The organism is Arthrobacter sp. Soil736 (assembly GCF_001428005.1).
Lineage (GTDB): Bacteria > Actinomycetota > Actinomycetes > Actinomycetales > Micrococcaceae > Arthrobacter.
Genome location: NZ_LMSB01000034.1, coordinates 57,123 through 114,793 on the forward strand (window position 1 = coordinate 57,123; position 57,671 = coordinate 114,793).

Sequence of the window (57,671 nt, forward strand, 5' to 3'; positions counted from 1 at the left end):
CCAAGGACTATGCAACTGCGGTGAAGTTCTATGAGGACGTCTTCGGGTGGGACACCGACGTCATGAGTGACACGCCCGAGTTCCGCTACACCACCTTGGGCGCCGGCCGGGAGGCGAAGGCCGGCATCATGGACGCGTCGGGCTATCTCCCCGCCGAGGTCCCGTCCAACTGGCAGGTCTACTTCGCCGTGGAAAACGCCGACGCGTCCATCGAGAAGGCCGTTGGCATGGGCGCAGCCCTCGTCGACGGACCGGACGATACGCCCTTCGGACGGCTGGCCACCCTGGCAGATCCCACCGGCGCCATGTTCAAGATCGTCCAGGACACCGGACAGGGCGCTGAGGCCCAGGCCACGGGCGCGTGAGCCCGTCCGGCATTAACTAATTTCACCGAACAAATAACGGCCGGTAGCTTCCCTGGAAGCTACCGGCCGTTATTCTTTGTGCTGCCCGGAGGCGGGTGTGAAGTCCGCGCCCCTGGAATGCAGGGGTCGCTGGACTGCAGCAGGTATAAACAACAAGGTGACCAACGACTATGCGCCGGACCAGTACGGGGCGCGCGACCATGATCCCGTGGCGGGCCTGGACCTGCCGCCCGCACCGGTCACGCCCGCCACCGTGGAGCTGAACTTCCTGGGCATCAACGACTTCCACGGCCGCATCGACACCAACACGGTGCTGTTTGCCGGAACCATCGAGAAGCTGCGGGCAGCAGCGCCGGGGGCCACCGCCTTCCTCTCCGCGGGGGACAACATCGGGGCCTCGCTGTTCGCATCCTCCGTCGCCGGGGACCAGCCCACCATCGACGTCCTGAACACGCTGGAGCTGAAGGCCTCGGCGGTGGGCAACCACGAGTTCGACGGCGGCTGGGCGGACTTGCGCGACCGCGTCGCCGCCGGGGGCGGCAACGCCCGGTTCCCCTACCTCGGCGCCAACGTCTACAGGAAGGGCACCCCGGAGCCCGTGCTGCCGGAATTCACGGTCCTCGAGATGAGCGGCATCAAGGTAGCCGTCATCGGCACCGTGACCCAGGAAGTGCCGTCCCTGGTCCCTCCCGCCGGGATCACGGAGCTTGAGTTCGGCGATCCCGTCGACGCCGTCAACCGCGCCGCGGCCAGGATCAAGGCGGAGCACCTGGCCGACGTGATCGTCGTGGAAAACCACGGCGGCGCCGGGTCCGGAACACCGGAAGGCGCCACTTTGGAGCAGGAGGCCGCAGCGGGCGGCCCCTTCGCCAAGCTGATCACCGAAACGTCCGCCGACGTGGACGCGATCTTCAACGGCCACACGCACAAGGAGTACGCCTGGGACGCACCGGTTCCGGGGATCGAGGGCAAGACCCGACCCATTGTGCAGACCGGCAGCTACGGCGAGAACATCGGCCAGATCCAGCTGACCGTGGACGCCAGGACCAAAGCTGTCACCGGCCACAAGGCGGGCAACATCAAACGCACCACGGATGCCTCCGCGGATCTGGTGGCGGCCTACCCGAGGGTCGCAGCCGTCGACGCGATCGTCAGGAAGGCTCTCGCCGAGGCCGCGGAAATCGGAAACCAGCCGGTGGGCGGGGTCACCGCCGATATCACCACCGCCTTCACGCCCGCCACCGACGTGACTCCCGCGAAGCGGGACGACCGCGCCGGCGAGTCCACCCTGGGCAACCTCGTGGCGGACTCCCTCGTGGGCGCGCTCCAGCCGCCGGAACTGGGCGGCGCCGAAATCGGCGTCGTCAATCCCGGCGGCCTGCGCAACGAGCTGTACTTCGCACCCGACGGGACGATCACGTACGCCGAGGCCAATTCCGTCCTGCCGTTCGTGAACAACCTGTGGACCACATCCCTCAGCGGGGCACAGGTCAAGACGCTCCTGGAACAGCAGTGGCAGACCAACGCCGACGGCAGCGTCCCCAGCCGCGCGTACCAGCAGCTGGGCCTGTCCAGGAACGTCAACTACACCTACGACGCCGGCCGCGCCGCGGGAGACCGCATCACCGGGATCCGGGTGAACGGGGAACCGGTTGATCCGGCCAAGGCCTACCGGATCGGCACGTTCAGCTTCCTGGCCACCGGCGGCGACAACTTCCGGATCTTCAAGGACGGCACCGGCACCGATGACTCGGGCCTCGTGGACCGCGACGCCTGGATCAAGTACCTGAAGGACCACACTCCGGTGGCCCCTGACTTTGCCCGGCGCACCGTGTCCGTGGCCAACACAACGGCGGCGGCGGTCAAGGGCGGCGACGCCATGACGCTCGAAGTCTCCAGGCTGGACCTGGCCTCGCTGGGCAGCCCCGCCAACAGGTCACTGGCTGCTGTGTTCACGGACGCTGCGGGCACGTCCACCCCGCTGGGCACGGTTCCCGTGGCCAGCGGGGCTGCCACAGTGCACCTCGCGGTGCCCGTCAAGGCCGCCGCCGGGGCGGCCACGCTGACGCTCACCGCGGCAGAGTCGGGGACAGTGGTCAAGGCCGCGGTTCAGGTCGCCGCCGGCCGGACCTGAGGGAGTGTCGGGGTCAGCCGCCGAGGATGGCGCGGGTGATCTCGTCGGCGTCGCGCAGGGTGCGCTGGCCGCTCGCGTAGACCGGGCCGGCCTGCTGGACGGCTTCGGCGGCGATGGCCGTTCCCCACTGCGTGGCCGAGAGCTGCAGGCCCAGCACGAAGAGCCGTTCGGCAACTTCGCCGTTGGCGGCCACGGGACGGTAGGGATGCGGGCTGACGTCCAGCCCCGAGGACTGCACCGGCGTGCCTTCGACGGTCATCATGGTCCGCGGGCGCACCAGGCCGTCCGCCAGCAGCTGTTCCAGGAGCGGCGACTCGTTAACGGCCACCCGGTTGGCCGGCGCCAGGGCCTCGACCATGGTCCGCGCCTCGGCGGCGTCGTCGTGGACCCACGGCGAAGCGGCGGTGAAGACGCCCCTGCTCCGGTCCAGCCCGAACTTGGGATCCGGTCCGACGAAGCTGACCACGCCGGCGCGGGCGAGCGCCGCCAGCTGCTCGGCGCGCAGTGCCGGCGGTCCGCTGGCAAGGCCTTCCACGAACGACTCAAACCAGCCACGCAGCCCGGCGACCCACGACTCGTCGGTGATGCCGCCGTCGGCCACCACTGATTTCAGCACGGCGCGTCCGTGGTGCAGCGCGCCGATGGCCATCTTGACGGGGTCGTCCTCTCCCAGGGCTGAACGGCGGGCGTCGTCGAGCAGATAGTCGACGACGGCGGCGTCCAGCTCCGCCCGGGAACCGAAGGACCGGCCGGCCAGCGGCGCCGCGAGGCTGCGCAGGTCCAGCCTGCTGGCGGGGCGGACATGCCCCGCAATGACGGCGTTGGACGCCTCTTCCCACCTGCCCATGCTGTGCGCGTGCGGGTGCAGGGCCTCATCCAGCTCCGACAGGAACTTCGCGGGGTCCGGCACCGCGCCTGGCTGCGAGCGCACCAGCGTGGAGTAGTAGGCCCAGAGCGCGTCCCGGTGCAGGAGGGGCCAGAGGTCGTGGTCAAAGGCCGGCACGATTCCCGCCGACGCAAACCGCTTCAGGGCGCTCTCCGTGCAGTACCTGAGCGTGACCGAGGCCGGATAGTAGCCGTCAAGCGTGGCCTTGGACCGGTACGGGGTTCCGCGCCGGGACGCCGCGATGATCAGCGGTTCCTGGCCCGACGGCAGGTACTCCAGGCTGTCGCCGGCGTCCACGAACTTCCCGCCGCGGCCCTCCGTGAGCTGGCCCATGACGTCGAAGAAGTTCAGCCCCATCCCGCGGACCAGGACCGGCTCCTGCGCGGGGATGACAGACCAGTCGACGTCGGCCGGGACGGCAGGGGGAAGGTAGCGGAGGCCCAGCTGGGCGGCCGCCGCCTGCAGCTGGCGCTGCTCGGGGCTGAGGCGGGATGCCAGGTGGCCCAGTGCGAGCACCACCGAGTCCGCGGCGAGCGTCCCGCCGCCGGCCAGGACGACGTCGAACGTTCCGTCCGGCGCGGGGCGCACGGCGGTGGCCGACGTTTCGTGGACGGCGACGGTGACGCCGTCGGGCAGTGCGGCCAGCAGCTCCTCGAACGTGGAGCGCAGGTAGCGCCCGTACAGCGCGCGGCTGGGGAAATCGCGGGACCCCAGCACGGCGAGTTCCGCGCGCTCGTCGTCGGTCAGCGAAGGGAGGGGGTCCTGCTGCTGGCCGGCCCGCCAGCGGTCGAACGTGCTGCCGGCAACCGGGGCGGCGAGGTTTGGGTCCTCCGGAATGAGGGTGGGGTAGAAGGACTGGGTGTTCATCAGGTACAGCCGCGACTGGCCGGGCTGCCAGACGTGCCCCGGGCCTGCCGGGTAGGGATCGATCACGTCGATGTGCAGGCGGGCCGCGGCCGCGGCGTCCGGGGCCGACGACGGGTCCGGGTCAGATCCGGACGGTCCTGCGGCGGCCCAGTTGGCGAGCAGCCGCTCCAGCACGCTGGCACCCCTGGGACCGGCGCCTATCAGTGCCGTTCGGATGCTTTGCGAGGTGACCACGGCATCCAGAGTATCGGCATGTGACTTGCTAGCTGAGCCGGGATGTTGTTTGGATGGGGCGATGACCACCACCGCAGCTGATTCCGCCCCCGCGTCCGGCGCCGTTCCTCCCGGAACCGCGCCGGAGCCCACCGACGAAAACATCTGGCTTGAGGACATCTACGGTGAGCAGCAGCTGGCCTGGGTCCGTGAACAGAATGCCCGCACCGAGGATCTGCTCGAGGACGCGGACTACGCGCGCCTCGAAGGGGAGATCCTTGAGGTGCTCGATTCCACGGACAAGATTGCCATGGTGAACAAGCGCGGCGACTGGTACTACAACTTCTGGAAGGACGGGCAGAATCCGAAGGGGCTGTGGCGCCGGACCACCTGGGAAAGCTACTGCAGCGACGCCCCCGAATGGGAGGTGCTGCTCGACGTTGACGCGCTCGCCGCCGCCGAGGGCGAGGAATGGGTGTTCCACGGAGCGAACTTCCTCCGGCCGGAACCCGGCCAGCCCTACCGGCGTGCCCTCGTGGCGCTCTCCCCCGACGGCGGCGACGCCAACCGCCACCGCGAGTTCGACGTCGAGTCCCTCAGTTTCGTGGACGCCGCCGCCGGCGGCTTTGACCTGCCGACGGCGAAGGGCAACGCCTCGTGGCTGGATGCGGACACGCTGCTGGTCGCCAGCACCGCCGAAGACCTGCCCCGAACGGCGTCCTCCTACGCACGCACCGGCGTGAAGCTGCGCCGGGGCCAGCGGCTGGCCGATGCGCCCCGGATCTTCGAGATCCCCGAGGACCACATGATGGCGATCGTGGCCCACGACTCCACGCCCGGGTTTGAACGGACGTTCGCCGTGGACTGGATCGATTTCTTCAACCGGAGCACGTCGGTGCTGCGGGACGGCTCCTGGGTGCCGGTGGATGTGCCCACGGATGTCAACCTCAGCGCGCACCGGGACTGGCTGCTCTTCCGCCCCCAGGCCGAGTGGACCGTGGACGGCACCAGCTATCCGGCCGGCTCGCTCCTGGCCGCGGACTTTGAGGGCTTCCTCGCCGGCGAGCGCGCGCTGACGGTTCTCTTCACCCCGGACGAACACACCTCCCTGCAGTCCTGGAGCTGGACGCGGAACTTCCTGCTGCTGAACCTGCTGCGGGACGTCTCTTCGGAAATCCGGGTGCTGGATCCTTCACGGCCCGGTTCCGGGGACGGTTCGGGCGACGGCGCCTGGGCGTCCACCCTGCTCGACGCCTGCCCGCCGCTGCACGACGTCAACGCCTTTGCCGTGGACGACGAAGATGAGGCCGGCGGCGATTCCGACGGCGGCAGGCACTCCGCCGGACCGGCCGGGGCCGGCGACGACTTCTGGCTCGTGGCCACCGGCTTCACAACGCCCAGCACGCTGACTCGGGGCAGGCTGACGCGCCAGCCTGCCGGCGGCGCCTCCGAAGGTCCCACGGGCGGAGCTCCCGCAGCAGGCGTGGCGAGCAGCCATGCGGTAGTCAAGTCGTCGCCGTCGTTCTTCAACGAGGCCGACTACGAGGTGCAGCAGCATTTCGCGGTGTCCGAGGACGGCACGAAAGTGCCGTACTTCCAGGTCGCGGCACGCGGCCTGGTGCTCGATGGGCAGAACCCCACCCAGCTCTCCGGCTATGGCGGCTTCGAGGTCTCCCGGACCCCGGCCTACAGCGGCGCCATCGGACGGGCCTGGCTCGAGCGGCGCACGGGCGGGGCCGCAGGCACCGGCGGCGATGCGGACGGACACCCGGCCCACAGCCGCGGCGGCGTCTACGTCGTGGCCAACATCCGCGGCGGCGGAGAATACGGCCCGTCGTGGCACCGGGCCGCGCTGCGGGAAAAGCGCCACCGGGCCTACGAGGACTTCGCCGCCGTCGCCCGGCACCTGATTTCCCGGGGCGTCACCTCCCGCGAGCGCCTCGGCTGCGTGGGCGGCTCCAACGGCGGGCTGCTCGTGGGCAACATGCTGACGCGCTACCCCGAACTGTTCGGCGCCGTCTCGTGCGGAGTGCCGCTGCTGGACATGCGCCGGTACACGAAACTCTCGGCCGGCCACTCGTGGATCGCCGAGTACGGCGACCCGGATGTTCCGGAGCACTGGGATTTCATCAGGACGTTCTCGCCGTACCACCTGCTCAAGGACGGCGTGGACTATCCGGAAACCTTCATCTGGACGGCCACCTCGGATGACCGGGTGGGCCCGGTGCAGGCCCGCAAGATGGCGGCGCGCATGCTGGCCATGGGCATCCCCAACGTGTGGTTCCACGAAGCCCTGGAGGGCGGGCACGCCGGTGCCTCGGACAACAGGCAGGCAGCCGCGCTCCAGAGCCGCAGCCAGCACTTCCTCTGGCGGTCCCTGGCCGGCCGCTCTGACAGCTAAGTCCCCCTGGGATTACTGCGCGTTCTGATCCGCACGTTTTGGTGCCGTTTTGCACTGGATGGCCGGTTCTGCGTATCCTTGGTTGGCTAGTAATAGCAATTGGAGACGTGCCAGAGCGGCCGAATGGGCTTCACTGCTAATGAAGTGTGGGGCACAACTCCACCGGGGGTTCAAATCCCCCCGTCTCCGCGTTTGGCCCCGGTCCTCGGACCGGGGCCTTTTGCGTTCCCCCGGTGCATCCGTCCGCGTCGCGGACGGTCGGCGCGGACCTCGCCTTTCCGGTGGCAGGATAATCGCATGACAGGCAACGAGGCATTCGACGCGATCATCGTCGGCGGCGGGCACAACGGACTGGCGGCCGCGGGGTACCTTTCCAGGGCCGGCCAGCGGGTGCTGGTACTGGAGAGGCTTGGCCAGGCCGGCGGTGCCGCCGTTTCCGCCCAGGCGTTCGACGGCGTCGACGCCCGCCTGTCCCGCTACTCATATTTGGTCAGCCTCCTGCCGCGGCAGGTCATCGACGACCTCGGCCTGAACATCCGGCTGGCCCGCCGCCGGTATTCCTCCTACACGCCTGACCCGTCGCACCCGGGCCGCGGCCTTCTCATCGACAACGGCGACGCCGGCGGCACCACCGCATCCTTCACCGCCATTGGCGCGCCCGCCGGCGAGGCGGAGGCGTTCGACACGTTCTACGGCAACTGCCGCAAACTTACCGAGGCCCTGTGGCCCACCATGCTGTCCCCGCTGCCGACGAGGTCGGAGGCGAGGCGGCTGGCGGAAGCCGCCGGGGCCACCGAGGCGTGGGACGCGGTGATGGAGCGGCCCATCGGCGAATCCATCGCCGCGTCGCTGCAGCACGGCCTGGTGCGCGGGGTGGTGCTGACTGACGCCCTGATCGGTACATTCGCTCAAGCCGGCAGCGAAGACCTGCAGCAGAACATCTGCTTCCTTTACCACCTGATCGGCGGCGGCACCGGTGACTGGGATGTTCCGATCGGCGGCATGGGTTCGGTGTCCGGCGAGCTGGAACGGGCTGCCCGGGAAGCAGGAGCCACGGTTCTCACCGGCGCGGAAGTGACGGGCGTCGACCCCTTGGGAACCGTCACCTACACCTGTGCGGGCGAGGACCGCGTGGCCGCGGCCAGCTGGATTCTCGCCAACGTTGCCCCCGCCGTGCTGGCGCGGCTGAGGACGGGCGGGGCAGCCTCCCGGCCGGAGGACCTGAATCCCAACCACACCCTCGAGGGGGCACAGGTCAAGGTTAACCTGCTGCTGAAGAGACTCCCGCGGCTGCTGGACCAGACGGTCAGTCCGGAAGCGGCCTTCGGCGGCACCTTCCACATCAACGAGACGTGGGACCAGCTGGACCGGGCCTACCGGACGGCGGAATCTGGAGCCGTTCCCCGGCCCTTGCCGTGCGAGATCTACTGCCACTCGCTGACGGACCCCACCATCCTGTCGCCGGAGTTGCAGGCGGCCGGAGCCCAGACCCTGACCGTGTTCGGACTCCACGTTCCGGACCGCCTCATCACCGAAGCGAACAACGAGGCGCGCCGTGCCGAACTCAAGGCGGCCGTGCTCAGCTCCCTAAACTCCGTGCTCGCAGAGCCCATCGAGGACCTCCTCATGACGGCACCGGACGGGCGCCCCTGCATTGAAACCAAGACCACACTGGACATCGAGCGGGCCGTCGGCATGCCGCGCGGCAACATCTTCCACGGAGGCCTGGACTGGCCCTTCGTGGACGACGGGACTCCGCTGGACACCCCGGCCCGCCGCTGGGGCGTGGCCACCGGCGATGACCGCATTCTGCTGTGCGGCTCCGGTGCACGCCGGGGCGGGGCCGTCAGCGCAATCGGCGGCCACAACGCAGCCATGGCCGTTCTGGAACTGGAGGGGGGCTCATGAGCCGGGAATCAGGCGCCCAGGGGCAGGAGCCGACGGCGGCCCAACCGTGGAACCCGCGGCTCGCCTTGCTGGTGGCTGCCACGTTCTTCATGGAATTCCTGGACGGGACGGTGCTGACCACGGCGATCCCCAGCATCGCCGGTGACTTCGGCGTGCCGGCCGCCAGCGTGAACATCACCATGACCGCCTACCTGATGACGGTGGCCATGGGCATCCCGCTCAGCGGCTGGCTGGCCGAACGGCTGGGCGCGCGGCGCGTGTTCTGCCTGGCCATTGCAGTCTTCACCGTTGCTTCCCTGCTCTGCGCGGCGAGCCAGGACCTGACCGTGCTGACGCTGAGCCGCGTCCTGCAAGGCATCGGCGGGGCAATGATGGTCCCCGTGGGCACGCTCGTGGTGCTTCGCGGGACGCCCAAGGCGGGGCTGCTGCGGGCCACGGCCTACCTCGTGTGGCCGGGGCTCCTGGCGCCGGTGCTGGCGCCGCTGGTGGGCGGTGCGCTGACAACCTATCTGTCCTGGCACTGGATCTTCCTGATCAACCTTCCGCTCGGCGCCGCCGCTTTCCTGGCCGCCCTGCGCCTCGTTCCGCCCGTGGCCGGCGACCGGCACCGCCGGCTGGACTGGGCAGGTTTGGCCCTCACCACCGCCGGGGTGGGCGCGCTGGTGGTGGGGCTGGAACTGGCCAGCAGCCACCCGGAGGGTCCCTGGACCTGGCCCAGCATCGCGGCGGGGGTCCTTGCCCTGGCCGCTGCTGCCGTGTGGATGCTGCGGGCAGCGAACCCGCTGTTCGACCTGACGGTGTTTGCCACGCGGACGTTCCGGGCAACAAATACCGGCGGCTTCATCTACCGGCTGACCATCAGCGCCGTCCCCTTCCTCCTTCCCCTGATGTTCCAGGAAGGCTTCGGGTGGAGCCCCCTGCACGCGGGCATCATGGTGGCGGCGGTCTTCATCGGGAACATCGGCATCAAACCCGCCACCACCCCGCTGATCAGGCGCTTCGGATTCAAGCCGGTGCTGGTCTGTGCCTCGCTTGCCTCGGCGGCGACCTTTGTGCTGTGCGCGCTGCTCACAGCGGGAACCCCGGAACCGCTGATTTTTGCGCTTCTGGTGTGCAGCGGGGTGTTCCGCTCCATCGGGTTCTCCGCCTACGCGTCCGTCCAGTACGCCGACATCCTTCCCGGCCAGCTGACGTCGGCGAACGCAGTTTCGGCCACGATGGTCCAGCTCGCAACCGGAACCGGGATCGCCGTCGGCGCGCTGCTGCTCCGCGTTTTCGACTCAGCTCCGGTCCTGGCCAGCGGGCTGGGAAGTGTGCTGGGAGGTGTGCTGGGGGCCGCAACGGACGGCGGCGCGGTGGCCGCCTACCGGGGCGCTTTCCTGTCCATCGCCCTGCTGATGCTGCTCAGCACTGTTGACAGCCTCATGCTGCACCGGAATGCCGGTGCGGAGGTCAGCCGGCCTGGGCCAGCGCCAGCGGCAGAACCGCCCCGGCGCCGGCCCGCCTGAGGGCACGGCCGGCCACGGTGACAGTCCAGCGGCTGTCCACGAGGTCATCGATGAGCATCACGCTCTGGCCGCCGAAACCGGCGAGGGCGGACCCGAGTTCCTGGCCCACCGCGAGGCGGTCCCAGACGCCGGCCAGGCGGTAGGCGCTGTTTCCGCCGCGGCCGCCCGTGGGGCCGCCGTGCTCCAGCTGAAGCTGCCCGATGTAGGGGATGCGGCCGATCTCCGAGATGCCCCTGGCCAGCGAGTCCACAAGTGCGGGCCTGCCGCGCGACGGCATGCTGACAATTGCCGCCGGACGCCCCGCGCCGCTCCAGCCCGGAACCCTGGAGTCACCGGCGCCCCATTCCCGCAGCACCTGGACGCAGGCCTGCAGCATGCCGGGGTCAACGGTGCGGTCCGGGGCTCCCGCAGCAAAGAGCTCCCGCAGCGCACCGCCCCAGCCCAGGTCCGTGAGCCTGGCGAGGACGCGGCCGTCGGCGAGGTTTTCGTCGGGCTTGATTTTCCCCTTCACCGGCACTCCGAGCCGGTCCATGCCGCTGGGCCACTGAAGCCGAGGTTCCAGCACGATGCCTGCCCGGCTCAGCGTCTGCCCCGCAGCCTCGGTGGCCGCGGATGCGATGTCCGCGGGGAACCACCGGCCCGCGCAGTTGTCGCACCGGCCGCAGGCGGCGGCGGTGTCGTCATCCAGCACCGACGTGATGTATTCCATCCGGCACCCTGCGGTGTCCTGGTAGATGACCATGGAGTCCTGCTCGTCCACGCGCGCTTCCGAGATGCGGCGGTACCGTTCGGCGTCGTAGGTCCAGGGCATACCCGTGGACCGCCAGCCGCCGCCGACGCGTTCCACGGCACCGTCCACGGAGAGCACCTTCAACAGCAGTTCCAGCGGCGTCCGGCGAAGGTCAACCCGGGCCTCGAGCGCAACCGTCGACACTGCCGACCCGGCCTCCGCCAGGGCGGTCAGCACGGCGGCGGCTTTCTCCTCCGACGGCATGGAGGCGGTGGCGAAGTACTGCCAGATCTCGCGGTCCTCGGAGCCGGGAAGCAGCAGGACGTCGGCGTTCGCGGCGCCACGCCCGGCACGGCCCACCTGCTGGTAGTAGGCCACCGGGGAGGACGGTGCTCCAAGGTGCACCACAAAGCCGAGGTCCGGCTTGTCGAAGCCCATCCCCAGGGCCGACGTGGCGACGAGCGCCTTCACCTGGTTGTCCTTGAGGAGCTGCTCGGCCCGTTCGCGGTCCGCGGGGTCGGTGCGGCCCGTGTAGGCGAGCACCTCATGGCCTGCCTCAGCGAGAAGCCGGGCAGTGTCCTCGGCCGCGGACACGGTCAGTGTGTAGATGATCCCGCTGCCCGGCAAGTCCGCCAGGTGCGTCAGCAGCCAGCCGAGCCGCTCGCGCGAATCGGGCAGCGTCAGCACTCCGAGCCGCAGCGACTCCCTGCCCAGGGCGCCGCGGATGGTCAGCACGCCGTCTCCCAGTTGCTCCTCGATGTCGTGCACTACGCGGGAGTTGGCCGTGGCGGTGGTGGCCAGCACGGGAACGGTGTCCGGCAGCTGCGTGATGAGGTCCGCGATGCGGCGGTAGTCCGGCCGGAAGTCGTGGCCCCAGTCGGAAATGCAGTGGGCCTCGTCGATGACCAGCAGCCCGGTGCGGCGGATGAGCTCCGGCAGCTGGTTTTCGCGGAACGCGGGATTGGTGAGCCGTTCGGGTGACACCAGCAGGACGTCCACCTGGTCCGCGGCCAGCTGTTCGCGCACGGTGTCCCACTCGAGCTGGTTGGCGGAGTTGATGGCGACGGCCCGGACACCGGCGCGGGCGGCGGCCGCCACCTGGTCCCGCATCAGCGCCAGCAGCGGTGACACGATGAGCGTGGGGCCCGCTCCGCGCCGCCTCAGCAGCAGCGAGGCCACGAAGTAGACAGCGGACTTCCCCCAGCCTGTCCGCTGCACCACCAGAGCGCGGCGACCGGCGTCGACCAGGGCCTCAATGGCCTCGAACTGGCCGTCGTGGAAGTCGGCTTCCGGGTGCCCTACCAGCCCCCGCAACACCTCGAGGGCCTGGCCCCGGGTCGCAGAGACCGCCCCCTGCTCCGTGCCGGGTGCGGTACCGGATACCGTGCCGGACGGAAAGGTGGAAGCGGACGGAAGAACTGCAGCGTGCTGGTTATTGGCCATTGATTCAGTATCCCAGCCGCCTCTGACACTCCCAAGCGAGGATCCGCGTATGTGGACAAGCGCCGGCCCGGAACAGATGCGGCGCCGCAACCCGCCGCCGCCTCCGTGACTTCCGGTTCGCAGGCCACGCCTGGCTTCCCCGTAAGATAAATCCCGTGACTAGCGACCAGACCCGTACTTTTGACCTTTCAGCCTCATTCAAGGCGTATGACGTCCGCGGCATCGTGGGCGACTCCATCACCGCTGAAATCGTCGAAGCGGTCGGGGCCGCCTTCGTCGACGTGCTGGGGCTGGAAGGCCAGACCGTCCTGGTCGGAGGCGACATGCGGCCCTCCTCCCCCGAGTTCAGCAAGGCCTTTGCCAACGGCGCCGCCACGCGCGGAGCCAACGTCCAGCTGCTGGACCTGATCTCCACGGACGAGCTGTACTACGCGTGCGGCGCCCTGAACGCCGCCGGAGCCACGTTCACGGCAAGCCACAACCCCGCGGAATACAACGGCATCAAGATGGCCAAGGCCGGAGCCGTCCCCATCTCCTCGGAAACGGGGCTCAAGGAAATCCAGGCCCTCGCCGAGCAGTACCTGAACACGGGCAGCATCCCCGTCGCGGAAACCCGCGGCCAGATCGGCGTCCAGGACGTCCTGAAGGGCTACGCCGAATACCTGCGCAAGCTCGTGGACCTCTCCGGTTCCCGCCCCCTGAAAGTGGTGGTGGATGCCGGCAACGGCATGGCCGGACTCACCACGCCCGCGGTGCTCGGCGACGCCCTGCTGCCGGAGCTTCCCTTTGACATCATTCCGCTGTACTTCGAGCTGGACGGCTCCTTCCCGAACCACCCGGCCAACCCCCTGGAGCCGGAGAACCTGCGCGACCTCCAGGCCGCCGTCGTCAAACACGCGGCTGACATCGGGCTGGCCTTCGACGGCGACGCCGACCGCTGCTTTGTTATCGACGAAAACGGCGACGCCGTGTCGCCGTCGGCCATCACCGGCATGGTGGCCCGCCGCGAGATCGCACGCGCCAAGGCGCAGGGCGAGCAGACGCCCACCATCATCCACAACCTGCTGACGTCCCGGGCAGTGCCCGAACTCGTCGCCCAGGACGGCGGCCGCGCCGTCCGCACCCGCGTGGGCCACTCCTTCATCAAGGCCGTCATGGCCAAGGAAGGCGCCGTCTTCGGCGGCGAGCACTCCGCCCACTTCTACTTCCGGGACTTCTGGAACGCGGACACCGGAATGCTCGCGGCCATGCACGTGCTGGCCGCCCTGGGCGAACAGGACGGCCCGCTCTCGGAGCTCGGCCGCGAGTACGAGCCGTACATCTCCTCCGGCGAAATCAACTCCGAGATCGAGGACAAGGCCGGCGCCGTGGAGCGGGTCCGCGCCGATTTTGCGAACGACGACGTTGACGTCGACCACCTGGACGGCAGCACCTTCACGGCCGCGGACGGAAGCTACTGGTTCAACCTGCGCCCCTCCAACACCGAACCGTTCCTGCGCCTGAACGCTGAGGCCACGGACCAGGCCACCATGGAACGCGTGCGCGACCGCGTGCTGGCGCTGGTCCGCCGCTAGGACCGCGGAAATGGCAGAGTCCCCTGCATCGCCGGCAGAGTCGTCGTGGCGCACGTCCGTGCCGGAATCCGCCGCCACGGACCTGGAGAACCTCCTTGGCACCGGCATGGGCGCTGCGCAGGAGCAGCTTGAGCGCAACGGCGGCTTCCTGCCGTTCGCGCTGGTGGTGGAGAACGACGGCGAGGTCCGGCTTGTGGCCGTCTCGCCGGCTGATGCGGACCCAGGGTCGGATGACGAGTTCGACGCCGATGAGATGATCGGCGACCTCACCGAGCTGCTGCGCCAGAACCGGGAAGACTTCCGGGCAGCGGCGATAGTCTGCGACATCACCCTGGTCGAGGAAGGCTCGGACGCCATCCACGTGGCCACTGAGCACCGCGACGGAGCCGTGTTCGCGGCAGTCCTTCCGTACGCGGCGAACACGGCCACGCGTGAATGGGACTTCGGGGAACTGGCCGCGGACACCAACGAGCCAGCCATCTGGGTGGACTAGACCGGGTGGTCCCGTCTCCTTGGCGTGTGTTATTAAGCTAGTGACATGAAAATCAACGCCTTCGCGGACGTCAGCCTGCGCGCCCTCATGGTGCTGGCTGCAGCGCCGGACGGCGATCTGCTCACCACGCAGAGCGTGGCGGACGCCGTCGGCACTCCCTACAACCACGTCAGCAAGGCCATGGCCAAGCTGCGCCTGCTCGGTCTGATCGACGTTGAGCGCGGGCGCAACGGCGGATCCAGGCTCAACGCAGCCGGCCGGGTCATCACCGTGGGCAAGGTCCTGCGGCAGCTCGACACCCGGTCTGACGCCGCGGATTGCGTCTCCCCGAGCGGCGATTGCCCGCTGATCAACGAATGCCGTCTTCGGGGCGCACTGGCCCGCGCCCGGGAAGCCTTCTACCGGGAACTGGATGAGGTCGTGGTGGCCGAGCTGCCCGGTTCCCGCCAGATGGCGCCCGTTTTCCAGGCGATCCGCCTGCGCCACGGAATCTGACCCGGCTCCGCCCCTCGCCGATTTGGTGAATCATTTCTACAGGGTGTAGAAATTGGGTAAGGAAATTGGCATATCAAATGCTAGTATCCGCATCCGGTCCGGACGAAGGCCCCGGGCCACAACCTCAGGAGTACACATGCTCTCGGACAAAGCCCGCCCTGTCATCGAGGCCACGCTTCCGCTGGTCGGTTCCCGGATCGGCGAAATCACGCCCAAGTTCTATGCCCGGCTTTTCGCCGCCCACCCCGAACTCCTGGACGGCCTGTTCAGCCGCTCCAACCAGCGCTCCGGCAACCAGCAGCAGGCGCTGGCCGGCAGCATCGCCGCCTTCGCGACCCACTTGGTCAACAACCCGGGCACGCTTCCGGAGGCCGTGCTGTCCAGGATTGCGCACAAGCACGCCTCGCTGGGCATCACCGAACCGCAGTACCAGGTGGTCTACGAGCACCTGTTCGCTGCCATCGCGGAGGACCTGGCCGGGGTCATCACCCCCGAAATCGCCGAGGCCTGGACCGAGGTCTACTGGCTCATGGCGGACGCGCTGATCAAACTGGAAAAGGGACTCTACGCGGCTCAGGCAAACAGCAAGATGTGGACGCCATGGAAGGTGGCCGCCAAGACGCCGGCCGGAACCGGTGCCATCACCTTCACGCTTGAACCGGCGGACGACACTCCCATCACTCCCGCGCTTCCGGGCCAGTATGTCAGCGTGAAGGTCCAGCTGCCGGACGGCCTTCGCCAGGTCCGCCAGTACTCACTGTCCGACGACGCGGGCACGGCCCGCACCTTCACCACAAAGCTGGACGACGGCGGCGAGGTGTCCCCGGTGCTGCACGCCGGCGTCGGTGTTGGAGACATCCTGGAAATCTCCAACCCGTACGGCGAAATCACGCTCAAGGACGGGGACGGCCCCGTGGTCCTCGCATCCGCCGGCATCGGCTGCACTCCCACGGCCTCCATCCTGCGTTCGCTCGCGGAGGCAGAGACCGGGCGGCAGGTGCTGGTGCTGCACGCGGAAAGCACCCTCGACAGCTGGGCCCTGCGCGGGCAGATGACCGAGGATGTGGAGCGCCTTGACGGCGCAGACCTTCAGCTCTGGCTCGAGGAGCCGCAGTCCGGATCCAGGGCCGGTTTCATGTCGCTGCGCGAAGTGGACGTGCCGGCCGACGCATCGCTGTACCTGTGCGGCCCGCTGCCGTTCATGCGGAAAATCCGCAGCGAGGCCATCGACGCCGGCATTCCGGCGACCCGGATCCACTACGAGGTCTTCGGCCCGGACATCTGGCTCGCCTCATAACCGCAGAAGCGCGAACGGACACTTAGGCCCCGGGGCTTAAGTGTCCGTTCGCGTTAAGTACGACGGCGGCCCCGCACCTTCCAGCGAAAAGGTGCGGGGCCGCCGTCGTACTGAATTGCAGGCGGTCTAGGCCAGGCGGGCTTTCAGCCCGTCAAGCTCGCTTTGGAGCGCCGCGGGCAGCGAGCTGCCGAAGTTGGCGAACCATTCCTCGATCGAAGCGAGCTCGGTCTTCCACTCATCGGGGTCGACGCGCACAGCCGCTTCCACCTCGGCGGGGGTCATGTCCAGGCCGGTCAGGTCGATGGAGTCGCCGGTCGGCACGAAGCCGATGGGCGTCTCCACGGCGTCGGCCTTGCCTTCGAGGCGTTCGATGGCCCACTTGAGGACGCGTGCGTTGTCCCCGAAGCCCGGCCAGGCGAAGCCGCCCTCGGCGGTGCGGCGGAACCAGTTCACCAGGAAGATCTTGGGCAGACGCTCCGGGTTGGCCTTGGCGGACAGGTTCACCCAGTGGTTCAGGTAGTCGCCTGCGTCGTAGCCGATGAACGGGAGCATGGCCATCGGGTCGCGGCGCACGACGCCAACGGCACCGGCGGCGGCGGCGGTGGTCTCCGAGGACAGCGTCGAGCCCATGAAGATGCCGTTGGACCAGTCACGCGCCTGGGTGACCAGCGGGATGGTGGTCTTGCGGCGGCCGCCAAACAGGATCGCTGACAGCTCTACGCCATTCGGGCTGTGGTATTCCTCGGCCAGCATGTCGATCTGGTCGATCGGCGTGCAGAAGCGGGAGTTCGGGTGGGCCGCCGGCTTGTCGGGGCCGGGCGTCCAGGAGTTGCCCTGCCAGTCGGTGAGGTGGGCGGGCACTTCCTCAGTCATGCCCTCCCACCACACGCCGCCGTCGTCCGTGATTGCGACGTTGGTGAAGATGCTGTTGCCCTTGGCGATGGCGCGCATCGCGTTCGGGTTGGTGCCCCAGCCGGTGCCGGGAGCGACGCCGAACAGGCCCGCTTCCGGGTTGACGGCGCGGAGTTCGCCTTCCTTGCCGAAGCGCATCCAGGTGATGTCGTCCCCGAGGGTCTCCACCTTCCAGCCTTCGATGGTGGGGTCCAGCAGGGCAAGGTTGGTCTTGCCGCAGGCGGACGGGAACGCAGCGGAAACGTAGTAGGTCTTCTTTTCCGGCGAGGTCAGCTTGAGGATCAGCATGTGCTCGGCCAGCCAGCCCTCATCATGCGCCATGACGGAGGCGATGCGCAGGGCGTAGCACTTCTTGCCGAGCAGGGCGTTTCCGCCGTAGCCCGAGCCGAAGGACCAGATGGACCGTTCCTCGGGGAAGTGGACGATCCACTTGTCCGGGTTGCACGGCCAGGAAACGTCAGCCTGGCCGGGCTCCAGCGGAGCGCCGAGGGAGTGCAGCGCCGGGACAAAGAAGGCGTTCGTCTCGGTGATCCGGTTCAGGACGTCCGTGCCGATGCGGGCCATGATGCGCATGGATGCAACAACGTAGGCGCTGTCGGTGATCTCGACGCCGAACTTGGGATCCTCGGCATCTAGGTGGCCCATGACGAACGGGATGACGTACATGGTGCGGCCGCGCATGGAGCCGGAGAACAGCCCGTGCAGCTTCTCCTTCATCTCAGCCGGAGCCATCCAGTTGTTGGTGAAGCCGGCGTCGTGCTCGTTTTCGGAGCAGATGAACGTCTGCTCTTCCACGCGGGCCACGTCGGCGGGGTCTGAGAACGCGGCGAAGGAGTTGGGGAACAGCTCCGGGTTCAGCCGCTTCAGCGTGCCCGCGGCGACCAGTTCGTCGGTCAGGCGGGTGTTTTCTTCCTCGGAGCCGTCAACCCAGTGAATCCGGTCCGGCTGGGTCAGCCCAGCGACCTCTTCAACCCACGCCAGGAGTCCGGCATGTGTGGTGGGTGCTTTCTCAAGCAGCGGCAGTCGCGCCAGATGGCCCATTGTGGTTCCCTTCGTCGGGGTCAGTGGTGTGTGCTAAATGCTATTTGTGATCACGTAGCCCAATTCGTAGTCAGACATCGGATGTCCGCCCCCTCGGCGGGCAAATTCCGCGGAAACTCAAGGATCCGAGATCTAGAAATCTTGAAATTAGTGACGAAGGTCACATAGACCGGTCTAGTAGCGGAGATTACACAGTTCTCGATTTGGAACTGGGGCGGACCTCGCGTAAAGTTATTCGAGGTTCGGGGCGAGCGAAGAGTTCGGCAGGAACCGGAAGATGCGCCCATAGCTCAGCTGGATAGAGCGTCTGTCTACGGAACAGAAGGTCAGGGGTTCGAATCCCTTTGGGCGCACAGAGAGAAGATCCGCACCGGATATCCGGTGCGGATCTTCTGCTTTAAGCCCGGGTCTGGGTCAGCCGTGACGCGCGTGCGTCGGCTGTGCTCGGGAGCCCCTACCGCGGGCGGGCGTCACTCGGTGACGGCGTCACTGCCGGTGCGGGCGACACCCGGCGACGGCGTCACTCGGTGACGGCGTCGGAAATCCGGCGGCGGATGCCGTCGAAGTGGCGGGTCAGCTCCCGGGCGGCACGCGCCTTGTCACCGGCCGCCACGGCCGCGTAGACGTTCCGGTGCAGCGCGGCCACGGCAGCCAGGTCCTCGGCGCCCGCCCCGATCTCGGTATGGATTTTGCGGTAAACCTTCCAGAAGACACCCAGCAGGTTGAGCAGGAGCTCGTTGTTCAGGGGTTCAAAGAGCCTGCTGTGGAAGTCGGAGTCGGCGTCGACGAAGGACTCGCCCGCCGCCGCCAGCTCCTCCATCCGGACCACCGATTCCTCGATGCCGGCCAGCTGCTCGGCTGTGATCAGGTCCATCGAGCTGCCGATGAGGCCTGACTCCAGCGCCTGGCGCACGTCCACGAGCTGCAGCGCCTCAAGCCCGTGGTGCCGCAGGGACAGCCTGGCGCGGAAAATCAGGCCGTCCGCCAAGGCTTCAAAATTGCTGGGCGCCACGAACATTCCGAAGCCGTGGCGGATCTCAATGACGCCCAGGGCCTGCAGGACCTTGAGCGATTCCCGCAGCGTGTTCCGGCCCACCCCAAGGGCGATGCATAGCTCGTTCTCCGTGGGCAGCGCATCGCCGGCTTCGAGTTCGCGGTCCAGGATGAGGTCCATGATGTCCGACTGCAGGGCACGAAGGCGGGCCTGGGCGCTGAACCTGGCCGGCGGAACGATATTCGGGGACGGCATCGGAACTCCTTCGTGACGGTACTTCCCCACACCGTAGCGGATGTCCCATGTCCCCTGAGCGGGACGGTGCATTGTTACGGACCCTGGCATTGGTGCGGACCCCGGCTGCATCGGTGGCGCCGGTGCCGGCGGCGTGCGCCGGCCGCCAGCCCCACGCCGCGCCTGCCGCGCGTCCGCGCCGCGCGCCCAATAAACGATGCAGGGCCCCGGCGTAGGCTGTTGCCATGACGCCACATGTTGTTGAACGGGAATTCGATGTCATTGTGATCGGCGCCGGCGCTGCAGGCGAAAACGTCGCAGACCGCGTGGTGCAGGGTGGCCTCACCGCGGTGCTGGTGGAGGCTGAACTGGTGGGCGGCGAATGCTCTTACTGGGCCTGCATGCCGTCAAAGGCCCTGCTCCGGCCCGGCACCGCGCTCCACGGTGCACAGGCTGTCCCCGGAGCCCGCGAGGCGGTCACCCGGACCCTTGACGTCGCGGCCGTCCTCGCGAGCCGCGACGCCTTCACCTCGAAGTGGCAGGACGACAGCCAGGTGAAGTGGGTGGAGGAGGCCGGCATTGAGCTGATCCGCGGGCAGGGCCGGATCACCGCGCCCCGGGCCGCGGAAGTCGCCGGCCTCGACGGCAAGTCATACGTGCTCACTGCGCGTCACGCCGTCGTCCTGGCGAACGGTTCCACGCCCAACCTGCCGCCCATCGACGGACTTTCCGAGGTTCCCTACTGGGGAACCCGCGAGGCGACGTCGGCCAAGGAGGTTCCGGAACGGCTGGCCGTCCTTGGCGGGGGCGTCGCCGGCACGGAGCTCGCCCAGGCCTTTGCCCGCCTCGGGTCGGCCGTGACCCTTGTGGCGCGCAGCGGCCTGCTGCGAAACTTTCCCGCGGAGGCTGCGAAGCTCGTTGCCGCCGGGCTCCGCGCCGACGGAGTGGAAATCCGCCTGAATACCAAGACGCAAAGCGTCCGCAAAGACGGAGACGGCGCCCTGACCCTGACGTTCGACGGCGGCGACACCGTTTCGGTGGACAAGCTGCTGGTTTCGACGGGGAGGCATCCCGCCCTCGAGGGGCTCGGGCTGGAAAGCGTGGGGCTCGCTGCCGGCACGGGAACGGCCCCGACGCTGAGCACGGACTCCACCGGCCTGGTGCACGGCGCCGCCGGCAGTGACGACGGTCCGTGGCTGTATGCCGTGGGGGACGCGGCCGGCAATGCCCTGCTGACCCACCAGGGCAAGTACGAGGCCCGCGCCACCGGCGCAGCCATCGCGGACCGCGCCAAAGGCGAGCTGAAGGGGGCGCCCGCAGACTGGAGCCGCTGTGCGCAGACCGCAAACAAGCACGCGGTTCCCAATGTGGTGTTCACGGATCCGGAGCTGGCGAATGTCGGCCGGTCCGTGGAGCAGGCCCGAAAGGACGGCTACAACGTGTCGTCCGTGGAGCTGCCCATCGCCGTGGCCGGTTCGTCCCTGCACGCTAGGAACTACGAGGGCTGGGCGCAGCTCGTGATCGATGAGGACCGCAAGGTCCTGCTGGGTGCGACCTTCGCCGGCCCCGACGTCGCCGAGCTGCTGCACGCGGCGACAATCGCCGTCGTCGGCGGGGTACCGCTCGACCGGCTCTGGCACGCCGTCCCCTCCTACCCCACCGTCAGCGAAGTCTGGCTCCGGCTCCTGGAGAAGTACGGCCTCTGACCCCTGGGAAAACCAGAGCGCGAACGGACACTTGCGGCCCCAAATCCCGGCGATTTTGGGGCCTCAAGTGTCCGTTCGCGCATGACTGATGGGTCACAGTGGCACGAATCTATTTGAACTGACCGGTCAGTTTAGTTAGCCTTGATGCAGACGACATCTGCGAAAGGCTCCCTTTGCTCTCCGTACAACAGCTTCGCGTGAACGGCAGGCGGGACGATCTCCTCCCGCCCACGTCACTGCAGGCATCCCGCGGCGAACTGCTGCTGGTCACGGCCGACCGCCAGGACCAGCGGACCGCGCTGGCCCTGGCCATCAGCGGCCGGATGAAGCCCGGCGGCGGCACCATCAGCTGGGACGGGCAGGCCAAAATCAAGCAGCTCCGCACCGCCGGCGCGCTGGTGGACTCCCCCGGCGTCAACGAACCCGAACAGCACCTGAGTGTCCGCGACCTGGTGACGGAGGACTTGTCCCTCATTCCGCGCCGGTACCGCGGCGCCCTCCTCAGCAAGCCCTGGCTGAAGGTCAACCGGTTCGAGGACATCGCCGGGATGTGGGCTGAGCAGCTCCCGCCGCGGCGCCGCACCGAGCTCCTGACAGCCCTGGCGCTCGCCAACCCGCGCACCGACCTCCTTGTCCTGGACTCCCCCGACAGGCACAGCGCCGATCCGGCGGACTGGCTGCCGCGGCTCCAGGAACTGGCGTACGACGGCGGCCGGCCACTCGCCGTCGTCGCCACCGTGACTGCCCTCCCGCCCGGCTGGACCGGCCCGGCCGCCGTCATCGAAGAACAACCCGAAAACGAGGACGCAAAGTGACTGTGCTGCGGCTTGCCCGTTCCGAACTCAAGCGGATGACCGGCGGCCTGCTGCCCAAGCTGACCATCTTGGCGCTGACCATGGTGCCCCTGCTTTACGGCGCAGTGTACCTGTACGCCAACTGGAATCCGTATGGCAACCTGAACCGGATTGACGCCGCGCTCGTGATGGAGGACACCGGCGCCGCCACCAGCGACGGCGTCCGCCTGCAGGCCGGGCAGAAGGTGGCCGAGAGCCTGGTTGAAGGGCACGTGTTCAACTGGCAGCCCGTCCAGTCCGCAGCCGAAGCCGACCAGGGCGTCAGCGACGGAAAGTACGCCTTTGCGCTCAAAATCCCCCGCGACTTTTCCAGCAACCTGGCCTCCCCGGGAAGTTTCGATTCGGCCAGCCAGGCCATGCTCAACGTCACCACCAACGACGCCAACAACTACCTGCTCAGCACCATCGTGGACAAGCTCACCACCGCCGTGCATGCCTCAGTCGCCAAGGAGGTCGGCGCGGAAACAGCGAACCAGCTCCTGACGGGCTTCGGCACCATCCACACACAAATGGCCAAGGCGGCCGACGGCGCGGAAACCCTGGCGGACGGTGTCGCCCGGCTCCGCGACGGCGCCGCAAGTCTGCACCAGGGCACCGGCCAGCTCGAGGCAGGCGCGGCGGAACTGTACAACGGCGAGGTCAAACTTCGCGACGGCGCCGCGCAGCTGGCTTCCGGAGCCGGCCAGCTGAGCGGCGGGCTGGCACAGCTCAAGGACAAGACTGCCGGGCTTCCCGCCGATTCGCAGAGACTCTCCGACGGCGCGGCCCAGGTCGCCGCCGGAAACGCGGCACTGAACACCAGAGTCCAGGACGTCGTCGGGCAGCTGCAGGCCGCAGACACCGGCCTCCGGACACGGGTCCAGGAGTCCAACGCCCGGCTGGTCGCCGCCGGGGTCCTCACCCAGGAACAGGCAGCCAAAGTCCTGGCGGAATTCGACACCGCCGCCGCCTCGGGCCCGGCCACCGACGCGAGGACGAAAATCCAGGCCGACGCCGCACAGATCCAGCAGCTCGCCGACGGCTCCGCCGCCGTGAGCGCCGGGGCGGCCAGGCTCGCCGCAGCAACGCCCGCGCTGTCCGGCGCCATCTCGACCGCCTCGAGCGGCGCGGACCGGCTCGCCGCCGGCGCCACAACCCTGGCAGCCGGACAGCAGACGGCCGTGGACGGTGCGGCCGCGCTGTCCGAGGGGGCCCGTAAGCTTGACAACGGCGCAGCCCAGCTGGAGACCGGTGCAGGCACCGCCGCCGACGGTTCCCGGACGCTGGCCACGGAGCTGTCGAAGGGTGCCGGCAAGGTACCGAACCCGGATGAAGCGCAGAAAAACAACCTCTCCGGAGTGATGTCCGACCCCGTGGCCGTCAGCAACGTATCGCAGGCCAAGGCTGGTTCCTACGGCGCCGGACTGGCGCCCTTCTTCCTGACCCTGGCATTGTGGATCGGCGTGTTCATGCTGATCCAGGCCATGCGCCCCGTCACTCAGCGCGCCCTCGCCTCCAACGCCCCCGCCTGGAAGATCGCCGTCGGAGGCTGGCTTCCGTTCCTTGCCGTGTCCGCCGTGCAGGCCAGCCTGCTCACCGTTGTGGTGAATGTCGCGCTGGGGCTGAATCCTGCCCATCCGGTGCTCATGTGGCTGTTCCTGCTTGCCGCGGCGGCGGCCTTCAGTGCCATCATCCAGGGCGTGGTGGCACTGCTGGGTTCTCCCGGGAAGCTGGTGGTGCTCATTCTCCTCGTGCTGCAGCTTGTCTCCTCCGGCGGAACCTTCCCGTGGCAGACCACGCCGCAGCCGCTGCATGTGGTGCATCAGATCCTGCCCATGGGTTACGTGGTCAACGGCATGCGGCACCTGATCTACGGCGCGGACCTCTCGATGATTCCGTCCACCGTGGCGGGACTGCTTGGCTACACTTTGCTGGGGGTGGTGCTCTCAACGCTGGCCGTCCGCAAGCACAAGTTCTGGACCCTCAAAACCCTGAAACCGGAGATCGCCGTATGAGCTCGTCGGAGGCCGGCCAGGCGGCCGTTCAGCCCAAGAAACTCCGTCCTGCCCGGACGAACGCCACCAAGCAGAAGCTCTTCGAGGCCTCCATGGAGCTGATCGGCGAACGCGGCGCGGCAGGGGTGACAGTGGACGAGATCGCTGCGGCGGCAGGCGTTTCCAAGGGAACGGTCTACTACAACTTCGGCAGCAAGTCCGATCTGATCGCCCAGCTCCTGCGGCACGGCGTGGACATCCTCGAAGCCAGGCTTCTCAGCGTGCAGGACGAATCGGCGGACGCCCTCGCCGGGATGGACGCCATGATCGGGCAGGCCATGGACTTCATGGCGGAATATCCGTCCTTCGCCCGGCTGTGGGTGAGCGAGAACTGGCGCACTCCCAGCGAATGGCAGGACACGTTCGCGGAGCTGCGCGCGCGGCTGCTCGGAGTGATCGGCTCGGCGATTGAAAGGGTGGCCGCGGAGTATCCCGTGGACGCCTCGATCTCCCGGGGAAGCCTGGAAACGGCGATATTCGGCGCCTGTTTTGTGGTGGGACTCGACCGCCAGACGTACAACCCGGAGCGGACCCGTGACCAAAGCGTTGCCGCCATCATGGCCATCATGCGTGGCTACGTGCAGAAGCAGCCTGATCCTCAGGGATGATTAGTCCCATGGGCCACATGGGTAACAGCGGGAAGACAGCGGTCGGCGCTTTTTTCGCCGCGCTCGGCACGCTGGTGCTGACGGCGTTCACCCTTGAGGAGGCTGCGCTTTTCGCCTTCCTGGGCGCCGTGGCCGTGGGATACGTGGCGTCAGTGGCCGAAGCATTTGCCCGTCGGCGCTATCTGGCGCTCCTGGCCGGCGGCGTGGGGACCAGCCTGTTCATCGGCTGCAGCATAGCCTTCCTGCGCATGTGGGGCCTGGCGTTCAACCAGGACCCCGGGGCGCTCGGGGAGGCCGTGACCACCAAGGACTCGGACATCTACTTTTATCTGGCGGCCGCCTCGGGTTCGCTGACCCTGCTGGTGCTCTTCGCCGCGGCCGTCTGGCCGTCCGGCAGGCGCCGGCGGACCCGGCCCAGGGCCCCGGCCGGGCGACCGGCTCCGGCCCGCGCGTCCACGCGCCGGCCGGCAGCGAAGCGCGCTGCAGGCACGCGGCAGACCGCCCAGCGCACGGCAGCCCAGCGCCAGCCCGGGCAGCGCACGCCTGCGCCGCGAACGCCTGCGCCGCGCCCGCCCACGCCGCGCCAGGCCGCACCCCGCCAGCCGGCTCAACGGACCGCGGCGCGCCAGGCGGCACCGCGCCAGCCGGCTCAGCGGACGGCCGCCCCGCGGACATCCGGCTCCGGGCCATCCGCTTCAGGGACAGCTGCCGGCAGAACTACCCGCCGCTGAGCGGCCGCTGAACCCTCTCTGAAAACCCGGTCACCGGAAGACGCCGAACGCCTGCCATCCGTTGCCCACCTGTCGGCTTCCGGTGAACCGGCCGCTGCCCAGGCTGTAGTAGATCAGCCGGCCGTCAGCGGCCTTGGCCGTGAGGCCGCGCGTTCCCGGGCCCTGGAATCCGAACGAGGCATGGGACTGGGCGACGGCGCCCCAGCCGTTCCCCACCTTCGGGCGCGCTTCCCACGCGAACCTGCCGGCGCCGTCGGACCTGTACAGCATGAGGTCCCCGGCCGCGGTGGTGACCAGCAGGTCCTGACGCCGGTCGTTGTCGAAATCGGCCATGGCCAGCTTCAGTCCCCCGAACCCGTGCCCGATCTGCTGCCCGGCACCAAGGGCACCGCCGGCGGCATTCGGGTAGAAGTACATGGCACCGTCCGCAGCCGTCCCCACGACGCCGGGGAACCGGTGGCCGTTGTGCCACTTGCCCACGGTGATATCCATGGACTGCCAGCCCGCCGTGCCGGCCGTTATGGGGCTGAGGAAGCCGCCGGAGAGCTTGCCGCGATAAACCGTGAGGGTTCCGCCCTTCCATTGGGCGATGATGTCGTTGACCCCGTCAGCGTTCCAGTCGGCTACGAAGCCGGCTTTCAGCCCGGCCCAGCCGGCTCCGATCCGTTCCCGGGCGCCGAAGCCGCCTGCGCGGTTGGCCGGATAGTTCCACAGGATGCCGGCGGAATCTGCGGCGAGGACATCGGCGCCGCTCTTGATGGACGGGCGGGCCGCGAAGTACTGCTCCATGGTGGGGATGGCGCGGATCTTCATGTCCGTGGCCAGCTGGACCCCGACGAACCGCAGATGCCAGGGCTCATAGGCGTAGCCGGTGATGTGCGTGTAGCCCTCGGGGTACCTCACGATGAACCCGTAGCGGTGCGCGTTCGCAGCCACCCAGCGCCCGCCCGGGGTGGTCCCGAAGCAGGCGGTCAGCCCGCAGCCGCCGCCCACATTGCCGATGTCAGCGGCGAGCCCTGTCTGGTGCTCGCTGTAGCCGGGCCGCGCCGAGATCTGGTCCGCATACGCCTGGCCGTACATCTGGACGTAGGAGCTGTAGAGAGCGCTCTGGGAGGCATAGGACCTGTAAGCGCTCACAACCTCCAGGGCGTGTCCGGCAGCACGCGCCCCGGCGAAGAGCTGGCTCATCGCGCCCGAGACCTGGGCGCGCAGCAGGTGGCCGGTCCCGCCCCACGAGACAAGGTCCTGCGGGACGAACTGCGCGGGGTTCAACGGCCGGGACTTGTTGACCAGCACCCAAGGGTTGCTCGCGTCGGTCACCACGCGTGTGGACAGCTGCTCTCCGGAGGGAGCGGCGTTGGCGGCCGGAGCACCGGCCGCGAAGAGCATCAGTACGACGACGACGGCGGCGAACCGCCGGGCGCACCCCCGCCACCGGTTCAAAACAGAAATCAGCATGGCGGGCCCTTCCCCACTAGACGACGCTGAGATCAAGGGTACTCGGGTGCGGTCGGGCGATACCGGCGGTGTTCGCGTTAGTGGGCGCGGGGGACCTTGAAATGCGTGATCCGTGCGTCCTGCCCGTCGAGCTCCGCCCAGGATTTCTCCGTCTCGAGGACGGTCAGCCCGCTGGTGGGAAACCGGGTTGCCGCGTCCATGTAGGCGTCGTGTTTGGAATCGCGTGACGCCAGGTGCATGGCCAGGTCCTGCACTCCGGGCATGTGGGAGATCACCATGAGAGTGGTGACGGTATCCGGAACGTGGTTGATCACCGCGAGCATGCGCAACGCGGAGGTGGCGTACAGCCCGTCCTCAAGCTTCGGCGTCGGCGCTTTGTCGCCGAGCTCGCTGCACACCCAGGTGCAGGTCTGCCGGGTCCGCAGGGCGCTCGAGCAGAGGATGAAGTCCGGCACGATGTTGTGTTTGAGCAGCCATTTTCCCGCCAACGGCGCCTCACGGTGGCCGCGCTCTTCCAAGGGACGGTCATGGTCCGCCACGCCTCCGGGCCAGTCGGACTTGGCGTGGCGCATGATCACCAGACGCCTCTTGTGGTGCGCGCTCATGGACTCACCCTACTACCCAACCAGGTAGCAGCACGTGTCCCTTTCAGGCTGGAGAACGACGCGACCTGCGACCCAGTTGGGCAGGTGAGGCCAGGCGGTGCGGGCAAGTCAGGGGCAAGTCAGGGAAAGGCAGGGCGGGTCAGTCCTCCAGGACGAAGGTCACCTCCAGCACAACATGCCAGGCGACGACGTTGCCGTCGGCGATTTCGACTTTCTGTTCCTTGACCCAGGCACCGGAAACGCCGCGCAGGGTCTTGTTGGCCCGGGTAATGCCCTCTTTGATGGCGTCGTCAAAAGAGGTTTTGGAGTTGGCGCTCAGCGTGGTGATGCGTGCGACAGTCATGGCTCCTCCTGCTAGTCGAATCAACGATCCGAGCCTACGCCGGGGCAAGAAAAGTCAACAGAGCCCCAACAAACCCGCCGCGGAGGCCCTCGACCAAGGACCCGGAAGCCCACGAGCGACCTTCCCCGCGCGGGCGCTGGATCATCGGCTGGGAAGCGCGAAGGCGGCATTTTGCGTAGTGCCGCATCGCCGACTGAGGAACGAAGGAGGTGTCTAAGGCACGGCAAAATGCGGCTGAAGCGCGCCCGGCGACGCGAAAGCGCCCGTCCCCAGTTGGGAACGGACGCTTTGGCGCTTAAGGAAAAGGCTAGATCGAGTATTCCGGCGCGGCCCAGACAACTACCTCGGGGTGCTCGTAGAACCGGTAGCCCTGGCCGCGCACAGTGCGCACGGTGTTAGCGAGGCGGCCCAGCTTGGAGCGGAGGCGGCGGATGTGGACGTCGATGGTGCGCTCGTTCGGCACCTCTTCGGCATTCCGCCACAGGCCCTCGAGCAGTTCATCACGGCCCACGGTGCGGGTGCCGTTCTCGACGAGGTAGTTGAGGAGCTCGAACTCCTTGAACGTCAGGTTCAGGGACTCGCCGTCGAGGTGGACTTCGCGGCGGGCGAGGTCGATCAGCACGCCGGACGGACGGGGGTCCTGTGCCGGCTGCAGGCGCGCGGCCTCGGTGCGCTGCCGGGTGTTGACGGTGGGGTCACCGAACGTGGAACGGACGACGTCGAGTGCGGAACCGGGCGCGCTGGCGGGCGCCACGGCGACGGCGGCATAGCTTTCAGCGCCGGAAACGAGCGACTGGGCGTATGCCCGGATCTCCTGGGCGAGCTTGGCGATGGAGGTGCCGGCGGCAGCCGCGGTTTCCTCGTCGATCCCCATGTAGAGGACGAATCCGCGGGCCACGTTGTCGTTGGGCACGGGACGGACGGAGGCGCCGGCGGCCGGGGCGACGACGGGCGTCGGCGCGGTCAGCGGCGCCGCTTCCTCAGCAGGCACGGCACGCAGCTGGCCGTAAGAATTGGGGTTGTAGCCCTGGGGTGCATAGCCGGGGGCGGGAAAGCTGTTTCCCTGGCCCGCCGGCGGGAAGGCCGGACGGGTACCGAATCCCTGGCGGAGGCCCGACGTCTGGCCTGTCTTGTTGGCGTTACGGACGGAGATGTGGACGTATCCAGATGCAACTGACATGAATGCTTACCTCAATGTGAATGGCCGTCATCGCGGCTCGAATGCTTGGTTTCCCCGCAATGAAGTTCTGGGGAGGGGCGCCCGACGCTGGGCTGGGGGCGAATGCCTAAAAACTTTGTGGGGTAGAAAGTTAGGCGTGCATTCGACAACAGCGCATGTCGGCAGCAGCGGGTGTGCTGGGCCAATATTCTGCGGCTGCAGGTGCTGTTGAGTTCTTGTTCACACTTGAAAGTGTGCAACGTAACAATGAAAACTTGCAAGTAACAATGGACCGCACCGTCCGCATCGTGAGACGAAACGCGTGTTTGTGGGTCAAATCACAATTCTACAAGGTCTAATTTTTCCCGATCTTTTTCCAGACCGGTCGGTCGGAAAGCACCATTCTTCGAACGAAATTCGCCCAAACCCCTCTTTTTCATCAAATATTCAGCGACATTTCATATGCGGGAATTCCGGCCCGGCAAATCCCCGGTTGTCCAGCTATGACGCCATGCGGACAGAAGATTTTGGGCCAAGCACGCGCGCCGGCACTGGTCAAACGGCTGCGTGCGGTCCAGGCCGCGCCCAGGCCGGCGGACCTGGACGCAGGGCCTCGTCCGGGATCAGGACAAGGATCAGGATAGGGGCCGGCGCCTCGGCTGGCGCGCCCCCTTAGCTGGTCTGGCCCGTCTGCCCGGTCTGGCCCGTCTGGAGGGCGGCAATCAGCTGCACGGATTCGGCGGCGAAGGCCGAACCGTCCTTGCCTGCCACGATCCTCACGGTGGCCCCGGCGGCGATGTCCGCCACGGTCAACCCGCTCGCAGATGACTGCTGGCGCCTTAGTTGCTGATTACTCACGGCGGTGGCGTCGCCAAGCGTGTAGGTCCGGGTGAATCCGTCCGCGCTCTTGACCGTGACGGAGCCGGAGGAGACGTCCGCGACGGTGCCCAGTTGCGCAACTTTGGTGACGTACTGGCCATCCTCCTCGACGACGTACTCGGAGTGGACGGCCGACGAAATCCCGCTGCCCATGCCGCCCAGCCCGCCGGGCGCGAAGTCGCCGCCCTGGCCCGGCACCGTTCCGTTGGCAAAGCCGCCCTGGGTGCCGCCCGGTCCGCCTAGCGCCCCGCCGCCGTCCTGGGTCATTCCGCCCTGCGGCATTCCTCCCTGCGCCAGGCCGCCCTGGCCCGCGCCACCGGATGCTGCGGTTCCGTCGGCCGCCGCCGCGTTACTGCCCAGGTTGTAGACGCCAACACCCGCCCCGGCCGCCAGAACGGTGGCCGCACCGGCAACCACGAGTCCGCGCTTCATGGTCCACGGTTTCGCGTTGGCCGCCGCACCGTCCGCGATTCCGGCCGGGGGCGGCGCGCCCCACCCGGAGCCCCAGCCCGCTCCCCCGCCGGCCGTCTGTTCGGCGGGCTGTTCGGCCGGCCGTTCGTACACGGCGGTGCTTGAAGACGTACCTGACCAGTCTGGGGCTGAAGGAGCCGACGGCGGAGCGCCCCACCCGGAGCCCCAGCCCGGTGCGGTCTCGGGAAGGGCTGCCGTTGCCGGCTCAAGCGCCCGGGCCTCAGGCTGGGCCTCACGCCGGGCTTCGCCCTGCGGTTCGCCCTGGGCCGCTCCTTGGTGATCGCCCGCCTGCAACCGGGCAGCCGGAGGCAGGGGCGTGGTTTCCGGAACAGGTGGGTGCTGCTGTCCGCTCATTTGTGATCTCCTTCAGGCGTGCGGAATGTGTCCATTCCAGATTGGGAACCCTTCCTGTGACTGGCCTGTGCAGGGCAAGAGCCATGCCTGTGACCCGAGAAATCCCGACGCCGCGTCTTCCAGCTCGCTAGGCTGGGATTCACAGCAGGCGCACAGGAACACCAAAGCGCCGGCTAAACCCCAGAACGGAGAGTTGTCCCATGGCCACTTCGCACTCCATGACCAACAACCTTCCCCAGCTCACCCACCCGGACGGCTCACCCATCCGCGCCCTGGTGGTTGACGACGAACCCAGCCTGTCCGAACTGATGAGCATGGGCCTGCGCATGGCAGGCTGGTCCGTTGCCGTGGCCGCTGACGGCCCGGAAGCCGTCAAGCTCGCCAAGGAATTCCGCCCCGACGTCCTCGTGCTGGACGTGATGCTCCCCGGTTTCGACGGCGTTGAGCTGCTCGGCCGAATCCGCGCCTTCGCGCCGGAGGTTCCGGCGCTGTTCCTGACGGCCAAAGACGCCGTGCAGGACCGCATCGTGGGCCTCGCCGCCGGCGGGGACGACTACGTGACCAAACCCTTCAGCATGGAGGAGGTCCTGCTGCGCCTGCACCGGCTGGTGCAGCGCTCGGGCGTGGCCGCGATGGATTCCGCCGAACTGGTGGTGGGAGACCTGGTCCTGAACCTGGACACCCGCGAAGTCACCCGGGCCGGGGATGAACTGCAGCTCACCGCGACCCAGTTCGAGCTCCTGCGGTACCTCATGGAGAACCCCAAGCGCGTGGTCAGCAAGGCCCAGATCCTGGACCGCGTGTGGAACTACGACTTCGGCGGCCAGGCCAACATCGTTGAGCTGTACATCTCGTACCTGCGCAAGAAGGTGGATGCCGTGCACCCGCCGATGATCCACACGGTCCGCGGCGCGGGCTACGTCATCAAACCGGCAGACTAGTCCGTGGCAAATCTTTCCGGAGCCACCCGCATCCAGCGCCGCAGCTGGCTGAAGCCCGGCACCTGGCATCTCCGCACCCGACTTGTCCTCGTGGCCATGGCGCTGCTCGTGGCCATCTGCGCTGCGATCGGCCTGTTCAGCTACGCCAGCATGGACGCATTCCTGACCCGCCAGCTCGACGAGCAACTCACCGGCGCCGCTGACAGGGCCCGCGACTTCGGCCGTCCCCCGCCCGGCAGCACGGGCAAGCCCGATCCCCTCGAAGGCCGGGGTCAGCGCGTGGGCACCCTGGCGGCCAGGATCCAGGCCGGGCAGGTCAGCGCAGGATTCCTGGCATCCGATGCCACCCGCAGGACACTCTCGGCGGCAGACGACCAGGTTCTCCTGGGCCTGCGCCGCGACGGCGTCCCCGTCGACCGCACGCTGTCCACCGGGGCCTACCGGCTGGTTGCCGCCCAGACACCCTACGGCGACGTCATGGTGACCGGGCTTCCCCTCGCCGACAAGCAGAGCACCCTGACGTCCCTTGTTGTGACCGTCACCATTGTGTCGCTGGGCGGAATCGTGCTGATCGGCCTCGCCGGGACGGTGCTCATCCGCCGCACCATGAAGCCGCTGGAGCAGCTCTCGGAGGTGGCCACCCAGGTTTCGCGCCTGCCGCTGGACGCCGGTGAGGTGGCGCTCGCCGTCCGCGTCCCGCCGTCGAACGCCCATCCCGGAACGGAAGTGGGCAGCGTGGGCCATGCCCTCAACCAGATGCTGGACAACGTGTCCAATGCGCTGGAGGCGCGGCAGGAGAGCGAAATGAAGGTCCGCCAGTTCGTGGCCGATGCCTCGCACGAGCTCCGCACCCCGCTCACGGCCATCCGCGGGTACACCGAGCTGATGCGCATGACCGAGAAGTTCACGCCCGACGGCCAAAGGTCGCTGGCCCGCGTCCAGAGCCAGTCCGAGCGGATGACAACGCTGGTGGAGGATCTCCTGCTGCTCGCCCGGCTGGACGAGGGCCAGCCGCTCAAGCTCAGCGACGTGGACCTCACGCAGCTCGTGATCGAGACCGTGAGCGACGAAAAAGTCATGGCGCCGGACCGCATCTGGCACCTCGAACTTCCCGAGGAGCCGGTGGTGGTCCGCGGTGACGCGTCGCAGTTGCACCAGGTGCTGGCCAACCTGCTGTCCAACGCGCGCAAGCACACCGGACCGGGAACCACTGTGGTGACCGGCGTGATGAGGTCCGCCGACGGCAGCGCCGTGGTCACCGTGACGGACGACGGAGCGGGCATCCCTCCGGAGTTCGTGGACCGGGTCTTCGCACGCTTCGCCCGCGCAGACGCCGCACGTGCGACCCCGGCGCAGGCGGTCCTCTCGCCGTCCGGTTCCGGCGGACAGACCCCGCCGGCGGCAGCTTCGGGACGGGGTGCCGCAGGGGCCGCCTCGGCAGAGGGAACCAGCGGCCTGGGGCTCTCCATTGTGCAGTCGATCGTCCAAGCCCACGGCGGCACGGTCGAGGTAACGTCGCGGCCCGGCCGGACCGAATTCGCCGTCCGGCTGCCCGCGCAAGGCGACGCGCCGTCGTCGTGACCTCCGTTACCTAAATGTGACTTAAGCGTTTGCCTCCTGTACCGTCGATGAGGTGCTGCCCCCGTTAGGGCCGCACTTCCGGATGGACGCCCAGCTCTGCCGCTTCCCGGATTCCGCAAGACGAGGCAGAGGCGGGGGAACCAGAGTCCCGGGCTTTTCGCATCAGCCCTTGGGGTGAAGCCGACACGTGAATTTCCGTGCGGCCGGATGACCTCATCCGAACCCGACAGCTAACTCCGCAGGTGTTGAGAGGCAATCCACCATGTCTGAATTCAAGGTAAAAGCGCGCCCTGAACGCGCCCCCAAGCAGTCCCGGCAGAAACTTTCCCGCCATCGCGCCGAGCCAGCAGCGCCGGCAACCCCCTGGGGCCGGCTCACGGCCGGCATCCCGTCGTTCGGCCGCCGCGCAGCCGTAGTGACCACCGCCTGTGCGGTGCTCATCGGCGTCGGCGCCGCAGGCCAGGCAGCGGAGCAGTCCGCACCCCGGGCCGGCTCCGAAGCGGCGTCAGCCACGACGTCCCAGGCGCCGACGCTCAACTTCGACAAGACCCTCATCGCTGCCCTGCCGGCTCCGACCGCGGCCGCGCTGGCTCCGCAGTCAGCGGCCAAGCCGGCCGCGCCCACGGCCGCTCCGAAGGCAGCCGCCCCCAAGGCAGCCCCCGCGCCGGCCAAGGCTCCTGCCGCCCCGGCCGCCAAGGTTGCCCCGGCCGCTCCGGCTCCCAAGCCCGCAGCCGCCGTCGCCGTGAACGACCCCGCCGGCGCGCAGGCCTATGCAGCCGGCAAGCTCTCCTCCTACGGCTGGGCCGCGGACCAGATGCAGTGCCTGCAGACCCTTTGGACCAAGGAGTCCGAATGGCGCACCACCGCCACCAACGCGAGCAGCGGCGCCTACGGCGTAGTGCAGTCGCTGCCCGCCGAGAAGATGGCGAGCGCCGGGGCGGACTACCTCACCAACTACCGGACGCAGATCAACTGGGGCCTGGACTACGTCAAGGAACGCTACGGCTCCCCTTGCGGCGCGCTGAACTTCCATCTCGCCAACAACTGGTACTAAATTCCCGGCAGTAAGCAACCGACGGCGCGCATTTCTGCACCGCTTTGACGGGTGCGAAGGGCCCCGGATCCACGTGATCCGGGGCCCTTCAGCGTACCTGGCGGGGCGGGCGGCCCGGAAAGTGGTGCAGAAATGCGGCACCCGGCCGGCGATGCAGGCCCTTTTGGCGGGCGGCCGAGAGTTGCACAGCCCGTGCACAGCTTCGACCTAAAACCCTCTTATGGGGCGGCGCCACTGTTGATGCATGAGCCTCACCGACCAAGCCCCCGGATCCCAGCCGCACCCTCCGCTGCACCCCCAGCCGCATGCTCCGCTCCACGCCGCTCTGGCGTCCGGACACGGCCCGGTCCGCACGCTCACGAGGCACCCGCGGCGCTCACCCATCGACACCGCCGCCGCTGTCCCCGTGCTCGATGTGACCATCCCGGTCTACAACGAGGAACGTGACCTGGAGGAGTGCCTGCGCCGGCTGCACGCCTACCTCCGCGGCACCTTCCCCCACTCTTTCCGCATCACCGTGGCGGACAACGCGAGCACGGACGGCACGCTCAAGGCCGCCGAGCGCGTGGCCCGGGAGCTCCGCGAGGTTTCCGTCGTGCACCTCGAGGAAAAGGGCCGCGGCAACGCCCTCCGGAAGGTGTGGCTGGCCTCGCCGTCGCCCGTCCTGGCCTACATGGACGTGGACCTCTCCACCGACCTGGCCGCCCTGGGCCCCCTCCTGGCGCCGCTGATCTCCGGCCACTCCGACCTCGCCATCGGCACCCGGCTGACCCGCAATTCCCGCGTGGTCCGCGGACCCAAGCGCGAATTCATCTCCCGCAGCTACAACTTCCTGCTCCAGTCCCTGATGGGCGCGCACTTCAGCGACGCCCAGTGCGGCTTCAAGGCCATCCGCGCGGACATCGCCCAGCAGATCCTCCCCCACACGGTGGACAACGCGTGGTTCTTCGACACGGAGCTCCTGGTCCTCGCCGAGAAGTGCGGCCTTCGCGTCCACGAGGTCCCGGTGGACTGGACGGACGACCCCAACTCCAGCGTGGACATTGTCCAGACGGCCCTCGCCGATGTCCGCGGCATGGCCCGGCTCAGCAAGGACATGGTGTCCGGGCGCATTCCCGTGGCGGAGCTCCGGGCGGCCCTTGCCCGCGGCCCCCTGCCCGCGGCGTCCCGCAGCCAGGAGCAGAGCCCGGGCGGCAGCCTGTTCGGCCAGCTGGTGCGCTTCGGGACCATCGGCGTGGCGTCCACCCTGGCCTATCTGGTGCTCTTCTTCCTGTGCCGCAACCTGATGGACCCGCAGCTCGCCAACCTCCTGGCCTTGCTCACCACGGCCGTGGCCAACACCGCGGCAAACCGGCGCTTCACGTTCGGCATTGCCGGCAGCAGCGATGTCGCCCGCCACCACTTTGAAGGGCTGCTGGTCTTCGGGATCGGACTGGCCCTCACCTCCGGGGCGCTCGCCTTCGTCCACGAAAGCACGACGCCGGACCGCTGGCTGGAGCTGGTGACCGTCACGGCGGCCAACCTCGCGGCAACCGCCGTGAAGTTCCTGCTGTTCAGGCTGTGGGTATTCCGACGGCGGCAGTCGCCGCCAGAACCGGCGCCTGCCGCCGCCACCACAGAATCCGGGCTGCGCACATCCCAGCCCCGCACAGAAGAGGCCAAGTAAATGACCACCAGCCAGACGGCCTCCGCCCCTGCGGACGGCATCAAGCACACCGGCACCACGGACACCGGCACCAGGGGCACCGGAAGCAGGGACATCGGAAGCAGGGGCACCGGAATTTTGGGCTCCGGACCACATCGTTCGGGGCCGGCCACCCCAAGTGCCCCGGGGTTGGGGCCACGCCTCCGCTCCCTGCTGACAGGCAACCAGCCGCGCTGGGTCCGGCCTTCGGCCGCGCTGCTGCTGGCGTTCTCGGCCATCCTGTATCTGTGGAACCTCGAAGCCACCGGATACGCCAACTCCTTCTATGCCGCGGCCGTCCAGGCGGGCACCAAGGACTGGACCGCACTGCTGTTCGGCTCCCTGGACGCCGGCAACGCGATCACGGTGGACAAGCCCCCGGCTGCCCTGTGGATTCCCGGCCTCGCGGGACGGATCTTCGGCTTCTCGCTGCTCAGCATGCTGGTGCCCCAGGCGCTCATGGGCGTGGCCGCCGTCGGGCTTCTGTATCTGACGGTGAAGCGGGTGTCGGGGCCCGCCGCGGGGCTGCTTGCCGGCGCAGCGCTCGCGCTGACTCCGGTGGCCGCCCTGATGTTCCGGTTCAACAACCCTGATGCCCTGCTCACGCTGTGCCTGGTGCTCGCCGCCTACCTCACCACCCGTGCCATCGAAAAGGCCGGCTGGAAATGGCTGGCCGCGGCCGGCGCCGTGATCGGGCTGGCGTTCCTGACCAAGATGCTCCAGGGCTTCCTGATCGTGCCGGGCCTTGCGCTCGCCTACCTCTGGGCCGCGCCCACCACCCTGGGGCGGCGAATGCTGCACCTGCTGGCAGCGGCCGGCGGGATTGTGCTGGTGGCAGGCAGCTACATTGCCCTGTTCCAGCTCACCCCTGCCTCGGAGCGTCCGTACATGGCCGGCTCGGAAGGCAACAGCTTCCTGGAGCTTACGTTCGGCTACAACGGCCTGGGCCGCATCACGGGCTCGGGCGGCGGCGCACCCGGCGGCGCCCCGGGCGGCGGCTTGGGTGGCGCCCCCGGCGGCGGTCTGGGCGGCAACGTGGGCTTCGGCGGGGCGGCCGGGATCACCAGGATGTTCGGCGCCAGCTTTGGCGGCGAAGTGTCCTGGCTGCTTCCCTCGGCCCTGATCCTGCTCGCGGCCGGCCTCTGGTTCACCCGCCGCGAGGCCCGCACATCACGCACCCGGGCAGCCCTGATGCTGTGGGGCGGCTGGCTGCTGGTCACCGCGGGGATCCTCAGCTTCATGGGCGGCACGGTCCACCCCTACTACGCCGTTGCCCTGGCCCCCGCCATCGCCGCACTGACGGGCATCGGCTCCGTCGAGCTGTGGCGCGGGCGCGGGTACTGGCCCGCGCGGATCGTGCTGGCCGCGTCCGTCCTGGCGGGCTCGGTCTGGTCCGCGGTGCTCCTGGGCCGGGACGCCTCCTGGCTGCCGTGGATCAGGATTGCCGTGGTGGTCCTGGGCGTGCTCGCGGCGGCGGCGCTGCTGCTCCGGCTCGATAGCCACCACGCCGTTCCGGCACGGCTTCGGAGGGCGGCAGCGGCCGGCGTGGTGGTGGTTTCGCTGCTGGCCGGCGGGCTCGGCAGCACGGCGTGGACCTTCGCCACCGCCTCCCAGCCCCATTCCGGTTCCATCCCGACGTCGGGCCCCACAGCGTCCGCCATGGGCGGGCCCGGCGGGCAGACCGGGAGGGCCGGCACCGGCGGCAGGTCCCCCGGGGCAGACGGCACGGACGGCCAGGCCGGCGGCGGCGCCGCCTCGGACTCCGAGCTCAACTCTCTGCTGAAGTCCAGCACGGCGAAATGGTCCGGGATCGTCTCGGGTGCCAGCCAGGCCGCGAGCCTGGAACTGGCCACGGGAACCAACGTGATAGCCCTGGGCGGCTGGAACGGCGGCGACCCCTACCCCACTCTGGCGCAGTTCCAGGAGATGGTGGCCAACGGCGAGATCGGCTACTTCATCTCCGGCGGCGGCATGGGTGGAGGCGGCATGGGAGGCGGTGGCCCCCGCGGAGGAAACTCCGAGGTAGCCACGTGGGTGGCCGCCAACTTCGATGCCCAGACCGTGGGCAATTCCACCGTGTACAAGCTGAGCGAGTAGGCCATCATGACCAACACCCTTCCCCGTCGCACCCCTCGTGCCAGGGCCGTCCGGGGCGCCGCGGCCAGGAACAAGGTTCCGCTGCGGGCTTGGCTCGAGCTTGCCGCACTTCTCCTGGGAACGGCCGTCCTGTATCTGTGGAACCTGGGCGCGTCAGGCTGGGCCAATGCCTTCTACTCGGCCGCGGCCCAGGCCGGGTCGCAGGACTGGACGGCGTGGTTCTTCGGCTCGTCCGACGCCGCGAACGCCATCACGGTGGACAAACCGCCCGCCGCGCTCTGGATCACGGGCCTGTCCGTGCGCCTCTTCGGGCTGAATTCATGGAGCATCCTGGTGCCGCAGGCACTCATGGGAGTGGCCACAGTATGGCTCGTGTACCTTGCCGTGCGCCGTGCGGCGGCCCCTGCCACCGGCGATGCGCGTCTGGCTCACTTCGGCGGCCTGCTGGCGGGCGCAGTGATGGCACTCACCCCGGTGGCGGTCCTGATGTTCCGCTTCAACAACCCCGATACCCTGCTGGTGCTGCTCATGACGGCAGCTGCCTATTCCCTGCTGCGCGCCATCCAGGATGCGCGCTTCCGCTGGCTCCTGCTGGCCGGCGTGCTGCTGGGCTTCGGATTCCTGACCAAGCAGCTCCAGGTCCTGCTTGTGGTTCCGGGCCTGGCCGCCGCCTACCTGCTCGCCGCCCCCGCGGGCCTCGGGAAGCGCGTGCTGCACCTCGGCGGCGCGGGCGCCGCCCTGGTGGCGGCCGCCGGCTGGTGGCTGGCCGCCGTCGAGCTCATCCCCGCGGAAAACCGGCCGTACATCGGCGGCTCGCAGACCAACTCCATCCTGGAACTGACGCTGGGCTACAACGGCCTGGGCCGGCTCAACGGCGACGAGACAGGCAGCGTGGGCGGCGGAAACGGCTGGGGAACCCCCGGGCTGCTGCGGCTGTTCAACAGCGAGTTCGGCGGCCAGATCGCGTGGCTCCTGCCCTCCGCCCTGATCCTGGCCTGCGCACTGCTGTGGATCGGCAGGCAGGCGCCGCGAACGGACGCTGTCCGTGCCTCCGTGGTCATCTGGGGTCTGTGGGTGCTGGTCACCGGCCTCACCTTCAGCTTCATGGCCGGCATCATCCATCCCTACTACATGGTGGCACTGGCGCCCGGCATCGCGGGGCTGGCCGGCCTGGGCGGGATTCTGCTGTGGCAGCGCCGCGCCCGTCCCGCCGCCGCACTGCCGCTGGCCGCTGCCGTGGCCGCAGCAGGCAACATGGCCTTTCAGCTGCTGGGCAGGTCTCCGGCCTACCTCCCGTGGCTGCGCTGGGCCGTGCTGATCGCGGCGCTCGCTGCGGCCGTCCTGCTTCTGGCCGCAGCCGTGCCGAACACGCGGCCCGGCGCCGCAGTTGCAGCGGACCGGTCCGGAACGGCACAGTTCCGGACAGCGCTGCGACGCACGACGGCGACGCTCACCGTCGCGGCGGTCCTCGCCGCGCCGCTGGCCTACTCCCTCACCACCGCGGCAACAGCCCATGCGGGTGCAATTGTGAGCGCCGGACCGTCAGCGACCGGCGCGGGTCGCGGCAACCTGGGCGGTCTGGGCTGGGGCGGCCTGGGCCTGAGGGGCCCTGGCATGAGGGGAGCCGGCGGCACGCCAGGCCTCGGGGGCGGCGGGATGGGCGGGCTCCTGGGCACCGGCACGCCGTCGTCCGCGCTGGTGGCCGCGCTGCAGGCGGACGCCGGAAACTTCACCTGGGCCGCCGCCGTCGTGGGTTCCAACAACGCGGCGGGCTACCAGCTGGCCACCGAACTTCCGGTGATGGCCGTGGGAGGCTTCAACGGGACGGATCCCGCCCCCACGCTGGAGCAGTTCCAGCAGCTAGTGGCCGACGGCAGGATCCATTACTTCATCGGCGGGAGCATGATGCAGGGCGAAACGGGCTCGGACGCTGCCGCCAGGATCTCGGACTGGGTGGCGGCAAACTTCCAAGCCCGGACCGTGGGCGGCACGACAGTCTACGACCTGTCCTGACGGGCGCCCGGCGTTGACGCCACCGGAGGCGCTTTAAAGCACGAAGGAAATGACCCTGCGACCGTCGGCGTCGGCCTCCACCGACGCCGAGACCGCGGAGTAGTCCGGAATGTGGAGCACGCCGTCGGGAAGTACGCCGGCGTTCGGGCCAACGGCCACGGTGCGGATGCCGGCGGCCACGCCGGCCGCGATGCCGGCGGGTGCGTCCTCGAACACCACGGCCTCTTCGGGCTCCACGCCAAGGAGTTCTGCGGCGCGCAGGTATCCTTCCGGATGCGGCTTGCCCCGGGTGACAAGGTCGGCCGTGACGGCCGTGGCCGGCATGGGCAGGCCCGCCGCGTCCATGCGGATGTCCGCCAGGATCCGGTCGGCGGACGTCACGAGCGCCACCGCGTCCCCGGGGAGGCTGCGCAGCAGATCAGCGGCCCCGGGCAGAGCGATGATGCCCTCCGTCCGTACCCGCTCCATCGCACCGAGTTCGGCCGCGAGCGCCACGACATCCGCGCCTGCCGGGGCGAAACGCCGCACCGTGTCGCCTGCCTGGACGCCGTGGGAGGTCCGAAGAATCTCCGCGATGTCCAGACCGTAGCGCGCGGCGAACTCACCCCACACCTGTTCCACAACCGCAGTGGAATCCACCAGGGTGCCGTCCATATCGAACAGGACAGCGCGGGCAGTCAGGGTAGCGGCGACGGAATCGGCAGGAAGGTTCATGCATCCATCCTGCCTCACGACACGGCGACGACGGGCGTGTGTTACTTGGCCTTGGGGACTTAGCCGTTGGGCCGGTGCGGGATGTACTGCACCGCCCACTTGTTGCCGTCCGGATCGGCGAAATAGACAAAGTGCCCCCAGGCCTGGACGTCGACGTCGCTGACGTCCACGCCGTTGGCCTTGAGCTGGTCATGGGCGGCATGAATATCGCTGACCACCAGCTGGAGGCTCGGCGCCGTGCCGGGAGGGGCGTCGTTGAGGCCCTCGCCGATGGCAATCGAGCAGCCGGAGCCCGGCGGGGTGAGCTGGACGAAGCGGATGCCGTCCATGGGCCGCTCGTCGTAGTCGGCGTTGAAGCCCACCTTGTTGACGTAGAAATCCTTGGCGCGGTCCACATCGGACACAGGGACAAACACAAGCTCGAGTTTCCAGTCCATGGTGCACAGGCTAGCCGGGGCTGCTGCGATCCGGAAGACCCGGACCGCCCCGCTGCCCGACGGCGGGCGGCCGCACCTCGGCCCGCAGTCGGCCCCATACGGAGGCCCGCGGGCACGAAGGCCCGCGGGCGCGGGTCAGCCGGCGATGCCGTACAGGCGGTCTCCGGCGTCGCCCAGGCCGGGCACAATGTAGGCTTTCTCGTTCAGCTTCTCGTCGATGGAAGCCAGGACGATGGTGACGTTGGCGTCCGAGAGCTCTTCCTCGAGTTTGGCCAGTCCTTCCGGGGCGGCTAGCAGGCAGATGCAGGTGACATCCGAGGCGCCGCGCCTGAACAGGAACTTGATGGCCTCGCGCAGGGTGCCGCCGGTGGCCAGCATGGGGTCAAGAACGAAGATCTGCCGGTCCGTCAGGTTCTCCGGCAGGCGCTCCGCGTAGGTGATGATGTCCAGGGTTTCCTCGTCCCGGGCCATGCCCAGGAAGCCGACCTCTGCGGTGGGAACCAGCTTGGTCATTCCTTCGAGCATGCCAAGGCCGGCGCGGAGGATGGGAACCACCAGCGGGGTGGGCTTGGTGAACGCGGTGCCGACCGTCGTGGAAACCGGCGTTTCGATGGTGACCGGCTCGGTCCGGACGTCGCGGGTGGCTTCATAGGCGAGGAGCGTGACGAGTTCCTCGGTCAGCTGGCGGAAAACCGGCGAGGGGGTGTTCTTATTCCGCAGGACGGTGAGTTTGTGGGCGACCAGCGGATGGTCCACGACGAGTGTGCGCATGCGTCAAAACTATCATCCGGAGCCAGGCCCCCCTCCTCCGCTTCCGTGGTTGCCGCCGGTGCCCGGAGCCCCCTGGCGCGGGGCGTCTGCGTGGTGCAAGTCTTCCCCGTGCTGCGGTTCCTTGGCGGTCAGGTGGGCAGGGTGCTCGAACGTCGGCGCGGGGCCGGCGTGCTCCCGCCGCCGGATGACATGGAAGAGCCGGTGGGCGAGGATGACCATGCCGAGCCACGCGAGCCCGAGCAACCATGCCGCGATCACGTCCGTCATCCAGTGGTGGCCAAGGAACACCCTGCTAAGGCCCATGGCGATGATGAACACGGCCCCCGCGGTGATGACGGAAGCCAGGACCCAGGTCCTGTCGGTTTGGAGGCACATCAGGTATACCACCACGCCGATCACGACGGTGGTGTTGAGGGTGTGGCCGCTGGGAAACGAGGGAGAAAACTCGAACGGCGGCACAGCGTCGATATGGTCCGGGCGGGTCCGGCCCAGGAGCGTCTTACCGACGGTGGTGGCGGTGGTGGAGACCGCGGCGGCGCCGCCGACGAGGATGAGGGGCCGCCAGCTGCGGCTGACATAGATCAGCCAGGCCACGAGGATGCTGGCCAGGATGGGCATGCCGACGCCGCCGCCGATGTTGGTGAACGCCGTGACTGCCGAATCCAGTCCGGGGTTTCGGTATTGCTTGGCTATTTCCAGGGCCGGCTGGTCCAGGCCGGACACGCCGTCCTGGTCCACCACGCTTTGATACACCTCGGCTCCGAGCAGCGCCAGGGTGATCACCAGGACACCGCCGAAGATGAGCGTGATCCACAGGGCCGCATAGGGACCCAGCCACCGGCCGTATCGATCGATCACGGACGTCATCTTCTTTCCCGTTCTCCCGGCGGTGCGCTGTCAGAAGCTAAGTATCCTTAGAAACTATCATTGACACATGGGACCGGCAGATCCGCAACACTTGGAATGGATGGGCCTTGCCCTGGAGGAAGCCCGGCGGGCGCTGACCACTGAGGACGTGCCCATCGGTGCCGTTGTGATCGGTCCCGACGGCACGGTGCTCGGTTCGGGGCGCAACGAACGGGAGGCGCACGGGGACCCCACTGCCCATGCGGAAGTGGTGGCCATCCGTGAGGCGGCCGCCCGGCTCCGCGAGCGTTCCGTCCTCGACGGCGGGCTCGGCGACGGCTGGCGGCTCGAGGACTGCACGCTCGTGGTGACGCTGGAGCCGTGCGCCATGTGTGCCGGGGCTATCGTGCTTGCGCGGATCCACCGCGTGGTGTTCGGGGCCTGGGACGAGAAGGCCGGCGCGGCCGGATCCGTCTTCGATATCCTCCGCGAGCGCCGCCTCAATCACTGGGTGGAGGTCTACGCGGGGGTGCAGGAAGAGGAATGCGGTGCGCTGCTCCGGGAGTTCTTCAGCGCGCACCGGAGCGGCGAATCCGGCCGCCCGCAGCCGGCCGACGGATCCGGGGATCCTTCGCCGGTGGCCTAGCCGTTAGCGGCATCCAGCGCGTCGATCCGCTCCTGCCGCGACGCCACCGAATCCAGGCTGAAGGAACGGAAATCGCCCAGGTCCTCCTGGATCCAGGCCTCCACCTCAGCGATGCGCTGCTTCGCGGCGGCGGTGGGGCCATGGAAGAGCCAGTACGCGATCCTCGCCCTGCCGGAATCGTACTGCCACAGGCCGATGATCCTGCCGCGGTCAAGAATCGGGTGGTCCGGCAGGTCGGCCTGCAGCGCAAGGGTGGAGTTCAGCACCTTTTTGTCCCGGTCCTCCTCGGCGAAGAGGTCGGCGGAGTTCCGCCGCTGCAGGACGAGCGAGTCGGTTCCGGCCAGCAGCTGGATCTGCTCCTCTTCCGGCGGCCCAAACGCAGCGAGGCTTTCGACGTCGTCGGGCAGCATCCAGAGCACGTCGCCGCCGGCGGTGGGCTGTTCCACCGCTCCGACGCCGGCCAGTGCAGCCTTGCTGTGGGCCACGGTGAAGCCGGTGAACCACTGGGACTGTTTGAGGGTGGCGCCGCCCGTCCAGCCCAGGTAGCGGCCGATCAGCTCGGTCCGGGCATCCTCCGGGCCGAGCGTGCCGGGCGGCAGCGCCCAGAGGGTGTAGGCGTAGCGCTGCTGGTCCAGGCGCCCGTTGACGGGGAGCCGGCGGATCCGGCCGTCTGCCTGCAGCAGTCCCAGGGCCGTGGGCAGGGTGGTGGCCACGCCCTTCTTCTTGCCCTCCTCCCCGAGGTTCCGGACCGATTCGCCCAGCTCATCCTTGAGCTGTTTGGGATCCATCGGGCCCTCAGCCTCCGAGAGCACGTGCAGGATCTGCTCCTCGAGAAGCGTCATCTCGCCTCTGTCCACGCCCAGCCTGCCCAGCACCCTGAAGGCTTCTTCCGCGTTCTTGCCCAGGCTCAGGGCCCAGCCAAAGTCCTCCCGGCCCAGGACGTACGTGCAGCCGCGCGCCGTGGGAAGCTCGTGGATCCTCAGGTCAAGGACGTCCTGGTCTACCTGGTCGCGGCGGATCCCCGCGCGGGCGAACAGGGTGAGGTACGGGTTGGCGCCGCCCACCGACCTCGCCCAGCCTGCCCGGGCGAGCACTTCTTCCGTGGTCGCACCGGCGAGCGTGCCGTCCAGCCCCTGCCTGTGCCAGGCCCAGGCGCGGAGCAGTTGCGGCGTCAGGTCCGCTGCGTTGAGTCCTGCAGCGGAGAATCCTGCCGTATTGAGGCTCCCAGAGGACGAGACGTGGATAGTCATGCGCTCATTGTCCACCAGCATCCCCTTCCGAGGAATGGCGGGCATCCGGCGACCCGCCGGCCACGATGCCGAGGACCAGCCGGGCAGTGCTGTCCCAGCCGGGGAGACGTTCCCTGGCTGCGAGCGCCGCCCGGCGCCATTCGGCGCGCACGTCAGGCCGCGTGAGCCAGTTGCGCAGCACCGCTGCCAGCGGTGCCGGGTCCGTGTCCAGCCCGACGGCGTCCCCCGGCAGGGCGGGTTCGCCCGCCGCGTGCGGATCCGAACCGACGGCCAGCGCTTCCACGGCTCCCGTGCCGCTGCGGACGACCGCCGGCACGCCGTGCGCCAGCGACTCGGTGACCACCATGCCGAAGGCCTCCACCCGCGAGATCAGCAGGCTCAGGTCCGCTGCCTGCCAGGCCTGTTCGAGGTCCGCTCCCGTCAGTTCGCCGCCGACGCGCACCCTGCTGCCCAGCCCGTAGTCCTCCACCGCGGCTTTGACCCGCCGCGCGTAGTCAGGGTCCGCCTCATCCGAACCAACGAGGGCGGCAGTCCACGGCAGGTCCGCCAGCAGGGCAAGCGCTCCGAGCAGCAGGAGCTGGTCCTTGTTCGGGAGCAAGGCGGCCACGGAGAGCAGGTGCGGGGGCTCCGAGCCCGCGGCCGGTTCTGCCGGGTCAGTCCCGGGCAGTGCCACATGCACGTTGGTCGCGCCGTGGCGTCGGGTGATCTCAGCGGCCACGGAGCCGCTGGTGCAGATCACGCCTGCGGCCGCGCGGAGGGCACGGATCTCCAGCTCCGGGTGGTCGATCAGGGGCATGTGCAGCAGGATCCACGGGCGCCCCGCGCTGGTTTCAACGGCCTCGAGGGCCTCGGGGGCGCCGGACGCGACGAGCCCGTCCACGATCGTCACCGCATTGCCCGTTACGGTTCCCGGCCCGAGCAGGCCAGCCAGCCGCCGTCGTTCTTCACTGCTGCCTACGGGCCAGGCGCCGTCCACCGATTCGATGGCAGCACTGACGCCCAGCCGGCGTAAACCCTGCACCAGCGACGCGTTGTACACGTTGCCGCCGGAGTTGTGGAGGATGTTGCCGGGAACAAGAAGCCGGACGGCCGGCAGAGGAGATTCCATGAGCAGCTACACCACTTGGGAGAGATCAAGGGCGTAGGACGCCCAGGCATCGGGGTTTTCACGCAGGGTGACGTCCAGGCCGGCCAGTTCGCGGCCGTCGTCGTCCTCACGGATGCTCCCCGCCACGGCCTCCGCGATGTACTGGGCCAGCGCCTCGGTGGTGCTCAGCTTGCCGGCGAAATCCGGGTGCTCGTCCAGGTTGCGGTAATTGAGCCCGGCGAGCACCTCCTCGAGGATGCCGCCGGCGGCGCCGATGTCCAGGACGATGGCGTTGCCGTTGAGGGCCCGACGGCGGAATGTCACCTCTGCGACAAAGGTGGCCCCGTGCAGGCCCTGGGCCGGGCCGAACGCCTCCCGGGGAAGGCTGTGGGCGATCATGAAGTGGCGTCGGACGGTCAGGCTGAACACTGGTTACCTCGGGGTTTCTGTGGTCGGGTATTCGATGACGTGGCACAGCGCCTCGAGGGCGCCGTCCGAAAGCTGCTGGACGACGTCGGGCAGCTCCCTGAACGCGGAAGTGCCCGTGAGGAAGGCGTCGAAGACAGGGTCTGTCAGCAGGGCCGCCGCGATCTCGAGGCGGTCGGCGTTGGTGCGGCGGTGCCGGCGCGCCCTGGCGACGGCGCCCACCTGGCTCGCACGGATGGACAGCCGCCGGGCGTGGAAGTCTTCCCCCAGCGGCAGGCTGACGCGCCGGTCCGCGTACCAGGACATCTCGATGATCTCGCCTTCGTCCCCCACGAGCTTGAGGCTGCGCTCCAGGCCGCTTTCCGAGGCGGAACAGTGGAACACGATGTCGCAGTCCGGAAGGGCGTCGTCCGGGTGCGCGAAGTCCACTCCCAGGGCTTCGGCAAGTTCCTTCCGCGCGGGGTCCAGGTCCACCAGCTGCAGCCTCGCCAGGGGAAACGTGCGCAGCAGCGTGGCCACCATGCCGCCCACCAGTCCGGCGCCGATCACCGCGATGCGGTCGCCGAGCCTCGGCCCCGCCTCCCACAGGCCGTTGACGGCGGTCTCCACCGTGCCGGTGAGCACCGCGCGGCGGGGAGGAACGCCGTCGGGAACGCGGGTGAGGGAGGAGACCGGGACGACGTACCGGTCCTGATGCGGATGGAGGCAGAACACGGTCTGGCCCGCCCAGTCCTCGGGCCCTTCCTCCACAACGCCCACGGAAAGGTATCCGAACTTCACCGGCCAGGGGAAAATGCCTTCCTGGTGCGGGGCCCTCATCTGCTCGGCAACGCAGGGCGGAACGGACGCATGGTGCACCACGAGTTCGGTCCCTTTGCTGATTCCCGAATACAGCGTCCGGACCAGCGCCTCCCCGGGGCCGGGCACGGGCAGGCGCTCGGCGCGGAGCTCGCCGTGGTCGGGGCCGACGGTCCAATATGCCGTTGCTTCTGCAGGTTGCTGGGAAGTAGTCATCTTGCTGATGAATCTAGTGCCCGGCCGCGCGGGCGGGAAGAACCGGACCGGCGTGGCCGCATGGCGGACGCCCGGAAAGCGCCGTTTTGTGGATGCGTGCCTTGCTCCGGTACCCTATACAGGTTGGTGACGTGTCCGAGCGGCCGAAGGTGCAACACTCGAAATGTTGTTTGGTGTCAAAGCCAACGTGGGTTCAAATCCCACCGTCACCGCCAAATAGCGAGGCCCCTGCTTCCCTTTGTTTACAAGGGAAGCAGGGGCCTCTGCTTTATCCGCACCGGCGAACCAACTCATGTTGTCCTCATAGACACGGGCCGACCGAAGATAGCCGCCACGCTCTCCGGTGACGACGTGCTGGTGAAAGCAGTCATCCAGCGGGCCTGGACGCTCAGTGGGCCGATGTCGCCAACATGTACATCGACAAGCACCCCTACTACGGCCAAAAACTCGAGGAACTGCTGGCACCTCGAAGGCGACTCATCAGAAGGGATCGACACCGTAGCTTTCATCAATGCCACCGTGTTCCATCTGGATAAGCCCGGCGAACTCAGCGGCTACTATGACCGACTCCCGGATCCAAGACGTAGCAGCCGGCTAGTCACTGCTCTGCCGGCTGCTCTTGCGACACCCACTTAGCTGCGGCCTCAGTTGGGTCGGGTTCTTGACTCGCGTGTCTGAAGGTCAAGTCGTACCTGCCCCCAGGAAGTTCTATCGGGAACTCCGATAATTCTCGAAGCTCAGACTTACTGTCCTTGTCTCCACCTTGGTAGGTCACGTGCAGCCTCATAGCCGCAACGGTAGAACAACTGCTGACTCTTAGAAAGACCCCTCGTGTTCGGGGCAGCGCGTGCGTCCCTCACGCACGACGAGTAGCTCTACACCGACCCACATTTTGAACGAAGGCCCCCGCCGAGTCACCCAATCAGCGCCGGGGCCTTCGGCCTTTAACCCCAACCACGAACCAGTAGCCCCGCTCATGGCGGGCTTTCTTGTACCCAAAAACAGAGGAAAACAATGCCGCTCTACGCCAACGGCTTCCGCCCTGCCTTCTCGCACGAGACTCTGGATCGTGTGGCCTGGCTCGGCGCCGGGTTCACGGGCTTTGTCACCTCCTATGAGGGTATGAAGCAGGTCGCTGTTGACGCGCAAGCCGCAGCAGAAGCAGCAGCTGCAACGGCAGGGGCAGACGCCGCAGCTACAGCAACAGCCGCCATCGGCACCGCCACGGACGAAGCCGAAGCAGCAGCGACGAGTGCAGCCCGCGGCGCGCTGTTCCTGGCCGTTCCGAGCGACGGGACCATGGCTGTAGCCACGCTCTCCTCCGCGCATGTGTTCTTGCACAGGCTCGGCGGAAAGTGGAACTACTCGGCGGCAACCCAAATCGCCAAACGGGTTCATAAGACCGGTTAAGTGCCCTAGCTGAGTGCGGTGGCCCGCTCGGCCCCAAAGAGTCGGGCAGGCCACCTACCGAAGCCATAGATGTTCGAGTACGCCGTTACGGCAACGGTAGATGGATGATACGACAGGCAGGCAAACGGTTGGCGCTGGCCGGCGGCCTATTCAAGTTGAGTGACTAACCTACGGCCCGGTAGCTTCGAAAACGGCAACCTCCGCATGTCCCCCATGTGCGGAGGTTGCTTCGTTAACTACCATGCCCGCCTACTCGCGGGGGTTCTTCGTTACCCACCTACAGACGGCCCGGGACCTTGAACGTCAGTGAACTTTGTCGGTTCTTCAATCAACGCTCCGTGGCTTGTGGCCAGCCTCCGCCAAACACTTCCCCGGTTGTCGCGGAACCTGCCCTCAACCACTCTTGCCGGAAGAATCTGGCCCTGCGAATCGACATCAATGATTTCTTCGCCTCCACACGGGCTGTTCAGACGCGTTGTGAACGATGATGCGGTTGGCCGGGTACTTGCTCGCTCTTGCCTCCATCCAGCAGGTCAGCCGTTCAGCCTGGCTCCGCTTCTCCGCTGATCTGGCTTCACGTTCCCGTTCAGCCACGACATTCTCGCGTGCGATCCGGTCATGGCGTTCTCTAACGGTGAGTCTGAGGGAGAAGTCGCCAAGCAACAGAGCAATCAAGGCAGCCAAGCCAGAATGCGGCCCGGCAGTACTGGGATGAGATGTCCCGTGATCTGCGCCCGCTCGACACAGCACCGTCGGAGGCCGCGGCGAAGGAACGCTTCGTCGCATTCTCGGGCAAGTGGGGCCGGCAGTACCCGGCGATCACCCGGTTGTGGTCGCCATTACCTTCGACGGAACTAAGATGCCAACCGCGAATCCACCGTTACTCGGACCCACCCGGCCCCTGCTTCCCTTGTAAACAAGGGAAGCAGGGGCCGGGTGGGTACGTTCTACGCTCCGGGGCTACATCGCGGCGGGGTGGTGCTGGTCTCCCTTGTGCCCGCGCAGATTTTCCTGGACCTTGCCGAACAGATCCTTGATGGTGGATTCAGTGTTGGTCAGCATGTCCGGCTGGACATAAACATTGTGGGTCGGGGACACCGTGTAGGTGGTCTGGAGTCCGCCGCTGCTGTCCACTCCTTCCAAAGCGATGGTCACTCCGGAGTCCTTTCGGGCGATCGCGCCGATCCGTCCGAACACCAGCGTGGCCTCATCAGGCTGGAAGCTGACCGTCAGTCCGATGTGCGTCCGGTTGAGGTCTGTGGCCGCAACAGCCTTCTCGTTGCCAGTGCCTGCGTAATTCATGACTACTCCTTGCGTGAGAGAAAGCGACTTACGTCAGAAGTCTATGGCCGCCTGTTAACGCCGTACAGGGAGCCCGCCAACCCGTGTCGGGAGCCCGCACCCGGCCGTCACCCGGCCCTCGCCAGGCATTGAGCAGACCGGCGGCAAGCGTTTGAATGGTCTTCAGATCTCCCACCGGCAGGAGCCCATGATGAATGCCAAAGGCACCAGAAGCACCGACTACACCTTCCTTACCACCTGGCGCGTGGCCGGAACCACGGACGACGTCGCGGAACTCCTGAGCGACCCCGCCGGGCTGCCGCGCTGGTGGCCGTCGGTCTACCTGGCCGCGGAAGTCCTCCACCGGGGCCAGGAGAACGGCGTGGGCCGGATGGCCCGGCTCCACGCCAAGGGCTGGCTGCCCTATGCCCTCCGCTGGACGCTGACCGTTACGGAACCAATCACCAACAAAGGCTTCGCGATTCGGGCCACCGGCGACCTGGACGGCACCGGCCGGTGGACGTTCGAGCAGGACGGCCCGGAGTCCGTGATCACCTATGACTGGCGCGTGACCGCCACCAAGCCGCTGCTGAAGCGCCTTAGCTGGCTGCTGAAGCCCGGATTCTCCGCCAACCACCGGTGGGCGATGGCCCGGGGCCAGGAAAGCCTGGCGCTGGAGCTGCGCCGCCGGCGGGCCGGAACCGACGCGCACACCGTGCCCGCACCGCCGCCGCCCACGTTCCCGCGTTGGGCGGGACGTGGGCGGCGGACCGGCCAGGCCGGTTGAACGGCGTAACGGCTAGGCGTTAGCCAACACGGGCTCCTTCGGCGGCGCCTGGTGGCGGCGCTCCTTCGGCTTGCCGAACCGCAGGTAGAGCGACGGAACCACGAAGAGGTTAAGCAGCGTGGACGTCACCAGCCCGCCGAGGATCACGAGCGCCATCGGGTGTTCAATCTCGTGGCCCGGAATGTTGCCCAGGACCACCAGCGGAACGAGGGCCAGCCCGGTGGCGAGCGTAGTCATCAGGATCGGTGAAAGCCGCTCCCCCGCACCGCGCAGCACCAGCTCCGGACCAAAGCGCATGCCCTCATACTTCTCCAGGTGCTGGCAGTGGTTGATGAGCAGGATGCCGTTCCTTGCCGCGATGCCCATGACTGTCAAGAAGCCCACGATCGAGCCCAGTGAAAGCACTCCGCCTCCCAGGAAAGCGGCGAACACGCCTCCCACGAGGGCGATCGGCAAGGTGAGGATGACCAGTGTGGCCAGCCGCCAACTGCCGAAGGCTACCTGCAGCAGCAGGTAAATCACGGCCAGCGCCCCGATGGCGAGGGTTAGCAGCGTGTTGGTTGCCGCTTGGCGTTCCTGGAACTCACCCAGGATTTTCGTATGGAAGCCCGGGGGCAACTCCACTTTCTTGAGCCCTTCCTCCATGGCCGCAACAACGTGGCCCAGCTGGCCTTCCTTCACATTGGACTCGATGTCGATCCGCCGGGAGTGGGCATCGCGCTGGATGACATTCGGCGTCGGCTTGATCTGGATACTTGCCACGTCGGACAGCAGGATTTTCTGCCCACTGGGGGTATCAATGGGGAGGTTCCTGATGCTGGTGATGTCGGAGCGCACCTCTGGCGGGCTCCAGACCTGGACGTCATATGCCTTGCCGCCCCGGTACACGTCACCGACTTCCTCGCCGGCCACGAGCGTTGCCGCGGCCCGCCGGATGTCGCCAGGCTTCAGCCCGTAGCTCTGTGCCTTTTCCAGATTGACCTCGATGCTGATCTGCGGAATGTCCTTTTGCAGGGCCGTGTGGGGGGCAACGGTTCCTTCGGTGTGCTCAAAGATCGCCTGGATTTCCGCGGCCTTTGAACGCAGGAGCCCCAAGTCGTCCCCATAAAGCCGGACGACGACGGCGTCGCTGGCGCCCGTCAGAACCTCGCGGATTCTCTCCTTCAGGTAGGTCTGGACGTCGCGCACGATGCCGGGATAGCCGTCCACAACTTCGTGGATTGAGGCCAGCGTCTTGCTATAGTCCGCTGCCGGGTCGACGCTGATCCAGTTCTCACCGAAATACACCCCAACCACTTCGTCGGCGTTGAATGCCTGCCCGATATGGGATCCGCAGTTCCGGACCCCCGGGATGGTCAGCAGTTCCGTACAGGCCTTCTGGCTGACGCGGTACTCCTCCGTGACCGAAGTGCCCGGCTGGGTCAGCCAGTGCATCAGGAAGTCGCGCTCCTTGAAGTCAGGCAGCAGCGACTGCCCCAGCAGCGGTGCCGTGATGGCGCCGATGGCCGCCATGGCGCCGAAGGTGGCATAACCTGCCGCCGGACGCTTGACGATCCTGCTCAGGACCCAGCGGTAACCGCGCTTGAGCACCCGGACCAAGGGTGGTTCCTGCTCCTTTAACGGGACCTTGCGCATGAAGATCAGCGCAAGGGCAGGGGTCACTGTCAGGGCCACGGCCATTGATGCCAGCACCGCCAGGGTGTAGGAGATGGCCAGGGGCCTGAAGAAAGCGCCCGTGAGTCCCTGGAGGAAGAAGATCGGCACCGCGGCCGCGATGATGATCAGCGTGGCATAGATGATGGGTCCGCGGACCTCCAGGGAGGCCTCCAGGACCACCGAGGCGGTGGAGCGGGTTCCGCCGGACGCCCGGTGCTGTCTCAGTCTTCGGATGATGTTCTCGATGTCGATGATGGCATCATCCACCACCACCCCCACGGCGATCACCAGCCCGGCCAGGACCATGGTGTTCACAGAAGCACCGGTCAGATAGAGAACGGACGCCGCCGTTACGAGCGAGAGCGGGATGGCGATCAGGCTGATGAGCGCCGTCCGCCACTGGAAGAGGAACGCTCCCAGCACCATGACCACGAGGATGCAGCCGAGCAGGAGCGCACGGCTGAGGTTGTTGAGGGATTCCTCGATGAAGGTCGCCGGCCGGAAAATCTCGGTATCGATGTTGATACCGCTGAGTCCCGGCTCCATCTGCCGCAGCGCTTCCTCCACGCCCTTCGTGACTTCCAGGGTGTTGCCCCATGGAAGCTTCTCAACGATGAGCATCAGCCCCTCGCCCTGGTTGATCACGGCATCGCCAATGAGCGCCTGATGGTCTTCCACTACATTGGCCACGTCACCCAGTCGCAGCGGCTTCCCGTTCCGCTCCTCAATGGGCACTTGCGCGAGGTCCTTGGGAGTGGTGATGGGCAGTACGTGCCGGATGCCGAGCCGCTGGTTCGGCGTCCCGATGTAGCCGCCGGTGCCGATGACGGCGCCCGGCGAATACTGGAGCAGGCCGGCATCCAGCGCATCGGCCGTGACTTCCATGACCTGGTTCAGGGTGACGTCATTGGCCTTCAACTTCTCTGGGATGGCCTGGACCTGAAGCATCTGCAGCCGTTCGCCCCAGATGGCGATGTTGGCCACGCCGGGCACCCGCAGAAGGTGGGCGCGGATTTTCCAGTAGGTGATCATGGACATTTCCATCAGCGAACGCTCATCCGACGTCAGGCCGATTTTCATGACCCGGCTGGTGGATGACAGCGGCTGCAGCATCACCGGCGGCGCCGCCCACGTAGGCAACGAGGGAGTGACGTTGGCGATGCGCTCCGAGACGAGCTGGCGGGCCTTGAGCAGGTCCGCCCCCGGGGCAAAAAGCAGCACGATCGAGGACAGCTGCTCCACGGACTTGGAGCGAATTTCGTCCAGTCCTTCGACGCCGTTGAGGGCGTCTTCGAGCGGAACGGTCACCAACTCTTCCACTTCGGACGCAGTCAGGCCAATGCAGATGGTCTGGATTTCGACCTTCGGTGGCGCGAACTCTGGGAAGACATCCACCGAGGCCGTGCTGAGCTGGACGCCGCCGAACGCCATAATTGCCACTGCTATGGCCACCACCAAGGCGCGGAATTTCAGGCTGAACCCGACAATCCGGCGCATGTCAATGCCCCTTCGTACCGAATTCGGCGCCAAACAGTTCCGCTGCGCCCACGGTGACAACATCGGTTCCTGCCGGCGGACCGGACCGGAGCAGAACCCTGTTGCCGGTGATCCGGTCCACGGTCACCGCGGCCCGGATGTAGGTCCGCGACTCCGGATTGGTGTAAACCCAGGTCTTACCGGTGGCATCGTAAACCAATGAGCCGTACGGGATTTCCAAGGCGCTGCCTGTGCCCTTGGTGACCTTTGCCGTGGTCACACCCAGCCTTTCCACCGCCTTGTCTGTCAGCGTCAGCCTGTTCAGATCCGTGCCCGCCTTTTCCATGGTGGCCGCGGCCTGCCCGGCGGGAGCAGCGGTAGTTTTTACTGCCGCACATCCGGAGAGGCCCATTGACGCTGCGAAGACCAGCACGAGAATAGGACGCCAGCCCCCAAAACCACTATTGCTTTTCATGACAATTCCGACCTCTCTGGCAGAACCGGTCCGTTGTTAATCACCAATGAGCTCCCCCAGTCCGTGTTAGCCGCCGGACCAAAACGGAGGAAAAGGACCGGCAGGACATACAGGGTGAGCAGGGCCGACGTGATCAGGCCGCCCCACACGATCAGCGCCAGCGGCAGCATCATGCTGGAGCCGACGGACCCGCCAAGCAGGACAAGCGGCACAAGTGCCAGCCCTGTAATGATTGCGGATAGAATGGTCGGCTGGAGCCGTTCGGAAGCTGCATGCCCCATGTGAACCGCCGGAGGCGCTGCCGGGTCCTTGCTCTGCAGGGACTGGTAGGTCCCCATCAGCAGGACAACGTCCCGGATCGCAAAGGCCAAGACCGCGGCGAGCGCCACCAGCACGTAAACCGAGCCGATTCCGCCCGCGAGTTCGGCGGCAACCACACCGCCGGCCAGGGCAACTGGCAGGAGCACGAAGGACAGCCCCGCGAGCCGCCAGCTGCCAAGGACCGTGAGGAGCAGGACCAGGACACCCGCAGCTGCTGCTGCTGCAAGCCACCAGAAGAATGCGCCAGCGGCCTGCTGTTCACCGTACTGCGGAGGAATCTCTGCGTGGTATTCCAGCGGGAACTGAAGCGACCGAATCGCTGTCTGGACCTCTGCCTTGACGGCCCCAAGATCGCGGCCCTGAATGCTGGCTACAACGTCCACGCGCCTCGAGGTGTTGTCGTGTTGGATCACTGTCTGGTTCGGGCGGAGTGTCACCTTGGCAACATCGCCGAGCCGGACATGTCCGCCCTCGGGCTTGTCCACCAACATGTCGGTAACGCTGTTGATGCTGTTGCGCGTGTCCTGCGTTCCCTTGACGATGACCTGGAAGACTTTCTGCTGCTCGAACAGGTAACCGACTTCAATGCCTTGAAGGACGGTGGCTGCGGCACGCCGGACGTCGCCCGGCTTGATGCCTGCCTTTTGAGCCGCTGCCAGATCCACCTCGATCTCGGCAACCGGCTGCTCAACCGTGACGTCCACCCGCGGATCGACGACGCCGTTCGTGCGGGACAGGATCTGGCGGATTTCCTCGGCCTTCTCGCGGAGGATCGCCAAGTCAACACCGTAGACACGTACCGTGAACTGCTGGTCATCGGATACCGTGGCAGCGGCAAGCTGCTGTTCCGGGTAGGTGGTGACGGTGGGCGTCAGGCCCGGGTAGCCCTCCACGATTTCCCTGACCTCGGAGCGGACCCTGCTGAAGTTCGCATTGTCATCCATGGTCACCCAGATCTCACTGGAATTGACGTCGGATGATGTGTCTGACGTTATGGCACGACCCACGTGACCGCCGACCGCCGAGACGCCGCGAATGGATCGCAGCTCGTCAGTGGCCTTGGTCATCACCCTGTTCATGACGTCGGTGCCTGTACCGGCGGCGGCCTCCCATTGAACGAGGATCGTCCGGTCAGGAACTGAAGCGACCACCGGCAGGTCCCTGGTCAGCCCCGGAACAACCGCAATGGCCGCAATGGCCATTACCGCTGCCGCCAGCGCAAACACGGTGGCCACGGTTCCGGTGAAGGACTTGACGGACCGGCGGTAGCCGAGCTTGAACTTCCGGACGAGGGATGGCGTCCGCCGCTGCTTCCGGTGTCCGCGCAACAGCAGGCTGGCCAGCGCCGGCGTGACTGTCAGCGCCACGAGCATCGCAACAGCCGTAGCCAGCAGGTAGGACAGCACCAGCGGTTTGAGGAACGCCCCCTGGGCGCCGGGAACAAACAGCGACGGTGCAACTGCCAGTAGAGCGGCCAGGCCGGCGAAGAGAACGGGAACCCGGGAGCGCTTCAGCGCGTGCGCGAGCAGGCCCTCCCGTGTTGCCTTGTCGTCCGTCCGTTCCTGTCGGAAGCTGTAGAGATCGGTGATGACGTCTCCGATGACAACCACTAGGGCCAGTACAAGCCCGGCGAAGGCCATCGTGTTAAGCACGGCACCCTGGAACTGCAGCACCAATGCGGCAGCTACGGCGGCAACCGAAACGGCAACGAAAGCCAGGAGGGCGTAGCGCCAGGACCTGAAGACCAGTCCGACGGCGGCTGTCACCACCAGCAGGCTGACGAGCAGCGCCACACCGAGTTTGCCGACAGCCGACTCCACGAAGGATGCCGGGCGGAAGACGGTCGAGTCCACTGTGATGCCGGGAAGGCCCGGGCGGAGACCGTCCAGGACGTCTTCGACGCTCTTGGTGACTTCGGCGACGCTGGTGTCGGGGAACTTCTCGATGACGAGGAGCAGGCCCGGCGACTTGCCCGTGACCGCTTCACCGATCAGCGGCTGGTGATCCTCGCTCAGGGTGGTGACATCGGAGAGCTTCAGCGCCTTGTTCTGGGCTCCCTCGACGCTGACCTTGCCAAGATCTTCCGGAGTCCGGATGGGAAGGACGTGCTGGATACCGATGCGCTGATTCGCAGACTCCAGGAATCCGCCGGTGCCCGGCGTTGATGCCTCAAGGAAGCTCAGCGGTGAAACCCACACGGCGTTGCCGGCAGTCTCAATCACCTGGTTAAGCGTGACGTTGTTCGCCCGGAGCTTCTGCGGATCGACCTGGACCTGAAGCTGCTGTTCGCGCTGGCCGAAAATGGACACATTGGCCACGCCGGGAACGCCCATCAGGGCCGGCTTGATGTTCCAGCGGGCGAGAACCGACATGTCGATCTGCGACACGTCCTCGGACGTGAGCTGGACCATCATGACGCGGCTCGTCGAGGACAGCGGCTGCATCAGTACCGGCGGCTGCGAGACATTCGGCAGGGCGAAGGCCTGCGTAAGCCTTTCCGCCACCAGTTGCCTCGCGCGGAGAATATCGGTGCCCGGTTCAAAGACCATCTCAATGGATGACAGGCCCGGAACTGACTTTGAACGGATCTCATCAAGCCAGGCAACACCGTTGAGCAGGTCCGCCTCCATGGGCGAGGTAATGAGCTGCTCGACCTCAACGGCCGAGAGCCCAAGTGCTTCGGTTTGAATCTCCACGTGCGGCGGGGAGAATTCGGGAAGATTATCCACTGGCATGGTCGGCAGGCTCGTCATTCCGAACCCTAAGATGCCGGCAGCAGCGGCTAAGACGATCAAACGAAATTTAAGACTCCAGCGGACAAGCCAACCGGTCATATCCTCAGCCCCCATCGTTATTGGCTCCGGCGGCGTTGCCGGGTGTGCCAATTACTGATGCGCCTATTCAGGATCGCCCGCAGCGGCGTTGCTGCGGACGAATGCCGAGCTGCCTCCCTCAACCCTGCGTGCCACCGTATCGGAGGCACTTCCGGCGGCGGCTGTATGGCTGGC

General features: G+C 67.7%; 43 protein-coding genes, 3 tRNA genes, 1 pseudogene and 1 riboswitch (1 of these 48 only partly in view). Of the genes and pseudogenes, 26 read left to right on the forward strand and 21 right to left on the reverse strand.

Going from position 1 to position 57,671, the window contains the following annotated elements; all coding sequences use genetic code 11:
• Together ASG92_RS17280 and ASG92_RS17285 are read left to right on the forward strand one after the other, a co-directional pair.
• Nucleotides 1-365, forward strand: partial view of a VOC family protein gene (locus ASG92_RS17280; protein ID WP_056630886.1) — the final stretch only. The gene continues 442 nt to the left of window position 1, outside the view; the window shows 365 of its 807 coding nt (coding positions 443-807); its start codon lies beyond the left edge, outside the window; its stop codon occupies nt 363-365.
• Between the two features lie 148 nt (nt 366-513).
• Nucleotides 514-2,484, forward strand: a pseudogene (locus ASG92_RS17285) (5'-nucleotidase C-terminal domain-containing protein); the annotation flags it as partial.
• A gap of 28 nt (nt 2,485-2,512) precedes the next feature.
• Here the strand turns inward: ASG92_RS17285 and ASG92_RS17290 are convergent.
• A complete protein-coding gene (locus tag ASG92_RS17290; protein ID WP_056630889.1) occupies nt 2,513-4,486 on the reverse strand; it encodes an FAD/NAD(P)-binding protein in 1,974 nt (657 codons plus the stop codon).
• A 61-nt stretch (nt 4,487-4,547) separates the two neighbouring features.
• On the opposite strand from ASG92_RS17290, the gene ASG92_RS17295 reads away from it, so the two are divergent.
• From ASG92_RS17295 to ASG92_RS17310, 4 genes are all read left to right on the forward strand, one after another.
• Nucleotides 4,548-6,866, forward strand: a complete 2,319-nt coding sequence (locus tag ASG92_RS17295; RefSeq protein WP_056630892.1) for a prolyl oligopeptidase family serine peptidase — start codon at nt 4,548-4,550, stop codon at nt 6,864-6,866.
• A 101-nt stretch (nt 6,867-6,967) separates the two neighbouring features.
• Nucleotides 6,968-7,055: transfer RNA gene (locus ASG92_RS17300), tRNA-Ser, on the forward strand.
• A gap of 108 nt (nt 7,056-7,163) precedes the next feature.
• On the forward strand, nt 7,164-8,774 hold the full coding sequence (locus tag ASG92_RS17305; RefSeq protein WP_056630895.1) for an NAD(P)/FAD-dependent oxidoreductase: 1,611 nt from the start codon (nt 7,164-7,166) through the stop codon (nt 8,772-8,774).
• Entirely contained in the window at nt 8,771-10,282 is a 1,512-nt protein-coding gene (locus ASG92_RS17310) for an MFS transporter (RefSeq protein WP_056630896.1), read from the forward strand. Before ASG92_RS17305 ends, ASG92_RS17310 begins: the two co-directional genes overlap by 4 nt.
• On the opposite strand, the gene ASG92_RS17315 is transcribed toward ASG92_RS17310, so the two are convergent.
• Nucleotides 10,227-12,455, reverse strand: coding sequence for a RecQ family ATP-dependent DNA helicase (locus ASG92_RS17315; protein ID WP_056630899.1), 2,229 nt, complete (start codon nt 12,453-12,455; stop codon nt 10,227-10,229). The two genes, ASG92_RS17310 and ASG92_RS17315, sit on opposite strands and share 56 nt — an antisense overlap.
• Before the next feature lie 155 nt (nt 12,456-12,610).
• On the opposite strand from ASG92_RS17315, the gene ASG92_RS17320 reads away from it, so the two are divergent.
• From ASG92_RS17320 to ASG92_RS17335, 4 genes are all read left to right on the forward strand, one after another.
• Nucleotides 12,611-14,029 (forward strand): phosphomannomutase/phosphoglucomutase, encoded by a 1,419-nt coding sequence (locus ASG92_RS17320; protein ID WP_056630903.1) that lies wholly within the window; start codon nt 12,611-12,613, stop codon nt 14,027-14,029.
• Nucleotides 14,030-14,039: 10 nt separating this feature from the next.
• Entirely contained in the window at nt 14,040-14,522 is a 483-nt protein-coding gene (locus tag ASG92_RS17325; RefSeq protein WP_056630906.1) for a hypothetical protein, read from the forward strand.
• Between the two features lie 45 nt (nt 14,523-14,567).
• Complete coding sequence (locus ASG92_RS17330; RefSeq protein WP_056630908.1) at nt 14,568-15,017, forward strand: Rrf2 family transcriptional regulator; 450 nt, start codon at nt 14,568-14,570, stop codon at nt 15,015-15,017.
• A 136-nt stretch (nt 15,018-15,153) separates the two neighbouring features.
• Nucleotides 15,154-16,314 (forward strand): globin domain-containing protein, encoded by a 1,161-nt coding sequence (locus tag ASG92_RS17335; protein ID WP_056630910.1) that lies wholly within the window; start codon nt 15,154-15,156, stop codon nt 16,312-16,314.
• A 126-nt stretch (nt 16,315-16,440) separates the two neighbouring features.
• Here ASG92_RS17335 and ASG92_RS17340 read toward each other — a convergent pair whose 3' ends face one another.
• Nucleotides 16,441-18,267, reverse strand: a complete 1,827-nt coding sequence (locus tag ASG92_RS17340; RefSeq protein WP_056630913.1) for a phosphoenolpyruvate carboxykinase (GTP) — start codon at nt 18,265-18,267, stop codon at nt 16,441-16,443.
• Nucleotides 18,268-18,546: 279 nt separating this feature from the next.
• On the opposite strand from ASG92_RS17340, the gene ASG92_RS17345 reads away from it, so the two are divergent.
• Nucleotides 18,547-18,620: transfer RNA gene (locus tag ASG92_RS17345), tRNA-Arg, on the forward strand.
• A gap of 167 nt (nt 18,621-18,787) precedes the next feature.
• On the opposite strand, the gene ASG92_RS17350 is transcribed toward ASG92_RS17345, so the two are convergent.
• Nucleotides 18,788-19,516, reverse strand: coding sequence for an FCD domain-containing protein (locus tag ASG92_RS17350; protein WP_056630915.1), 729 nt, complete (start codon nt 19,514-19,516; stop codon nt 18,788-18,790).
• Between the two features lie 224 nt (nt 19,517-19,740).
• Here ASG92_RS17350 and ASG92_RS17355 point away from each other — a divergent pair, with 224 nt between their 5' ends.
• The 5 genes from ASG92_RS17355 to ASG92_RS17375 all read left to right on the forward strand — a co-directional run bounded on the left by ASG92_RS17355 (nt 19,741) and on the right by ASG92_RS17375 (nt 25,427).
• Nucleotides 19,741-21,201 carry an NAD(P)/FAD-dependent oxidoreductase gene (locus ASG92_RS17355; protein WP_056630919.1) on the forward strand — a complete coding sequence of 487 codons (1,461 nt, stop codon included), beginning with the start codon at nt 19,741-19,743 and terminating at the stop codon, nt 21,199-21,201.
• 173 nt (nt 21,202-21,374) lie between these two features.
• On the forward strand, nt 21,375-22,016 hold the full coding sequence (locus ASG92_RS17360; protein ID WP_056630922.1) for a hypothetical protein: 642 nt from the start codon (nt 21,375-21,377) through the stop codon (nt 22,014-22,016).
• Entirely contained in the window at nt 22,013-24,049 is a 2,037-nt protein-coding gene (locus ASG92_RS17365; RefSeq protein WP_056630925.1) for a YhgE/Pip family protein, read from the forward strand. The genes ASG92_RS17360 and ASG92_RS17365 overlap by 4 nt, the downstream gene beginning before the upstream one ends.
• Nucleotides 24,046-24,696 carry a TetR/AcrR family transcriptional regulator gene (locus ASG92_RS17370; RefSeq protein WP_056630928.1) on the forward strand — a complete coding sequence of 217 codons (651 nt, stop codon included), beginning with the start codon at nt 24,046-24,048 and terminating at the stop codon, nt 24,694-24,696. Before ASG92_RS17365 ends, ASG92_RS17370 begins: the two co-directional genes overlap by 4 nt.
• A gap of 17 nt (nt 24,697-24,713) precedes the next feature.
• The gene (locus tag ASG92_RS17375) at nt 24,714-25,427 is read left to right on the forward strand and encodes a hypothetical protein (protein ID WP_240987181.1); all 714 of its coding nucleotides are present in this window, start codon (nt 24,714-24,716) and stop codon (nt 25,425-25,427) included.
• A 30-nt stretch (nt 25,428-25,457) separates the two neighbouring features.
• On the opposite strand, the gene ASG92_RS17380 is transcribed toward ASG92_RS17375, so the two are convergent.
• The 5 genes from ASG92_RS17380 to ASG92_RS30330 all read right to left on the reverse strand — a co-directional run bounded on the left by ASG92_RS17380 (nt 25,458) and on the right by ASG92_RS30330 (nt 30,696).
• Entirely contained in the window at nt 25,458-26,885 is a 1,428-nt protein-coding gene (locus ASG92_RS17380) for a M15 family metallopeptidase (RefSeq protein WP_056630933.1), read from the reverse strand.
• Between the two features lie 77 nt (nt 26,886-26,962).
• A complete protein-coding gene (locus ASG92_RS17385; RefSeq protein ID WP_056630935.1) occupies nt 26,963-27,490 on the reverse strand; it encodes a histidine phosphatase family protein in 528 nt (175 codons plus the stop codon).
• Nucleotides 27,491-27,629: 139 nt separating this feature from the next.
• Complete coding sequence (locus tag ASG92_RS17390) at nt 27,630-27,833, reverse strand: dodecin family protein (RefSeq protein WP_056630937.1); 204 nt, start codon at nt 27,831-27,833, stop codon at nt 27,630-27,632.
• A gap of 307 nt (nt 27,834-28,140) precedes the next feature.
• Nucleotides 28,141-29,013: a winged helix-turn-helix domain-containing protein gene (locus ASG92_RS17395; RefSeq protein WP_056630940.1), complete on the reverse strand. Its 873-nt coding sequence runs from the start codon at nt 29,011-29,013 to the stop codon at nt 28,141-28,143.
• Nucleotides 29,014-29,664: 651 nt separating this feature from the next.
• Complete coding sequence (locus ASG92_RS30330) at nt 29,665-30,696, reverse strand: hypothetical protein (RefSeq protein WP_200952008.1); 1,032 nt, start codon at nt 30,694-30,696, stop codon at nt 29,665-29,667.
• Between the two features lie 200 nt (nt 30,697-30,896).
• On the opposite strand from ASG92_RS30330, the gene ASG92_RS17405 reads away from it, so the two are divergent.
• From ASG92_RS17405 to ASG92_RS17430, 6 genes are all read left to right on the forward strand, one after another.
• Nucleotides 30,897-31,637: a response regulator transcription factor gene (locus tag ASG92_RS17405; protein WP_056630944.1), complete on the forward strand. Its 741-nt coding sequence runs from the start codon at nt 30,897-30,899 to the stop codon at nt 31,635-31,637.
• Nucleotides 31,638-31,640: 3 nt separating this feature from the next.
• Complete coding sequence (locus ASG92_RS17410) at nt 31,641-33,218, forward strand: HAMP domain-containing sensor histidine kinase (protein WP_056630947.1); 1,578 nt, start codon at nt 31,641-31,643, stop codon at nt 33,216-33,218.
• 94 nt (nt 33,219-33,312) lie between these two features.
• Nucleotides 33,313-33,475: riboswitch (cyclic di-AMP (ydaO/yuaA leader) on the forward strand.
• A 5-nt stretch (nt 33,476-33,480) separates the two neighbouring features.
• On the forward strand, nt 33,481-34,272 hold the full coding sequence (locus tag ASG92_RS17415; RefSeq protein ID WP_056630950.1) for a hypothetical protein: 792 nt from the start codon (nt 33,481-33,483) through the stop codon (nt 34,270-34,272).
• A 244-nt stretch (nt 34,273-34,516) separates the two neighbouring features.
• Nucleotides 34,517-35,938 carry a bifunctional glycosyltransferase family 2/GtrA family protein gene (locus ASG92_RS17420; RefSeq protein ID WP_056630953.1) on the forward strand — a complete coding sequence of 474 codons (1,422 nt, stop codon included), beginning with the start codon at nt 34,517-34,519 and terminating at the stop codon, nt 35,936-35,938.
• Entirely contained in the window at nt 35,939-38,053 is a 2,115-nt protein-coding gene (locus tag ASG92_RS17425; RefSeq protein WP_240987183.1) for a glycosyltransferase family 39 protein, read from the forward strand.
• A gap of 6 nt (nt 38,054-38,059) precedes the next feature.
• The gene (locus ASG92_RS17430; protein ID WP_056630956.1) at nt 38,060-40,066 is read left to right on the forward strand and encodes a glycosyltransferase family 39 protein; all 2,007 of its coding nucleotides are present in this window, start codon (nt 38,060-38,062) and stop codon (nt 40,064-40,066) included.
• A gap of 33 nt (nt 40,067-40,099) precedes the next feature.
• On the opposite strand, the gene ASG92_RS17435 is transcribed toward ASG92_RS17430, so the two are convergent.
• The 4 genes from ASG92_RS17435 to ASG92_RS17450 all read right to left on the reverse strand — a co-directional run bounded on the left by ASG92_RS17435 (nt 40,100) and on the right by ASG92_RS17450 (nt 42,855).
• Entirely contained in the window at nt 40,100-40,780 is a 681-nt protein-coding gene (locus ASG92_RS17435) for an HAD-IA family hydrolase (protein WP_056630959.1), read from the reverse strand.
• Between the two features lie 59 nt (nt 40,781-40,839).
• Nucleotides 40,840-41,217: a glyoxalase superfamily protein gene (locus ASG92_RS17440; protein WP_056630962.1), complete on the reverse strand. Its 378-nt coding sequence runs from the start codon at nt 41,215-41,217 to the stop codon at nt 40,840-40,842.
• A gap of 135 nt (nt 41,218-41,352) precedes the next feature.
• Nucleotides 41,353-41,988, reverse strand: a complete 636-nt coding sequence (upp, locus tag ASG92_RS17445) for a uracil phosphoribosyltransferase (RefSeq protein WP_056630965.1) — start codon at nt 41,986-41,988, stop codon at nt 41,353-41,355.
• Nucleotides 41,989-42,000: 12 nt separating this feature from the next.
• Nucleotides 42,001-42,855 (reverse strand): phosphatase PAP2 family protein, encoded by an 855-nt coding sequence (locus ASG92_RS17450; RefSeq protein ID WP_056630969.1) that lies wholly within the window; start codon nt 42,853-42,855, stop codon nt 42,001-42,003.
• Nucleotides 42,856-42,922: 67 nt separating this feature from the next.
• Between ASG92_RS17450 and ASG92_RS17455 the strand changes: the two genes are divergently transcribed.
• The gene (locus ASG92_RS17455; RefSeq protein ID WP_056630972.1) at nt 42,923-43,480 is read left to right on the forward strand and encodes a nucleoside deaminase; all 558 of its coding nucleotides are present in this window, start codon (nt 42,923-42,925) and stop codon (nt 43,478-43,480) included.
• On the opposite strand, the gene ASG92_RS17460 is transcribed toward ASG92_RS17455, so the two are convergent.
• The 4 genes from ASG92_RS17460 to ASG92_RS17475 are packed head-to-tail and all read right to left on the reverse strand — an operon-like array spanning nt 43,477 to nt 47,257.
• Entirely contained in the window at nt 43,477-44,730 is a 1,254-nt protein-coding gene (locus ASG92_RS17460) for a crosslink repair DNA glycosylase YcaQ family protein (protein WP_056632130.1), read from the reverse strand. The two genes, ASG92_RS17455 and ASG92_RS17460, sit on opposite strands and share 4 nt — an antisense overlap.
• Before the next feature lie 4 nt (nt 44,731-44,734).
• Nucleotides 44,735-45,838: a glycosyltransferase gene (locus tag ASG92_RS17465; RefSeq protein ID WP_056630975.1), complete on the reverse strand. Its 1,104-nt coding sequence runs from the start codon at nt 45,836-45,838 to the stop codon at nt 44,735-44,737.
• Nucleotides 45,839-45,844: 6 nt separating this feature from the next.
• Nucleotides 45,845-46,246, reverse strand: a complete 402-nt coding sequence (locus ASG92_RS17470) for a 6-carboxytetrahydropterin synthase (RefSeq protein WP_056630978.1) — start codon at nt 46,244-46,246, stop codon at nt 45,845-45,847.
• A 3-nt stretch (nt 46,247-46,249) separates the two neighbouring features.
• Complete coding sequence (locus ASG92_RS17475; RefSeq protein WP_056630981.1) at nt 46,250-47,257, reverse strand: zinc-binding alcohol dehydrogenase; 1,008 nt, start codon at nt 47,255-47,257, stop codon at nt 46,250-46,252.
• A gap of 125 nt (nt 47,258-47,382) precedes the next feature.
• Between ASG92_RS17475 and ASG92_RS17480 the strand changes: the two genes are divergently transcribed.
• A tRNA-Ser gene (locus tag ASG92_RS17480) sits at nt 47,383-47,472 on the forward strand.
• A 799-nt stretch (nt 47,473-48,271) separates the two neighbouring features.
• The gene (locus ASG92_RS17490) at nt 48,272-48,667 is read left to right on the forward strand and encodes a hypothetical protein (RefSeq protein WP_056630988.1); all 396 of its coding nucleotides are present in this window, start codon (nt 48,272-48,274) and stop codon (nt 48,665-48,667) included.
• 960 nt (nt 48,668-49,627) lie between these two features.
• Here the strand turns inward: ASG92_RS17490 and ASG92_RS17495 are convergent.
• Nucleotides 49,628-49,969 carry a hypothetical protein gene (locus ASG92_RS17495; RefSeq protein ID WP_056630991.1) on the reverse strand — a complete coding sequence of 114 codons (342 nt, stop codon included), beginning with the start codon at nt 49,967-49,969 and terminating at the stop codon, nt 49,628-49,630.
• A 190-nt stretch (nt 49,970-50,159) separates the two neighbouring features.
• Here ASG92_RS17495 and ASG92_RS17500 point away from each other — a divergent pair, with 190 nt between their 5' ends.
• Entirely contained in the window at nt 50,160-50,735 is a 576-nt protein-coding gene (locus ASG92_RS17500) for an SRPBCC family protein (protein ID WP_056632132.1), read from the forward strand.
• Between the two features lie 12 nt (nt 50,736-50,747).
• Here the strand turns inward: ASG92_RS17500 and ASG92_RS17505 are convergent, their stop codons facing one another.
• The 3 genes from ASG92_RS17505 to ASG92_RS17515 are packed head-to-tail and all read right to left on the reverse strand — an operon-like array spanning nt 50,748 to nt 57,512.
• Nucleotides 50,748-53,888 (reverse strand): efflux RND transporter permease subunit, encoded by a 3,141-nt coding sequence (locus ASG92_RS17505; protein WP_056630994.1) that lies wholly within the window; start codon nt 53,886-53,888, stop codon nt 50,748-50,750.
• A 1-nt stretch (nt 53,889) separates the two neighbouring features.
• Complete coding sequence (locus ASG92_RS17510) at nt 53,890-54,342, reverse strand: hypothetical protein (protein ID WP_056630996.1); 453 nt, start codon at nt 54,340-54,342, stop codon at nt 53,890-53,892.
• Complete coding sequence (locus ASG92_RS17515; protein WP_346763002.1) at nt 54,339-57,512, reverse strand: efflux RND transporter permease subunit; 3,174 nt, start codon at nt 57,510-57,512, stop codon at nt 54,339-54,341. Before ASG92_RS17515 ends, ASG92_RS17510 begins: the two co-directional genes overlap by 4 nt.
• Nucleotides 57,513-57,671 lie beyond the last annotated feature (159 nt).

Excerpts from the sequence above, each read along its gene's own strand:
- ASG92_RS17295 (WP_056630892.1), top strand. The coding sequence starts at position 4,548 with ATGACCACCACCGCAGCTGATTCCGCCCCCGCGTCCGGCGCCGTTCCT.
- ASG92_RS17305 (WP_056630895.1), top strand. The coding sequence starts at position 7,164 with ATGACAGGCAACGAGGCATTCGACGCGATCATCGTCGGCGGCGGGCAC.
- ASG92_RS17310 (WP_056630896.1), top strand. The coding sequence starts at position 8,771 with ATGAGCCGGGAATCAGGCGCCCAGGGGCAGGAGCCGACGGCGGCCCAA.
- ASG92_RS17315 (WP_056630899.1), bottom strand. The coding sequence starts at position 12,455 with ATGGCCAATAACCAGCACGCTGCAGTTCTTCCGTCCGCTTCCACCTTT.
- ASG92_RS17325 (WP_056630906.1), top strand. The coding sequence starts at position 14,040 with ATGGCAGAGTCCCCTGCATCGCCGGCAGAGTCGTCGTGGCGCACGTCC.
- ASG92_RS17330 (WP_056630908.1), top strand. The coding sequence starts at position 14,568 with ATGAAAATCAACGCCTTCGCGGACGTCAGCCTGCGCGCCCTCATGGTG.
- ASG92_RS17335 (WP_056630910.1), top strand. The coding sequence starts at position 15,154 with ATGCTCTCGGACAAAGCCCGCCCTGTCATCGAGGCCACGCTTCCGCTG.
- ASG92_RS17340 (WP_056630913.1), bottom strand. The coding sequence starts at position 18,267 with ATGGGCCATCTGGCGCGACTGCCGCTGCTTGAGAAAGCACCCACCACA.
- ASG92_RS17350 (WP_056630915.1), bottom strand. The coding sequence starts at position 19,516 with ATGCCGTCCCCGAATATCGTTCCGCCGGCCAGGTTCAGCGCCCAGGCC.
- ASG92_RS17355 (WP_056630919.1), top strand. The coding sequence starts at position 19,741 with ATGACGCCACATGTTGTTGAACGGGAATTCGATGTCATTGTGATCGGC.
- ASG92_RS17370 (WP_056630928.1), top strand. The coding sequence starts at position 24,046 with ATGAGCTCGTCGGAGGCCGGCCAGGCGGCCGTTCAGCCCAAGAAACTC.
- ASG92_RS17375 (WP_240987181.1), top strand. The coding sequence starts at position 24,714 with ATGGGTAACAGCGGGAAGACAGCGGTCGGCGCTTTTTTCGCCGCGCTC.
- ASG92_RS17380 (WP_056630933.1), bottom strand. The coding sequence starts at position 26,885 with ATGCTGATTTCTGTTTTGAACCGGTGGCGGGGGTGCGCCCGGCGGTTC.
- ASG92_RS17385 (WP_056630935.1), bottom strand. The coding sequence starts at position 27,490 with ATGAGCGCGCACCACAAGAGGCGTCTGGTGATCATGCGCCACGCCAAG.
- ASG92_RS17390 (WP_056630937.1), bottom strand. The coding sequence starts at position 27,833 with ATGACTGTCGCACGCATCACCACGCTGAGCGCCAACTCCAAAACCTCT.
- ASG92_RS17395 (WP_056630940.1), bottom strand. The coding sequence starts at position 29,013 with ATGTCAGTTGCATCTGGATACGTCCACATCTCCGTCCGTAACGCCAAC.
- ASG92_RS30330 (WP_200952008.1), bottom strand. The coding sequence starts at position 30,696 with ATGAGCGGACAGCAGCACCCACCTGTTCCGGAAACCACGCCCCTGCCT.
- ASG92_RS17405 (WP_056630944.1), top strand. The coding sequence starts at position 30,897 with ATGGCCACTTCGCACTCCATGACCAACAACCTTCCCCAGCTCACCCAC.
- ASG92_RS17415 (WP_056630950.1), top strand. The coding sequence starts at position 33,481 with ATGTCTGAATTCAAGGTAAAAGCGCGCCCTGAACGCGCCCCCAAGCAG.
- ASG92_RS17420 (WP_056630953.1), top strand. The coding sequence starts at position 34,517 with ATGAGCCTCACCGACCAAGCCCCCGGATCCCAGCCGCACCCTCCGCTG.
- ASG92_RS17425 (WP_240987183.1), top strand. The coding sequence starts at position 35,939 with ATGACCACCAGCCAGACGGCCTCCGCCCCTGCGGACGGCATCAAGCAC.
- ASG92_RS17430 (WP_056630956.1), top strand. The coding sequence starts at position 38,060 with ATGACCAACACCCTTCCCCGTCGCACCCCTCGTGCCAGGGCCGTCCGG.
- ASG92_RS17435 (WP_056630959.1), bottom strand. The coding sequence starts at position 40,780 with ATGAACCTTCCTGCCGATTCCGTCGCCGCTACCCTGACTGCCCGCGCT.
- ASG92_RS17440 (WP_056630962.1), bottom strand. The coding sequence starts at position 41,217 with ATGGACTGGAAACTCGAGCTTGTGTTTGTCCCTGTGTCCGATGTGGAC.
- upp (WP_056630965.1), bottom strand. The coding sequence starts at position 41,988 with ATGCGCACACTCGTCGTGGACCATCCGCTGGTCGCCCACAAACTCACC.
- ASG92_RS17450 (WP_056630969.1), bottom strand. The coding sequence starts at position 42,855 with ATGACGTCCGTGATCGATCGATACGGCCGGTGGCTGGGTCCCTATGCG.
- ASG92_RS17455 (WP_056630972.1), top strand. The coding sequence starts at position 42,923 with ATGGGACCGGCAGATCCGCAACACTTGGAATGGATGGGCCTTGCCCTG.
- ASG92_RS17460 (WP_056632130.1), bottom strand. The coding sequence starts at position 44,730 with ATGACTATCCACGTCTCGTCCTCTGGGAGCCTCAATACGGCAGGATTC.
- ASG92_RS17465 (WP_056630975.1), bottom strand. The coding sequence starts at position 45,838 with ATGGAATCTCCTCTGCCGGCCGTCCGGCTTCTTGTTCCCGGCAACATC.
- ASG92_RS17475 (WP_056630981.1), bottom strand. The coding sequence starts at position 47,257 with ATGACTACTTCCCAGCAACCTGCAGAAGCAACGGCATATTGGACCGTC.
- ASG92_RS17490 (WP_056630988.1), top strand. The coding sequence starts at position 48,272 with ATGCCGCTCTACGCCAACGGCTTCCGCCCTGCCTTCTCGCACGAGACT.
- ASG92_RS17495 (WP_056630991.1), bottom strand. The coding sequence starts at position 49,969 with ATGAATTACGCAGGCACTGGCAACGAGAAGGCTGTTGCGGCCACAGAC.
- ASG92_RS17500 (WP_056632132.1), top strand. The coding sequence starts at position 50,160 with ATGAATGCCAAAGGCACCAGAAGCACCGACTACACCTTCCTTACCACC.
- ASG92_RS17505 (WP_056630994.1), bottom strand. The coding sequence starts at position 53,888 with ATGCGCCGGATTGTCGGGTTCAGCCTGAAATTCCGCGCCTTGGTGGTG.
- ASG92_RS17510 (WP_056630996.1), bottom strand. The coding sequence starts at position 54,342 with ATGAAAAGCAATAGTGGTTTTGGGGGCTGGCGTCCTATTCTCGTGCTG.
- ASG92_RS17515 (WP_346763002.1), bottom strand. The coding sequence starts at position 57,512 with ATGGGGGCTGAGGATATGACCGGTTGGCTTGTCCGCTGGAGTCTTAAA.